This window comes from Sodalis sp. CWE (assembly GCF_019646055.1).
Classification (GTDB): domain Bacteria; phylum Pseudomonadota; class Gammaproteobacteria; order Enterobacterales; family Enterobacteriaceae; genus CWE.
On sequence record NZ_JAESFE010000001.1, the window covers coordinates 57,672 to 115,342 of the forward strand.

Annotated in this window: 62 protein-coding genes (2 of these 62 cut by a window edge); 46 read left to right on the forward strand and 16 right to left on the reverse strand. The window is 32.9% G+C overall.

Going from position 1 to position 57,671, the window contains the following annotated elements; all coding sequences use genetic code 11:
• The 4 genes in view from murE to rsmH are tightly spaced (at most 29 nt apart) and all read right to left on the reverse strand, a layout consistent with a single transcriptional unit that may run on beyond the window.
• Positions 1-180, reverse strand: partial view of a UDP-N-acetylmuramoyl-L-alanyl-D-glutamate--2,6-diaminopimelate ligase gene (murE, locus tag JK145_RS00185; RefSeq protein ID WP_220664880.1) — the start only. The gene continues 1,317 nt to the left of window position 1, outside the view; only the first 180 of its 1,497 coding nucleotides appear in the window; the start codon lies at positions 178-180; the stop codon falls past the left edge of the window.
• Positions 181-197: 17 nt separating this feature from the next.
• The gene (gene ftsI, locus JK145_RS00190) at positions 198-1,925 is read right to left on the reverse strand and encodes a peptidoglycan glycosyltransferase FtsI (protein WP_220664881.1); all 1,728 of its coding nucleotides are present in this window, start codon (positions 1,923-1,925) and stop codon (positions 198-200) included.
• Positions 1,926-1,954: 29 nt separating this feature from the next.
• Positions 1,955-2,281: a cell division protein FtsL gene (ftsL, locus tag JK145_RS00195; RefSeq protein ID WP_220665217.1), complete on the reverse strand. Its 327-nt coding sequence runs from the start codon at positions 2,279-2,281 to the stop codon at positions 1,955-1,957.
• Entirely contained in the window at positions 2,281-3,228 is a 948-nt protein-coding gene (gene rsmH, locus JK145_RS00200) for a 16S rRNA (cytosine(1402)-N(4))-methyltransferase RsmH (protein ID WP_220664882.1), read from the reverse strand. Before rsmH ends, ftsL begins: the two co-directional genes overlap by 1 nt.
• Positions 3,229-4,057: 829 nt before the next feature.
• Between rsmH and dnaK the strand changes: the two genes are divergently transcribed.
• Both dnaK and dnaJ read left to right on the forward strand, forming a co-directional pair.
• Positions 4,058-5,986 (forward strand): molecular chaperone DnaK, encoded by a 1,929-nt coding sequence (gene dnaK / locus JK145_RS00205; protein WP_220664883.1) that lies wholly within the window; start codon positions 4,058-4,060, stop codon positions 5,984-5,986.
• Positions 5,987-6,091: 105 nt separating this feature from the next.
• On the forward strand, positions 6,092-7,234 hold the full coding sequence (gene dnaJ / locus JK145_RS00210) for a molecular chaperone DnaJ (RefSeq protein ID WP_220664884.1): 1,143 nt from the start codon (positions 6,092-6,094) through the stop codon (positions 7,232-7,234).
• A 183-nt stretch (positions 7,235-7,417) separates the two neighbouring features.
• On the opposite strand, the gene rpsT is transcribed toward dnaJ, so the two are convergent.
• Positions 7,418-7,681, reverse strand: coding sequence for a 30S ribosomal protein S20 (rpsT, locus tag JK145_RS00215; RefSeq protein WP_220664885.1), 264 nt, complete (start codon positions 7,679-7,681; stop codon positions 7,418-7,420).
• A gap of 205 nt (positions 7,682-7,886) precedes the next feature.
• Between rpsT and ribF the strand changes: the two genes are divergently transcribed.
• From ribF to folA, 6 genes are all read left to right on the forward strand, one after another.
• Complete coding sequence (gene ribF, locus JK145_RS00220) at positions 7,887-8,831, forward strand: bifunctional riboflavin kinase/FAD synthetase (RefSeq protein ID WP_220664886.1); 945 nt, start codon at positions 7,887-7,889, stop codon at positions 8,829-8,831.
• A 38-nt stretch (positions 8,832-8,869) separates the two neighbouring features.
• Positions 8,870-11,692: an isoleucine--tRNA ligase gene (ileS, locus tag JK145_RS00225; protein ID WP_220664887.1), complete on the forward strand. Its 2,823-nt coding sequence runs from the start codon at positions 8,870-8,872 to the stop codon at positions 11,690-11,692.
• 19 nt (positions 11,693-11,711) lie between these two features.
• Entirely contained in the window at positions 11,712-12,170 is a 459-nt protein-coding gene (gene lspA, locus JK145_RS00230) for a signal peptidase II (RefSeq protein ID WP_220664888.1), read from the forward strand.
• A 191-nt stretch (positions 12,171-12,361) separates the two neighbouring features.
• On the forward strand, positions 12,362-13,324 hold the full coding sequence (gene ispH / locus JK145_RS00235; protein WP_220664889.1) for a 4-hydroxy-3-methylbut-2-enyl diphosphate reductase: 963 nt from the start codon (positions 12,362-12,364) through the stop codon (positions 13,322-13,324).
• 148 nt (positions 13,325-13,472) lie between these two features.
• Complete coding sequence (gene dapB / locus JK145_RS00240; protein WP_220664890.1) at positions 13,473-14,297, forward strand: 4-hydroxy-tetrahydrodipicolinate reductase; 825 nt, start codon at positions 13,473-13,475, stop codon at positions 14,295-14,297.
• Positions 14,298-15,125: 828 nt separating this feature from the next.
• Complete coding sequence (gene folA / locus JK145_RS00245) at positions 15,126-15,641, forward strand: type 3 dihydrofolate reductase (protein WP_220664891.1); 516 nt, start codon at positions 15,126-15,128, stop codon at positions 15,639-15,641.
• A gap of 144 nt (positions 15,642-15,785) precedes the next feature.
• Here the strand turns inward: folA and apaH are convergent, their stop codons facing one another.
• From apaH to lptD, 5 genes are all read right to left on the reverse strand, one after another.
• A complete protein-coding gene (gene apaH, locus JK145_RS00250) occupies positions 15,786-16,625 on the reverse strand; it encodes a bis(5'-nucleosyl)-tetraphosphatase (symmetrical) ApaH (RefSeq protein WP_220664892.1) in 840 nt (279 codons plus the stop codon).
• A gap of 252 nt (positions 16,626-16,877) precedes the next feature.
• Positions 16,878-17,711, reverse strand: coding sequence for a 16S rRNA (adenine(1518)-N(6)/adenine(1519)-N(6))-dimethyltransferase RsmA (rsmA, locus tag JK145_RS00255; protein ID WP_220664893.1), 834 nt, complete (start codon positions 17,709-17,711; stop codon positions 16,878-16,880).
• Positions 17,704-18,693 carry a 4-hydroxythreonine-4-phosphate dehydrogenase PdxA gene (gene pdxA / locus JK145_RS00260; RefSeq protein ID WP_220664894.1) on the reverse strand — a complete coding sequence of 330 codons (990 nt, stop codon included), beginning with the start codon at positions 18,691-18,693 and terminating at the stop codon, positions 17,704-17,706. Before pdxA ends, rsmA begins: the two co-directional genes overlap by 8 nt.
• Positions 18,683-19,999, reverse strand: coding sequence for a peptidylprolyl isomerase SurA (gene surA, locus JK145_RS00265; RefSeq protein WP_220664895.1), 1,317 nt, complete (start codon positions 19,997-19,999; stop codon positions 18,683-18,685). Before surA ends, pdxA begins: the two co-directional genes overlap by 11 nt.
• 114 nt (positions 20,000-20,113) lie before the next feature.
• Positions 20,114-22,435: an LPS assembly protein LptD gene (lptD, locus tag JK145_RS00270; RefSeq protein ID WP_220664896.1), complete on the reverse strand. Its 2,322-nt coding sequence runs from the start codon at positions 22,433-22,435 to the stop codon at positions 20,114-20,116.
• Between the two features lie 1,452 nt (positions 22,436-23,887).
• Between lptD and JK145_RS00275 the strand changes: the two genes are divergently transcribed.
• From JK145_RS00275 to rplQ, 35 genes are all read left to right on the forward strand, one after another.
• Positions 23,888-24,469: an aminodeoxychorismate/anthranilate synthase component II gene (locus tag JK145_RS00275; protein ID WP_220664897.1), complete on the forward strand. Its 582-nt coding sequence runs from the start codon at positions 23,888-23,890 to the stop codon at positions 24,467-24,469.
• A gap of 1,998 nt (positions 24,470-26,467) precedes the next feature.
• Positions 26,468-26,857: a sulfurtransferase complex subunit TusD gene (gene tusD / locus JK145_RS00280; RefSeq protein WP_220665218.1), complete on the forward strand. Its 390-nt coding sequence runs from the start codon at positions 26,468-26,470 to the stop codon at positions 26,855-26,857.
• 16 nt (positions 26,858-26,873) lie between these two features.
• Entirely contained in the window at positions 26,874-27,233 is a 360-nt protein-coding gene (gene tusC / locus JK145_RS00285; RefSeq protein ID WP_220664898.1) for a sulfurtransferase complex subunit TusC, read from the forward strand.
• Positions 27,234-27,248: 15 nt separating this feature from the next.
• Positions 27,249-27,536 carry a sulfurtransferase complex subunit TusB gene (tusB, locus tag JK145_RS00290; RefSeq protein WP_220664899.1) on the forward strand — a complete coding sequence of 96 codons (288 nt, stop codon included), beginning with the start codon at positions 27,249-27,251 and terminating at the stop codon, positions 27,534-27,536.
• Between the two features lie 143 nt (positions 27,537-27,679).
• The gene (gene rpsL / locus JK145_RS00295; RefSeq protein WP_220664900.1) at positions 27,680-28,054 is read left to right on the forward strand and encodes a 30S ribosomal protein S12; all 375 of its coding nucleotides are present in this window, start codon (positions 27,680-27,682) and stop codon (positions 28,052-28,054) included.
• A gap of 87 nt (positions 28,055-28,141) precedes the next feature.
• A complete protein-coding gene (rpsG, locus tag JK145_RS00300) occupies positions 28,142-28,612 on the forward strand; it encodes a 30S ribosomal protein S7 (protein WP_220664901.1) in 471 nt (156 codons plus the stop codon).
• 84 nt (positions 28,613-28,696) lie between these two features.
• Complete coding sequence (fusA, locus tag JK145_RS00305; RefSeq protein ID WP_220664902.1) at positions 28,697-30,805, forward strand: elongation factor G; 2,109 nt, start codon at positions 28,697-28,699, stop codon at positions 30,803-30,805.
• 956 nt (positions 30,806-31,761) lie between these two features.
• Positions 31,762-32,073: a 30S ribosomal protein S10 gene (gene rpsJ / locus JK145_RS00310; protein ID WP_220664903.1), complete on the forward strand. Its 312-nt coding sequence runs from the start codon at positions 31,762-31,764 to the stop codon at positions 32,071-32,073.
• A gap of 116 nt (positions 32,074-32,189) precedes the next feature.
• Positions 32,190-32,840, forward strand: a complete 651-nt coding sequence (rplC, locus tag JK145_RS00315) for a 50S ribosomal protein L3 (protein WP_220664904.1) — start codon at positions 32,190-32,192, stop codon at positions 32,838-32,840.
• Positions 32,841-32,853: 13 nt separating this feature from the next.
• On the forward strand, positions 32,854-33,459 hold the full coding sequence (rplD, locus tag JK145_RS00320) for a 50S ribosomal protein L4 (protein WP_220664905.1): 606 nt from the start codon (positions 32,854-32,856) through the stop codon (positions 33,457-33,459).
• Entirely contained in the window at positions 33,456-33,767 is a 312-nt protein-coding gene (rplW, locus tag JK145_RS00325) for a 50S ribosomal protein L23 (RefSeq protein WP_220664906.1), read from the forward strand. Before rplD ends, rplW begins: the two co-directional genes overlap by 4 nt.
• Positions 33,768-33,776: 9 nt before the next feature.
• A complete protein-coding gene (rplB, locus tag JK145_RS00330) occupies positions 33,777-34,598 on the forward strand; it encodes a 50S ribosomal protein L2 (protein WP_220664907.1) in 822 nt (273 codons plus the stop codon).
• 20 nt (positions 34,599-34,618) lie between these two features.
• Positions 34,619-34,897: a 30S ribosomal protein S19 gene (rpsS, locus tag JK145_RS00335; protein WP_220664908.1), complete on the forward strand. Its 279-nt coding sequence runs from the start codon at positions 34,619-34,621 to the stop codon at positions 34,895-34,897.
• A gap of 5 nt (positions 34,898-34,902) precedes the next feature.
• Positions 34,903-35,235 (forward strand): 50S ribosomal protein L22, encoded by a 333-nt coding sequence (gene rplV, locus JK145_RS00340; protein ID WP_220664909.1) that lies wholly within the window; start codon positions 34,903-34,905, stop codon positions 35,233-35,235.
• Between the two features lie 25 nt (positions 35,236-35,260).
• A complete protein-coding gene (rpsC, locus tag JK145_RS00345; RefSeq protein WP_220664910.1) occupies positions 35,261-35,974 on the forward strand; it encodes a 30S ribosomal protein S3 in 714 nt (237 codons plus the stop codon).
• Positions 35,974-36,387, forward strand: coding sequence for a 50S ribosomal protein L16 (rplP, locus tag JK145_RS00350; RefSeq protein WP_220664911.1), 414 nt, complete (start codon positions 35,974-35,976; stop codon positions 36,385-36,387). The genes rpsC and rplP overlap by 1 nt, the downstream gene beginning before the upstream one ends.
• Before the next feature lies 1 nt (position 36,388).
• A complete protein-coding gene (gene rpmC, locus JK145_RS00355; protein ID WP_220664912.1) occupies positions 36,389-36,583 on the forward strand; it encodes a 50S ribosomal protein L29 in 195 nt (64 codons plus the stop codon).
• Between the two features lies 1 nt (position 36,584).
• Positions 36,585-36,836, forward strand: coding sequence for a 30S ribosomal protein S17 (gene rpsQ, locus JK145_RS00360; protein ID WP_220664913.1), 252 nt, complete (start codon positions 36,585-36,587; stop codon positions 36,834-36,836).
• A 134-nt stretch (positions 36,837-36,970) separates the two neighbouring features.
• Positions 36,971-37,342, forward strand: a complete 372-nt coding sequence (gene rplN, locus JK145_RS00365; RefSeq protein ID WP_220664914.1) for a 50S ribosomal protein L14 — start codon at positions 36,971-36,973, stop codon at positions 37,340-37,342.
• 10 nt (positions 37,343-37,352) lie between these two features.
• The gene (rplX, locus tag JK145_RS00370) at positions 37,353-37,667 is read left to right on the forward strand and encodes a 50S ribosomal protein L24 (RefSeq protein WP_220664915.1); all 315 of its coding nucleotides are present in this window, start codon (positions 37,353-37,355) and stop codon (positions 37,665-37,667) included.
• Between the two features lie 14 nt (positions 37,668-37,681).
• Entirely contained in the window at positions 37,682-38,221 is a 540-nt protein-coding gene (rplE, locus tag JK145_RS00375; protein ID WP_220665219.1) for a 50S ribosomal protein L5, read from the forward strand.
• Positions 38,222-38,236: 15 nt separating this feature from the next.
• Entirely contained in the window at positions 38,237-38,542 is a 306-nt protein-coding gene (rpsN, locus tag JK145_RS00380; RefSeq protein ID WP_220664916.1) for a 30S ribosomal protein S14, read from the forward strand.
• 1 nt (position 38,543) lies between these two features.
• Entirely contained in the window at positions 38,544-38,936 is a 393-nt protein-coding gene (gene rpsH / locus JK145_RS00385; RefSeq protein WP_220664917.1) for a 30S ribosomal protein S8, read from the forward strand.
• A 15-nt stretch (positions 38,937-38,951) separates the two neighbouring features.
• Positions 38,952-39,485 carry a 50S ribosomal protein L6 gene (gene rplF, locus JK145_RS00390; RefSeq protein WP_220664918.1) on the forward strand — a complete coding sequence of 178 codons (534 nt, stop codon included), beginning with the start codon at positions 38,952-38,954 and terminating at the stop codon, positions 39,483-39,485.
• 2 nt (positions 39,486-39,487) lie between these two features.
• Complete coding sequence (gene rplR / locus JK145_RS00395) at positions 39,488-39,847, forward strand: 50S ribosomal protein L18 (protein WP_220664919.1); 360 nt, start codon at positions 39,488-39,490, stop codon at positions 39,845-39,847.
• A 37-nt stretch (positions 39,848-39,884) separates the two neighbouring features.
• Entirely contained in the window at positions 39,885-40,388 is a 504-nt protein-coding gene (gene rpsE, locus JK145_RS00400; protein WP_370627577.1) for a 30S ribosomal protein S5, read from the forward strand.
• Positions 40,372-40,581, forward strand: a complete 210-nt coding sequence (gene rpmD / locus JK145_RS00405) for a 50S ribosomal protein L30 (RefSeq protein ID WP_220664921.1) — start codon at positions 40,372-40,374, stop codon at positions 40,579-40,581. The genes rpsE and rpmD overlap by 17 nt, the downstream gene beginning before the upstream one ends.
• Complete coding sequence (gene rplO, locus JK145_RS00410) at positions 40,553-40,987, forward strand: 50S ribosomal protein L15 (protein ID WP_220665220.1); 435 nt, start codon at positions 40,553-40,555, stop codon at positions 40,985-40,987. The genes rpmD and rplO overlap by 29 nt, the downstream gene beginning before the upstream one ends.
• Positions 40,988-40,994: 7 nt before the next feature.
• Positions 40,995-42,326: a preprotein translocase subunit SecY gene (gene secY, locus JK145_RS00415; protein WP_220664922.1), complete on the forward strand. Its 1,332-nt coding sequence runs from the start codon at positions 40,995-40,997 to the stop codon at positions 42,324-42,326.
• 36 nt (positions 42,327-42,362) lie between these two features.
• The gene (gene rpmJ / locus JK145_RS00420; RefSeq protein ID WP_220664923.1) at positions 42,363-42,479 is read left to right on the forward strand and encodes a 50S ribosomal protein L36; all 117 of its coding nucleotides are present in this window, start codon (positions 42,363-42,365) and stop codon (positions 42,477-42,479) included.
• A gap of 132 nt (positions 42,480-42,611) precedes the next feature.
• Positions 42,612-42,968 carry a 30S ribosomal protein S13 gene (rpsM, locus tag JK145_RS00425; protein ID WP_220664924.1) on the forward strand — a complete coding sequence of 119 codons (357 nt, stop codon included), beginning with the start codon at positions 42,612-42,614 and terminating at the stop codon, positions 42,966-42,968.
• Positions 42,969-42,982: 14 nt separating this feature from the next.
• Entirely contained in the window at positions 42,983-43,378 is a 396-nt protein-coding gene (rpsK, locus tag JK145_RS00430) for a 30S ribosomal protein S11 (RefSeq protein WP_220664925.1), read from the forward strand.
• Positions 43,379-43,408: 30 nt separating this feature from the next.
• Positions 43,409-44,029, forward strand: a complete 621-nt coding sequence (rpsD, locus tag JK145_RS00435) for a 30S ribosomal protein S4 (protein WP_220664926.1) — start codon at positions 43,409-43,411, stop codon at positions 44,027-44,029.
• A 22-nt stretch (positions 44,030-44,051) separates the two neighbouring features.
• A complete protein-coding gene (rpoA, locus tag JK145_RS00440; RefSeq protein ID WP_220665221.1) occupies positions 44,052-45,041 on the forward strand; it encodes a DNA-directed RNA polymerase subunit alpha in 990 nt (329 codons plus the stop codon).
• A gap of 26 nt (positions 45,042-45,067) precedes the next feature.
• On the forward strand, positions 45,068-45,454 hold the full coding sequence (gene rplQ, locus JK145_RS00445) for a 50S ribosomal protein L17 (RefSeq protein ID WP_220664927.1): 387 nt from the start codon (positions 45,068-45,070) through the stop codon (positions 45,452-45,454).
• A 52-nt stretch (positions 45,455-45,506) separates the two neighbouring features.
• Here the strand turns inward: rplQ and gltP are convergent, their stop codons facing one another.
• On the reverse strand, positions 45,507-46,820 hold the full coding sequence (gltP, locus tag JK145_RS00450; RefSeq protein WP_220664928.1) for a glutamate/aspartate:proton symporter GltP: 1,314 nt from the start codon (positions 46,818-46,820) through the stop codon (positions 45,507-45,509).
• A 700-nt stretch (positions 46,821-47,520) separates the two neighbouring features.
• Positions 47,521-48,120, reverse strand: coding sequence for a single-stranded DNA-binding protein (locus JK145_RS00455; RefSeq protein ID WP_370627579.1), 600 nt, complete (start codon positions 48,118-48,120; stop codon positions 47,521-47,523).
• Between the two features lie 173 nt (positions 48,121-48,293).
• Between JK145_RS00455 and uvrA the strand changes: the two genes are divergently transcribed.
• Positions 48,294-51,128 (forward strand): excinuclease ABC subunit UvrA, encoded by a 2,835-nt coding sequence (uvrA, locus tag JK145_RS00460; protein WP_220664930.1) that lies wholly within the window; start codon positions 48,294-48,296, stop codon positions 51,126-51,128.
• Positions 51,129-51,278: 150 nt separating this feature from the next.
• Here the strand turns inward: uvrA and dnaB are convergent, their stop codons facing one another.
• Complete coding sequence (dnaB, locus tag JK145_RS00465) at positions 51,279-52,676, reverse strand: replicative DNA helicase (RefSeq protein WP_220664931.1); 1,398 nt, start codon at positions 52,674-52,676, stop codon at positions 51,279-51,281.
• A 658-nt stretch (positions 52,677-53,334) separates the two neighbouring features.
• On the opposite strand from dnaB, the gene tusA reads away from it, so the two are divergent.
• The gene (tusA, locus tag JK145_RS00470; RefSeq protein WP_370627580.1) at positions 53,335-53,610 is read left to right on the forward strand and encodes a sulfurtransferase TusA; all 276 of its coding nucleotides are present in this window, start codon (positions 53,335-53,337) and stop codon (positions 53,608-53,610) included.
• A gap of 357 nt (positions 53,611-53,967) precedes the next feature.
• On the opposite strand, the gene rsmD is transcribed toward tusA, so the two are convergent.
• On the reverse strand, positions 53,968-54,534 hold the full coding sequence (gene rsmD, locus JK145_RS00475) for a 16S rRNA (guanine(966)-N(2))-methyltransferase RsmD (protein ID WP_220664932.1): 567 nt from the start codon (positions 54,532-54,534) through the stop codon (positions 53,968-53,970).
• A gap of 750 nt (positions 54,535-55,284) precedes the next feature.
• On the opposite strand from rsmD, the gene rpoH reads away from it, so the two are divergent.
• Positions 55,285-56,142: an RNA polymerase sigma factor RpoH gene (gene rpoH, locus JK145_RS00480; RefSeq protein ID WP_220664933.1), complete on the forward strand. Its 858-nt coding sequence runs from the start codon at positions 55,285-55,287 to the stop codon at positions 56,140-56,142.
• Between the two features lie 343 nt (positions 56,143-56,485).
• Here rpoH and lptG read toward each other — a convergent pair whose 3' ends face one another.
• Positions 56,486-57,556, reverse strand: coding sequence for an LPS export ABC transporter permease LptG (gene lptG / locus JK145_RS00485; RefSeq protein ID WP_220664934.1), 1,071 nt, complete (start codon positions 57,554-57,556; stop codon positions 56,486-56,488).
• Between the two features lie 4 nt (positions 57,557-57,560).
• On the reverse strand, positions 57,561-57,671 hold the final stretch of the coding sequence (gene lptF, locus JK145_RS00490) for an LPS export ABC transporter permease LptF (RefSeq protein WP_220664935.1). It continues 990 nt past the right edge of the window; the window shows 111 of its 1,101 coding nt (coding positions 991-1,101); the start codon falls outside the window, past its right edge — the gene reads right to left on this strand; the stop codon is at positions 57,561-57,563.

Sequence of the window (57,671 nt, forward strand, 5' to 3'; positions counted from 1 at the left end):
TCCTTTTGCGATAGCTTGCTTAATATAAAGACGTCCATCTGTTTGATGACCCGAAATTGCTACAAATAAATCGTTTTTTGATGCAACCCGGCTATCTAGAATTATTTCATTAAGTAAACATTCTGGAACATCAGAAGTCCAAGGAGCTAATAAGTAGCGCAAATTACAACGTTTAGTCACTAAACATATTCCCTTAATCAGCGATGTACAATTTCTTGATGAGTTTGCAGTGCGTCTGGTTGTATATTCATAGTACGTAATACCCTTCCCATAATAGATCCAAATATAGGCGCAGTCACTACTCCTCCATAATATTTTCCACCTTGCGGATCATTTATTAATACAACTAATGCAAATCTTGGATTGCTAGCAGGAGCAACTCCAGCTGTATAAGAAATATACTTGTTAATATAATTTCCGTCTGATCCAACTTTTTTGGCAGTACCAGTTTTAATAGCAACACGATAGCCTTTAATCGCAGCTCTAGTGCCAACTCCTCCTGGAAGTGCTACACTTTCCATCATATGTACTACAGATCGTACTAGCGATTCTGGAAATATTCTTTCTCCAGTTACAGGAATATTCACTCGTGTAATAGACAGAGGGCGCAAAATACCCATTCCACCAATTGTTGCATAGACTCTGGCTAACTGTAATGGAGTGACCATTAATCCGTAACCATAAGAAAAAGTAACTCTTTCTACATCAGTCCACTTTTTTTTGCGGGGAAAAAAACCACTACTCTCTCCAACTAAACCTAGATTAGTTGCTTTACCTAGTCCAAATTTCAAGTATGTTTCGACTAATACTGATGGAGGCATTGCTAACGCCAACTTGGAAACTCCAACATTACTCGATTTCTGTAAAATTTCAGTTAAAGTTAGTTCTGGATAACAAGTCACATCCTTAATTTGATGTTTGTTGATCATATAAGGGAGCGTATTAAGTACGCTATTACTTTGTACTATACCGTTTTCTAATGCTGCCATTACTACCATTGGTTTAACTGTTGAGCCAGGCTCAAAAATATCGGTAATGGCACGATTACGCATTACATTTACAGTCGTTCTAGTTAAGTTATTAGGGTTATAAGAAGGACTATTTGCCATTGCTAGTATTTCTCCAGTGTTAATATCTACTAGAATTGCAATACCAGATTCAGCCTTATGGAAAATTACAGCATTATTTAATTCGCGATAGACCAATGTTTGCAAACGTTCATCAATGCTCAGTATTAGATTATTTGATGTTTGGCTTTTAACTAAAGAAACATCTTCGATAATGCGTCCAAATCGATCTTTCCGAACTGATCGAAAACCAGCTTGTCCAGCTAGGAGTCGATCGAAGCTTTTTTCAATGCCTTCAATACCTTCACTATCAATGTTAGTTATACCTACAAGGTGTGCTGTTACTTGACCAGCTGGATAATAACGTTTTGACTCTTGTAGCAAGTAAATGCCAGGAAGTCTAAGTTCATGAATATAATCGCCAATTGTCGGATTAACTTGACGTGCCAAATAAATAAAACGACTATTAGGATTAGTATTAATTCGCGTGGCAAGTTGATTAAGTGGAATAGAAAGCGCATCGGACAATGCTTTCCATCGAAAGTCAACACCAATACCTCCATGATCATTAAGTTCTTTTGGATCGGCACATACAGCTTTAACCGGTACACTTACCGCTAATGGACGTCCAACGCGGTCACTTATTATGCCACGTACTACGTGGACTCGCTGCATTCGCAGTGATCGCATATCTCCTTCACGTATTAGTTTGTCAGAATTAATTATTTGTAAATAAGTTATTCGTAGCGTTAAACCTAATAATGCTAGAAAAAAACAATTACAAAGTAAAACGAAACGCCATCTAATAAAACTATTAGCTTTATTCTTCCATTTTATTGGATAAACTTTATCTTTCATATTTAAAGATGATGTAATACGAACTATGATTAATTAATCGATTGAGCGATAATATTTTCTTGCGATGGATCAATATGTTGCATTTTTAACTGCTCAATAGCGATGCATTCTATTCGATTATGATTCTCTAATGTTTTTTCTTCTAGAATTAGATTTCGCCACTCTATTTCTAACTCATCTTTTTCTAGAACCACCTTTTCATGCTCCGTTGTTAAATACCTTATTTGATAGGTGGTACTAATTATCATGAGAGCTGAAGATATGGACGCAACTAACAGTAATAAAGAAAGTTTGCTATGGCATAACAAATCATTTCCAATGATTCTCATCAGACAAAATCGTTTGTTATCAGTCATCATATAAGTTTTTCGGCAAAACGTAAAATTGAACTACGTGCACAAGGATTGTTTTTAATTTCTTGTTCTGAAGGACGTATTTTCCCTAAAGCTTTAAATTTTCGAAAATTTTTGTATCGTTGAATTACTTGTTTTTCCGTAAGAGGAAAACTTATCGGAATTTGTGGCCAATTACTAAATTGATTAATAAATTGTTTAACCTTACGGTCTTCTATTGAATGAAAACTAATAACTGATAATCTTCCTCCAGGAGCCAATATTGTTAAAGTTCCTTTTAGTGCTTCTTCGATTTCTCTTAATTCATTGTTAATAAACATACGAATTGCTTGGAAACTGCGTGTAGCTGGATGTTTTTTCCAGCTAGAAAAAGGATTAGCTCTAATAATTAGAGTAGCCAATTCGTGTGTACCAACTATAGGTTTTTGACGATTGCGAGAAACAATGAATTCAGAAATCCTTTTGGCATAGCGTTCTTCGCCTAACGTTTTTAAAACCAAAGCAATTTCTTTCACTTTAGCTTGTAATAACCATTGTGCAGCAGTTTGTCCACACGACGTATCCATACGCATATCTAAAGGACCATCGCGCATAAATGAAAAACCTCGTTTGGGATCAGCCAGTTGCGGCGACGATAATCCAAGATCAAGCAATATTCCATCAACCTTTCCTAATAATTTCCACTGTTCCATATAGTTCTTCATAGCAGAAAATCGTCCATGAATAATAGTAAAGCGAGGATCTTTTATAGAAGAAGCTGATTTAATAGCTTCCAAATCTCTGTCAATAGCAAATAGTCGTCCACGTGCACCAAGTTTGGATAAAATTAGATGAGAATGACCACCTCTTCCAAAAGTTCCATCTATATAAATTCCATCTGATCGGAGATTTAAACTTTGTATGGCTTCATGTAATAAAACGGTAGTATGTTGTGAGTAGTTGTTTGACATAGCTGCTAAAGGTGCATCATTTTAATAAAAGTCATTAAAGCGCGTCGATTAATAGCAATTAATATGGGAAAACATTGTTTTTAGTGAATTTCTATATTAGTTATTTAATAGCTCATAAGAAATTGATACTTTTTTAGGTACAAACCTCATTTTTAGAAAAAACTTAGATCTGATGTAACAATTCCAAAATTTTATTCACATAAAATAAAATTTTAAACTGTAAAAAAACTAAGAAAAGTAAATTAACTTTAATTTTTTATTTCGTCTGAAATAGGTCTAGCAAAAATTTATGAGATTTATAAAAAATTTGATAATTTCTATACGGCTTAACAATTGGAGGTAATGAACACACAGGATTTAGAGTAAAAACCAACGTGCTCACTAAGAAAGTTATATCTTCATGCAATTTGCGTTATGCTAATGCTAACTACTTAATTTAATATTTTTTTTCTAAAAACTGCGCAGATAACAATTTTCCTTTTAGGAGGGATATTATTTTCTGATTTAAATCTTTTTAGTAAAAGAAAAGTAGCCATTGTTTCGATTAAAAATATTATGATAGTAAAAGCTCCTTGAACTCTTAAATCGTTTTAAGGTTTATTAAACTAATAATTATGTTTCTAGATCTCTATTACAGATTAATCTTTTTTAGTGAGAATTAGAGATGTTAACACCTCTTAACTAGAGAAGGAGAAGACTCTAATAGAAGATCATTATCGTCTTAGAATTTTAAGGAAGAAAAAGGAAATTAATAGAAAAACTTGAAAAGTTTAATTTCGTTCGCATATCAGAATTAACGATCGTTTACAGAATTTAGTGAGGTATTTTGATGGGAAAAATCATCGGTATTGACTTGGGCACGACTAATTCTTGCATCGCAATCACCGAAAGCAGTCAACCTCGCGTGCTCGAAAACAGCGAAGGAGACCGTACAACTCCTTCTGTTATCGCTTATACTCAGGATGGTGAGATTTTGGTTGGCCAGCCGGCTAAGCGCCAATCTGTTACTAATCCACAAAACACTTTGTTTGCCATCAAACGTCTAATTGGTCGTCGTTATCAAGATAAAGAAGTTCAGCGAGATGTTAGCATTATGCCATATAAAATTATTGCGGCTAATAACGGCGATGCTTGGTTAGAAGTAAAAGGTCAGAAAATGGCACCGCCTCAGATTTCCGCTGAAGTTTTAAAAAAAATGAAAAAAACCGCAGAAGATTATTTAGGAGAATCAGTTACTGAAGCGGTAATTACTGTACCAGCCTATTTTAATGATGCACAGCGTCAAGCAACAAAAGATGCAGGACGAATCGCTGGACTAGATGTTAAGCGAATTATTAATGAACCGACCGCAGCCGCACTTGCGTATGGTTTAGATAAAGAGACAGGCAATCGAATTATCGCGGTTTATGATCTAGGTGGTGGGACTTTTGATATTTCTATTATCGAAATTGATGATGTTGATGGTGAAAAAACATTTGAAGTATTGGCAACTAACGGAGATACCCATTTAGGTGGCGAGGACTTTGACAGTCGTCTTATTAAACACTTAGTCGATGCATTTAAAAAGGATCAGGGAATCGATCTGCGCAATGATCCGTTAGCAATGCAGCGTTTAAAGGAAGCTGCTGAGAAAGCCAAAATAGAGTTGTCATCTGTTCAACAAACTGACGTTAATTTACCTTATATTACAGCCGATAGCTCTGGTCCAAAGCACATGAACTTAAAAGTAACTCGTGCTAAATTAGAGTCATTAGTAGAAGAATTAGTAAATCGTACTTTAGAACCTTTAAAAATGGCGTTGAAAGATGCAAATCTATCTGTTTCTGATATCAGAGATGTTATCCTAGTAGGCGGACAGACTCGTATGCCTTTAGTTCAGAAAAAAGTCACTGATTTTTTTGGAAAAGAGCCGCGTAAAGATGTAAATCCGGATGAGGCTGTAGCTATTGGTGCTGCAGTTCAAGGTGGTGTGCTAGCCGGTGATGTGAAGGATGTATTGCTTTTGGATGTTACTCCTTTATCATTGGGTATCGAAACGATGGGCGGAATAATGACTCCACTGATTGCTAAAAATACTACTATTCCAACTAAGCATAGCCAGATATTTTCTACTGCAGAGGATAACCAATCTGCTGTCACTATTCATGTTTTGCAAGGCGAACGCAAACGATCCAGCGATAACAAATCTTTAGGTCAGTTTAATCTTGATGGTATTGAACCGGCTATGCGTGGTACACCACAAATTGAAGTAACTTTTGATATTGATGCTGATGGGATTTTGCACGTTTCTGCTAAGGATAAAAACAGTGGAAGAGAGCAAAAAATTACCATAAAAGCTTCTTCTGGGCTAAGCGAAGAAGAAATTAAAAAAATGATACGAGAGGCAGAAACAAATGCAGAGTCTGACCGCAAGTTTGAAGAATTAATACAGACTCGAAATCAAGCTGATCATTTACTGCACAGTACTCGAAAGCAACTAGCGAACGTAGCTGATCAGTTACCTGCTGATGACAAAATATCTATTGAGAATGCTTTAAAGAATTTAGATGATTCCATGAAAAATGAAGATAAAGCTGATATTGAAACGAAAATTCAAGCACTTATTCAGGTATCTAGCAAATTACTCTCAATAACCAAGAACCGTACTAAAACAACTGGAGAAAGCAAAACAAGTAGCGACGACAACAACAATAAAAAAGCAAAAGCAGAGGATGACGTTGTTGACGCTGAATTTGAAGAAGTTAAGGATAAAAAGTAATCTTCACGAATGAGTAAAGGTTGTTGTCTGCCGATTCTGTTCGGACGCTGCGATGAAAAGTGCGGATAGTGTGTTTGCCCTTACAAATTTGTTGAAGGAAAAGGAATGGCAAAGTCAGATTATTATAGGATTTTAGGTGTTTCTCGAGATGCAGAAGAACGTGATATTAAAAAGGCATACAAACGTCTAGCAGTAAAATTCCACCCAGATCGTAATCCAGGAAACTCCGAAGCTGAAGCCAAATTTAAAGAGATTAAAGAAGCTTACGAAGTACTAACTGACACTCGAAGACGTGCTGCTTATGATCAATACGGTCATGCGGCTTTTGAGCAAGGAAATGTAGGAGGTTCTGGATCGTCTTTTTCTAGCGGAGCTGGCGGGGCAGATTTTAGTGATATCTTTGGGGACGTTTTTGGCGATATTTTCGGAGGAGGTCGACGTCAGCGAGCTAGTCGAGGAGCAGATTTGAGTTATGACATGGAGCTTTCTCTCGAGGAGGCGGTGCGAGGCGTAACCCGAGAAATTCGAGTCCCTTCGTTGGAAAAGTGTAGTCTTTGCTATGGTAGTGGAATAAAATCAGGAACTAAAGCTATCACATGTCTTACTTGTCATGGACAAGGACAAGTCCAGATCCGACAAGGATTTTTTACAGTCCAACAAACTTGTCCTACTTGTCAAGGACAAGGTAGGATTGTTAAGGATCCTTGTGTTATGTGTCACGGACAAGGAAGAGTAGAAAAATCTAAGACGTTATCTGTAAAAATTCCGGCAGGAGTAGATACAGGAGATCGAGTTCGTTTATCTGGTGAGGGGGGAATAGGGGTACGTGGTGCAGGTGCAGGTGATCTATATGTGCAAATTAAAGTACGAACACACCCTATTTTTGAACGAGAGGAAAACAATCTATATTGTGAAGTTCCGATTAATTTTGCCATGGCAGCACTTGGCGGTGAAATTGAAGTTCCAACACTGAATAGTCGCGTGAAACTTAGAATTCCAGCAGAAACTCAAACTGGTAAAATGTTTAGAATGAGAGGTAAAGGGGTAAAATCTGTACGTGGTGGATCTCAGGGTGACTTGTTTTGTCGAGTTGTAGTTGAAACACCTGTGAAACTTAACGAACGTCAAAAACGACTGCTTCAAGAATTAGAAGAAAGTTTTGGCGGGTTAAACGGGCAACAAAATAGTCCACGTTCGAAGAGTTTCTTAGAAGGTGTAAAAAAGTTTTTTGATGATCTAACCCGTTAAATTCCTAATTTTGCTTTTTAAAAGTAGACAGCGTTGTTTTAAGAAAAATTAAGATCTAACAAAAAGCTTATTTTCCATTCATCTCTTCTCTTATAAGAAGATTATTATTGACCTACATCCCCGCTTTATCTTTTTGATCATGATTCATTTTGCTGAATGGATTTTTAATAACAATACATGTAATCAGTTCATTGAATTTATTCTTATAAGAAGTTTTGATTTATAACGTGCTGCTTTATTTTTATGAATTAACCCCCTTTTTGCTTGACGATCAACAACTGGTTGCATGATAGAAAACGCGTGCTGTGCAGCACTTTTATTTCCCTCTGCGATAGCAGTATAAACTTTTTTTACAAAAGTTCTTATCATAGAACGTCGACTTGCATTATGTCGACGACGCTTTTCAGATTGAGCAATTCGCTTTCTAGCGGATTTATTGTTAGCCAAAATAATCTCCTAAATAATGTAGGATTTTTACAAAAAAATTTCATAAAATATTTAAAGTGTTAAACCCTACATAATATTTTGAAAAAAACAATTCTCCCTTCTATAAGGTAACTGGAATTGTTAAGAATATATCATTATCACTGAATATTGGTATAAGGCTAGTATTCTATTTCTCTTATTTGTTTAAACGACATTTAAACTAATTATGAAACTTATTCGAAATGTACATAATTTACAAAAATACCCCTACGAATGTGTTTTAACTATTGGCAATTTTGATGGATTTCATCGCGGGCATCAACTAATTATTTCAAATTTGAAACATGAAGGACGCCGTCTTGGTTTACCGGTAACCGTAATGCTATTTGAACCTCAACCGCAAGAATATTTTTCTGGTAAGGAAAACGCACCAGTCAGACTATCTTGCTTTCGTGAAAAAGTAAAGTACTTAACTGCTTCTGGAGTAGATTCAATTATATGTATTAATTTTAATGAACAGTTTGCAATGTTAGATGCTCAAAAGTTTATAACTGATTTACTAATAAAGAAATTAGGAGTACGATTCATTAGTATTGGTGATGACTTTCGGTTCGGGGCTAAACGACAAGGAGATTATATTTTACTAAAAGCAATGGGAAAACGTGCTGGATTTAGAGTCACAAATGTGGCGACATGCACTACTAAGAATGGGGAAAGAATCAGCAGTACCGCCATTCGCAAAGCGCTAGTAAAAGACCAATTAGAAAAAGCAGAGAATTTATTAGGACATCCATACCGTCTCTCTGGTCGAGTAATATATGGCGATATGATAGGAAAGAACATCGGTTTTCCAACTGCAAATATATCTCTTAAAGGAAGACGTATGCCAATTCATGGTGTATATGCTGTAAAGGTTCACACTTTCACTAGTGCACCTTTGCTAGGTGTGGCAAATATAGGTGTTAGACCCACGGTGTCTAGTAATAAAAACCAAAAATTAGAAGTGCATTTATTAGATATAGATAAAAATCTGTATGGTCAATATCTTGAAGTATTAATACATGCAAAATTACGTAACGAAAAAAAATTTTCTTCACTCGAGGATCTTAAAAATCAAATTGTGCTTGATATAAGAAATACACGTAACTTCTTTAAATTAAACCATTTTTAATGATGCGCATATAGAATTGCGTGATTAATTGGAATTAAATGACTAATTACAAAAGTACTTTAAACTTGCCTAATACAAAGTTTTCCATGCGTGGAAATTTAACTGAAAAAGAGCCGCAAATATTAAAACGTTGGCATGAACAGAACTTATATGACATAATTCGTCAAGTCAAAAAAGGAAAAAAAATCTTCATATTGCACGACGGACCGCCATATGCAAATGGCGGCATTCATATTGGTCATGCGGTTAATAAAATTCTTAAAGACATTATAATTAAGTCTAAGCTGTTAACAGGATATGACTCTCCATACATAGCAGGTTGGGACTGTCATGGATTACCAATTGAATTAAAAGTAGAACAACTTATTGGTAAAGCTGGCCAAAAAGTTAGCGCTGCGAAATTTCGCGAAGTTTGTCGCACGTATGTTACTAAACAAGTTGAGAAACAAAAAAAAGATTTCATCCGTTTAGGTGTTTTAAGCGATTGGCAACATCCATATTTAACGATGGATTTTTCAACTGAAGCAAATATTATTCGAACATTTGGTAAAATAGCAACCAGTGGTTATCTATATAAAGGAAAAAAACCAACACACTGGTGTACCGAGTGCCGCTCTGCGTTAGCAGAAGCAGAAATAGAGTATCACAACCGTTCTGCTCTATCTATTGATGTTGCTTTCAAAGCTAAAGATACCAATTCGGTTTCTATTAAATTTGGCATAACCAATTATATTGAACAGATTTATTTGCTTGTTTGGACTACGACACCATGGACTCTACCTGCTAATCGAGCTATTGCTATTCATCCTGAATTCAATTACCAACTTATTGAAATAAAAGGAAAAGGTTATATTTTAAGCGAAACTTTATTAAATACAGTAATGAAACGGTTTTGTGTTAAATCTTGGAAAACATTAGGAGTCACTAAAGGTAACCAGTTAGAATCACTATGGTTTTGTCATCCATTTATGAATTTTAATATACCGACTATTTTCAGTCAGAATGTAACATCATCTATGGGAACTGGAGCAGTGCATATAGCTCCAGGACACGGTCTTGATGATTACATCGTTGGTAAAAAATACAATTTAGAAATTTTTAACTCAGTCGGATCTGACGGCTGTTATTTACCAAACACGCATCCATCGTTAGATGGATTATCAGTCCTGAAATCTACTGTTGATAAAGTGATTATTAATCTACTTTATAGTAACGATGCTTTAATGCATGCAGAAAATTTAATACATAGTTATCCGCATTGTTGGAGACATAAAACTCCAGTTATCTTTCGTACAACGCCACAATGGTTTATCAGTATGGAGCAAAATGGTTTACGTAGAAAATTGTTAAAAGAAGCTAAAAAAGTAAAATGGGCTCCTCAATGGAGTCAAACTTGTATTGAAGCGATGATTACAAATCGTCCTGATTGGTGTATTTCTCGACAACGTGTTTGGGCAATACCATTGGCACTATTTGTGCATAAAGACAAAGGCACATTACATCCTCGAACAACTGAATTAATAGAGGATATTGCAAAACGAGTTGAAAAAATCGGTGTGCAAGCCTGGTGGGATTTAAATTTAGCTGAAATTTTGGGCGATGATGCTGATCTTTATTATAAAGTACCAGACACTCTTGATGTTTGGTTTGATTCTGGATCTACTTATTCTTCAGTTTTAGAAGCGAGGCCAGAATTTAAAAATCATTTACCAGATATGTGCTTAGAAGGGTCAGATCAGCACCGTGGTTGGTTTATGTCGTCACTGATAATTTCTACCTCTATACATGGTAAGGCGCCATATCGCCATGTACTAACTCACGGTTTTATTGTTGATGGAAAAGGTCGAAAGATGTCAAAATCAACAAATAACGTAATTAGTCCGCAAGTAATAGTAAATAAGTTGGGAGCAGATATTTTACGTCTCTGGGTTGCTTCTACCGATTATACACGTGAAATGTCAGTTTCGAATGAAATCTTAACATGTTCAGTTAACTCTTATAGAAAAATACGCAATACAGCACGTTTCCTTCTGTCTAACTTAAATGATTTTATCCCAACATTACATAGTATTAGTCCAGAAGCAATGATCGCAGTAGATCGATGGGCGGTTAGTCGTACACAAGCAGCGCAGGAGGAAATTATTTCTTCTTATGAAGAATATAATTTTCATAATGTTATAAAGCGTTTGATACAATTTTGTTCTGTTGAAATGAGTTCTTTTTACCTAGATATTATTAAAGATCGTCAATATACATCTAAAAAGAACAGTATTGCTCGTCGTAGTTGCCAGACGGCAATGTATCATATTATCGAAGCTCTTGTTCGTTGGATAGCTCCAATTATTCCATTTACAGCTGATGAAATTTGGAGTTTTATTCCAGAAAGACAATCCAAATATGTCTTTACTGAAGAATGGTATAATGGTTTATCCAAATTGGATGCTACTCAATTATTGAACGATGCGTATTGGGAAACTTTACTAAAAGTACGAAATGCAATTAATAAGGTTATTGAGCAAGCGCGAGTTGCTAAGTTTATTAATAGCTCATTAGAAGCTTGTATTACATTATACGCTGAACCTATTATTAAAGATGTATTAAGCAAATTGGATAAGGAGCTTCACTTTGCACTACTTACGTCAGATGCAATTATTGCAGATTATAATGATGCCACGATTGATGCAATACAATGTGAAAAATTTCATGGATTAAAAATAGCTTTGAAAAAAGCAAATGGAGAAAAGTGTCCACGTTGTTGGCATTACACGACCAATGTTAACCAATATATTCATGATCTAAAAATGTGCAATCGCTGTGTTATGAACGTATCTGGTCTAGGTGAAATTCGTAAGTTTGTTTAACAAAAAAGCTGCAGATTCAATGTATTATATAAATTTTCTTGTGATGGTAATGCTAGATTTAATCAGTAAGAAATGGATTATGACTCATTTATGGATTGGTGAATCAATATCGGTATTTCCATTTATTAGCTTTACTTATGTTCTCAACTCTGGAATAATCTTTGGCTTTTTAGCCGGAAAAGGAGAGACCCAACGTTGGATATTGTCAATAATATCAATAATGGTTTTATTGATACTATTTATCATAGTCCAATCTAATAAATCAAAAAGATTATCTAGCATTGCCTATACGATGATTGCTAGCGGCGCATTTGGTAACCTATTTGACCGAGTTATGTACGGTTTCGTGATTGATTTTATTGATTTTCATATTGATGATTGGCATTGGCCAACGTTTAATTTAGCAGATACGGAAATTTGTATCGGTATAATATTGATTACATTAGAAAATATTATTGTTCGCTACAACAATCGTTAATTAGATAATTTATCCAATAGGCATCCTGAAAAATTGTAATATTATATTATTTGGCTTTAATCTAAATCTTTAAAAGATTAACTAAATTTCTTTAGAAACTAAGTGGTGTTTAAAAAAACAATCAATTTGACTAAAAATTTTAAAGTGATAGCTCTCCTTTTAAAGAGGAATTGAAAAATAATAGGAAAAAAATGAAAGTGTTATTAGCTAATCCTCGTGGTTTTTGCGCAGGCGTAGATCGGGCAATCAACATTGTTGAGCGAACGTTAGAAATTTTTGGTCCTCCAATTTATGTGCGTCATGAAATAGTACATAATCGTTATGTTGTAGATTCTTTTCGAGCACGAGGTGTAATTTTTGTTGAGAAAATCATTGAAGTACCTGATAAGGCTATTTTAATTTTTTCTGCTCATGGTGTATCACAAAAAATCAAAGAAGAAGCTCGCTGTCGCGACTTACTTATATTTGATGCGACTTGTCCTTTGGTCACTAAAGTACATAAGAAAATTATTCGTGCTAGTCAAAAAGGCATGGAAACTATTCTCATTGGACATTCAGGTCATCCTGAAGTTGAAGGGACTATGGGACAGTATAATAATTTATTTGGTGGTATTTATTTAGTAGAGTCAGTTGACGATATTCAAAAACTTCAAATTAAAAATGAAAATAATCTGTGTTTTATGACTCAAACAACGCTTTCAGTTAATGCGGCTAGAAATATTATTGATGCGTTACGTACACGATTTCCCGCTATTGTTAATTCTCATAAAAATGATATTTGCTATGCAACAATTAACCGTCAAAAAGCTGTACGTGATCTTTCTGCTAAAGTTGATATAATGCTTGTTATTGGCTCAAAAAATTCATCCAACTCTAATCGACTAGCAGAGTTAGTCCAACAAATTGGTAAGCCATCTCATTTAATTGAGAACGCTACTGATATCCAAGAAAGCTGGTTTCGAAAAACGAAAAATGTTGGTATAACTGCGGGTGCATCCGCACCGGAAATATTGGTAAATCAGGTTGTTAGACATTTATGTCTGTTAGGCGCTGAAAGCGTTAGAGAATTTGTTGGAAAAAAAGAAAAAATCGTTTTTAAACTTTTAAAAAAAGCTGAATATAAAAAAAAATTTAAAGCGCAATCTCAATTATAAATTTTTATTTCTTACGCGCCTTAATATTAGTAAAATTTATTAATTTCTATCTTTTTCAGATTCTGAAAGTATCTTCTAAGTTCCCCTTCATCAGGGGTTTCAAGCAATTAATGTGAACAGACACTTATCCGTAAGGATCAAGAATAGAATGTGTAAGGAAAATCCAGTTTTAATTGCAATTGCTGGCGCAACGGGTCGGATGGGAAGAGAACTTATTCAAGCAGTAGCGCAATCAAAGCGAGTTATTTTAGGAGCCGCGATAACTCATGATAGGTCAACATTGTGCGGTATAGATGCCGGCGAATTAGTAGGAATTAACCGCCTAGGTGTATTAATTAGCAGTGAATTAGAAGCAGTAAAAAATAACTTTGATATCCTAATTGATTTTACTTGCCCTAATGCTAGTATGAAATATTTGGCATTTTGTCATCAAAATAATAAAAGTATTGTCATAGGCACTACAGGTTTTAATCAATTTCAGAAAAATATCATCAAAGCCTGTTCTAAAAGCATAGGAATTGTTTTCTCTGCCAATTTTAGTATTGGAGCTAGCCTAATGCTTGAACTACTCAAAAAAGCAGCTAAAATAGTTGGAGAAAGCTGTGACATTGAGATTATTGAAATGCATCATCGTGATAAAAAAGACGCGCCTTCAGCTACCGCAATTGCTATGGGTAAAAACATCGCTTGCGCGATTGGAGAAAAAGAATCAAATAATTATACTTTATACGATCATAAAAAATATAAAAATAGATATAAAATGAAAAAAATTGGGTTCTCAATCATCAGGGCGGGGGATATTATTGGTGAGCACACCGCGATTTTTGCTGGAATTGGAGAACGTTTAGAAATCACTCACAAAGCTTTAAATAGAGCAACATTTACTAAGGGGGTAATTCGCGCTGTCACATGGCTCGCTGATAGTAAAAAAAAAGGTTTCTTTAATATGCAAGATTTACTTAATCAAAAATAAAGTATCTTATTTTTTATTAGTCATTAATTTCTAATTAAACTTTTCTTTCAGATTTTATTACATCCGTGTTAACCTATTTAAATGTAAACATACATACTTAATCAAAATTAAAGCAAGAAATAATCTGGTTGATTATTTTTATCCTTTTTATTCTAATTTCTTTTTTGAAAAGTTCAGTTTTTATATTATCTACTACATGTCTCTTTTTCATAGCAGAATATACATAGGCAAAATCAATAATACATCTCATTAGATATAGTCTAAAAGAAAAGAAAATTAATAGAATGACTGTTTATTAAAAATGGTCAGATTTTTTTCGATACTTTCTTTTAAAGAACCGACACCTTATCGAGATGCTTATCTAAACTTAAAATGATCGGAAATAAGCTTATATTTATTTATTCTTGTTGCATTTTTTAATTTTAAATTAACTCATTTAGAAAATACGAAAATCAATTTATACCTTTTATTTAATTATGAGTAAAAATTTAGTTAGAAATTTATCTTTCCTCAAGCATTCAAATGCAATGTTATGTGATAAAATTTCCAAAAGTATTACTAATTAAATTAATTATGCTTAACAAAAAAACAAATATGTAGTTTTCATCGGCTTAAGTAAATAAAAAGATGTCTATTTGTATTTGTAGTTCATTATTATCTTTTTCAAAATAAAAGAGCCCTCTAATGTACGTAATAAACATTTTAATTTAATTAGATTAAATAATCTTTTGATCGTTTGACTTTTGATCGAAATCAAGTTATTTTGGCTCTTTGTTTTCTATTCTTCCTTATAAATTTAGAATTTTATTTTTTTAGATAAAAAGTTATATGATTGTTAGCTTGATTGTTGCTATGACAACAAATCGAATAATTGGCATAAAAAATTCCTTGCCATGGAATATCCCTATGGATATGATCTGGTTTAAAAAACATACAATTAATAAACCAATCATTGTTGGACGCAAAACATTTGAATCTATTGGGAACCCGCTACCAAAAAGACATAACATTGTATTAAGTACTCTTCGCCATCCAAAGAAGAGAAAAAGTGATACCGCCGTCGTATCATGGGTAATGACACCGTCAGAGGCGCTATCAGTAACAAACAATGCACCAGAAGTGATGGTAATAGGTGGCGCTAAAATTTACGAAATTTTCCTTCCTAAAGCTAATAAGCTTTATTTAACCCATGTGGAAACTAATATAAACGGAGATACACGATTCCCAGATTATAAATACGATGAATGGAGGTCTGTTTTTTATAAGTTGTGCAAAAATGCAATAAAGAATAAAAACAATAATACTTACAATTGTTGTTTTGAGATCCTGGAACGCCGTAATTAATATCACAAAAAACAAATATAAAAACTTTAATAAATATCCAAAAAAACTTTATCTTCCTCATTTTTAAAAGTAATAGTATAAATGAAAACATTCTTCAAAAAAGAAAAAACAATTTCAGCTGTTTAGCGATAGACGTTCTTTCATTTACAGAGACTGTCTTAGGGAGGATGGGACATGAACGAGCGCTTTTTTCTCCCAATGTAACAGTGTTAATTTATTTCCCCAACAACAACCAGTGTCAAGTCCATAAATTCTTTTTGGCGTTTTAAATCCTGACAAGGAAGACCAATGACCAAAAACAACACTGTAATGTTCGTAGAATTCTGATTTTAGTAACATGAACCAAGGTTGTAAAATCCTAGAAATATTTTTTGGCGAATCTTTACAAGACATATCTATTGTCCCATCTGGAAAACAATATCGAATTCGAGTAAAAGCATTAATACTAAACTGTAAACGAGCTAAATTATTTAAATCTTGACTCCAATGAAATCTATTATTATCACTATACATAGCAGCTAGGAACAATGCATAATCATCTCCTCTTAATGCTGATTCGATTTCCTTAGCGCATTGTTTAACAGTATCAAAATTCCATTGTGGAGCAATACCAGCGTGTACCATGAACAATCTTTTTTCTTCATCTATTTGCAATATAGGTTGATGACGGAGCCAATTAATCAACTCATCAGCATCTTTTTCTTTTTTTATCGATAGCAAAGTTTCTGTATTATCTTCTTGAAAATCTTTAATTCCGACATATGATGCCAAAAGATGAAGATCATGATTTCCTAATACTATGCGTATTCTATTACTTTTAAAATCATGTATAAAGCGCAATACTTCTAATGAGTTTGGACCACGAGCAACTAAATCCCCGGTCAACCAAAGAGTATCCTCTGTTGGGTTAAATTGAACTTTTTCAAGTAAAATTTTTAATTCTTTAAAGCAACCGTGAACATCACCAATTAAATATGTTGACATTAGTAATTCTACGTAAGAAGGTTTTTTAGATAACGAAAAAATAAATCAAATTTATTGAATGAGCGCTAAAAACAATTTAATTATTGATACAATGCTTACATTTTATAACATTTACAAAGTGATGTGAGAAAAACATAACAAAAGTTCTATTCTTAGTTCTTTTTTAAATTGACCTTGCCAAATGAACATCACATTATTTATTTCTAAATTAATTTTAGAGAATATATTGAAACGATGTAAACGCATTCCTTCCTATTTTTCATCTCTTTTAAAGAAAAGATTAAAACGATTTTCTAAAAAATTAGCCAAACGACAATAATGTTCAATGCTTATATTTTCCGCACGTGCTCCTGCATCAATTCCACATTCTTTTAATTGCTGAGCATTACAAAAACCGCTAAGACTATTCCTCAATGTCTTTCGTCGTTGACTAAAAGCTAAATTAGTTAGAATGGCTAATATTCTTGTTTTCTTTGTTGAAGAAGACTCTATAATATAAGGAAGAAATCGAACTACTGTAGAATTTACTTTTGGAATGGGACGAAACGAGGCAGATGAAATTTCTAATATTGGAGTAATTTTAAAATGATACTGGGAAATTATGCTTAGTCGTCCATAATCTTTACTTCCAGGAGAAGCCACCAATCGATTTGCAACTTCCTTTTGCAAAATAAAATACATATCTTTGATACTTTGAATATGTTTAAACATATGAAATATAATAGGAGTAGATATATTATATGGTAAGCTTCCAAAGATACGCAATAAGCCTCCAAGATTGGTCGATAATTTGGTAAAATCTACTGTCATAACATCTTGACATATAGTCTTCAATTTAGTTCGTAAAAAAGAGTTTTTAGCTAAACGTTTAGCTAAGTCTCGGTCAATTTCGATTGCAGTAATGTTTTTAACACGCTTCGCAATTGGCTTTGTTAACGCACCAAGTCCAGGTCCAATCTCAACAATTATCTGTCCTAATTGAGGTTTGATAACGTCAACGATAGCATCAATAACTAAACGATCATGCAAAAAACATTGGCTAAAACGCTTACGAACCGAATGCATTTGATAAATATAGTTACTCATTAATATTTTTTATTATATCTATGGCAAGATTAAGCGCTGTTTGAATACTCCCAATATTTGCTTGTCCCGATCCAGCTAAATCCAAAGCAGTGCCATGGTCAACAGATACACGAATAAAAGGAAGCCCAAACGTAATATTAACTATTTGACCAAATCCTTGATATTTCAAAACAGGAAGGCCTTGATCATGATACATTGCTAATACTGCATCTGCTTGTTTTAGATATTTTAATTGAAATAAAGTATCGGCTGGAAGAGGTCCGATAAGGTTGTAGCCTTTATCACGTAACATATCCAAGGTTGGAATAATTGTTTCAATTTCTTCTCGCCCTATATAACCTCCTTCACCAGCATGCGGATTTAAGCCGCATACATAAATACATGGTTTTCGAATTTTGAACTGTTGCTGTAATCCACGTGTTAGAATTATCAATGTTTCGCTAAGAGATTGTTTGGTTATAGCTTTTGAAACTTCTAACAATGGTAAATGAGTTGTTGCTAAAGCAATACGCAATGACTCACTAGCTAACATCATCACAACTCTTTCTAATCTACTTCGACTAGCTAAATATTCTGTATGTCCGCTAAACGGTAATCCACTATCATTAATAATGCCTTTATGAACTGGTCCTGTAAGCAATGCTGCAAACTCACCATTAAGGCAACCGTCACAAGCACGATCCAATGTTTTAAGCACATAACTACTATTAGTAACGTTAAGTTTGCCAGCAATAGTTGGAGCTGGCTTCTTAACAGCAAGCACTGTTAACTCATGTTTCGATCTTGTTTTAACTGGTTTTTCAGGTTGGTAAGTTTGTAAAAATAAAGGTAGATTGAGCTGTTTTGCTCGTTCTATCAGTAAATCAGGATCTGCACAAACCACTAATTCTAAGGACCAAACCTGCTGAGCTAATTTAATAACAAGATCTGGACCAACTCCAGCAGGTTCGCCTGGAGTAATAATAATTCGTTTACCATTCATTGCTATGAAAAATCTTAATATAATTAATTGCACGTTGCTCTTGCAGCCAAGCTTTCTCCTCTTCTGCGAATTTTTGACTAAATAATAATTCAAAAGCATAGTGTTTTTTTTGAAAATCATTGAAAATATTTATTTGTCTTTTTTCAACTAGTTCAACTAAGTGCCATCCAACTGAAGAACGAATCGGTGTACTAATTTCTCCTTTTTTTAAATGTGTTAGCGCAACACGGAAAACAGGATCGAGCATGTCAATTAAATTCCAACCTAAGTCGCCGCCTCGATTTACTGAGTCAATATCTTCGGAGAATTTCCTAGCAGCACTGGAAAAATTAGTACTACCATTTTTTATTTGTGATGCAATATTCTCAAGTTTAGTTTGAATTTGATAATCTGATAGAAACGTTGAGGTATGCATCAAAATATGACGAATATGCACTTCTTCAGTAATTATTGAACTCTTCTTACCACCATTTCCATAACGTACATCATTAACTTTAAGAATATGGAAACCATTTTTAAAAAACAGTGGTCCAATAATTTTACCTTTTTTAGCATGTAGTAGCTGTTCTACGAACAATAATGGAATGTCTTCTATCTTTTTCCAACCAATCAAATTTCCTTTTATTATTTTGGAGCTAACCAAATAATCAGTTATCAACTTGTTAAAGTTAACATCATCTTTATTCTCTTTAATTAAGGAATAAGCTATTATTTTTGCTTTATTTAATTGATCCTTTGTTGGATTGTTTGATAAAGGAATTAAAATATGGTTAAGATTGTACTCAAAATTAGCTACATCAATCGCTTGATCAGTAATTTTTTGAGCTAACAACTCAACTTCTTTTGGAAGAATCTTGATGCGACGACGCATCTCGTTATCATATACTTTGGCAATTAATATTTCTTTGTAAATTCTTGCCCGATAAACATCATCGCTTATGTTACTACAAGCCAATTGACTACGTAACTGATTAATCGTCATATAATTCTTAACAGCAATATTATTTATAGCTTGATCCACTTCTTCATTACTAATGACAATGTTTTCTTGTTGAGCTAGCTGCAATAGAATCCGATCAATAATTAATTGATCCAAAATCTGATAGCGAAGTATATCTCTATTGAACAATCTTTGGTTAACTTTTTTGTTTCCATATAACATGACCAATGCATTTTCTACATCGCTTTTCAGAATAACTTCCTTGTTTACTACAGCAACAGTTTGATCAAGAATGTGCAGTGATGCAATTGGACTTTCAGTAAAAAGTAAGAAAAAGAAGAGGGTAGTTGTTCTCGACTTTTTCATAGATCATATCAATTTGAATAATGCCATTTTAATGATTACCTTGAGTATTTGTATATTAATTTTTCTCTTCAAAAAAGAGAAAAACGTCCAAAATCAAGTTTGTTCTATTCATTATTATGATGTTTTTAATCCTCGTAGTTCAATATTAAATGAAACCTTGTTTTCAAGCTGATTAGCGTGACTTATTTTGTTCCACCCAATAATTTTACGTTCATAGTCTAGATTCATAGCTAAACAACACGTATTGTACTGTAGTCCAATTAGTCGATTTGTTACTTGGTTAGTTTTTCCATTAAAATAATATTCTCCAACTAGCGACAAAGAATCAATTAGTGGCCAATTTCCTGTTATTCCTATCTGAGAAATGCTTTTTTGATGACCTGACTTGTTAGTGTCAGACAGCAGTTGTTCAATATATTGAGAATTAGCATAACGATAATTTAACTGAAGAGCATGATTTTTGTCGCGCTGGTATTCTAACATTGCATTGCCTAATATAATATTGTTGAAATGAGAATCATATTGTAAACTGCCGCGAACTCCCCATTCATTATCACTGATGCGCCAGTAACTATCGCCTACCCATAACATATTACTTCTTCCGCTTATACTATGACTGTTCCTAATATCGACATTACTTTCAATATGTGATTTTGAAAAGTTGTAAATCTGACCTATGGAAGCACTGAATTGTTCTATATTTTGATCATTATAAATTCGTGTCGAAACACCAGCTGCCAGGCGATTAGTCGATAAAATTCGATTAAAATAGTTATAAGATGGATCACGAAAAAGTCCATAATAATCAATAATTCGCAAAATGTTAGAATCGTAAATACTAATATTATTTTGGTTACCATAAGGAATGTATAAGTACTGTAAACGTGGTTCTATGGTATGGATGTAGTGTGTTTTGCGATCCGTATTTCGTTCAATTATTATTCTTCCATCTGTTTTAAATTTTGGTATTACACAACTGGCTGATTTTTTTAAAAACTGATTAATATTGATACGCTTATTATATTCAACGGTATTATCTTGTTGATAATACAAGGTTACTAATTTAGCTTCAGCATTTAGATTTCCCCAATAATTAATTAACGGAAGGCCAATTGTTGGTTCAACGTATAGTCGAACTGTTTTAGGATGATTATTATTGACATGCGTAAACTGCGCTAACTGACCAAATAATTTAAAACTGAACGGACCAAGTTCATCTTTATGGTAGATTAAATCAAATTGAGGAGCAGAACGATACCTATCACTGGTAGGTGCATTAAAAGTTTGAAATTTCACATACGAAAGAACAGAATTCCAATTTTGATCAGAAAAACCAAAACAGATTTTCTGTGCAGTTTTAGTATCTATCATTCTTCCATTTTTATAGTACTTCGAACTAAAATCATTAATATAATCAGTATCGCTAACTCTGTAGCAATCAGCATTAAAACGCCAAACTCGATTCATAATTCCATCGTGTTGCCAATACAATATCCATCTGTTTTTGTTATTGTTGTCGATTTTGTGTATGTTTTTATATATACGGTCGCCTGACAAATAATCAAACTTTGTTAAACCTTTTCCAAAATCACTTAAGTAACGGAATTCAGTTTGAATTTGAGTTCCGCGTTTAGCCATATAATTTGGTGTAAAAGTAACATCATAATTTGGAGCCAGATTTAAGTAATAAGGAAACTTAAACTCTATACCGTTCTTACTACTGTATGCAATACTAGGTATTAACAATCCAGAATGACGTTTATTTCCTATCGGAATTTGAAAATAAGGACTATAAAATATTGGAATTTTTCCAAATTTTAAATATGCATTGCGAATTTTAGCAATTTGCTCTCGATAATCATAAATTACTTCTGATCCTACGAAAGTCCAAATTTCATTTTCAGGAGCGCAAGAAGTAAAACTACCATTTTTTAGAACTGTATAATGATTGTTTTTGCAGTGTTTAATAAAGTAAGCTGCTCCATGTCCTGGTCGATCTAAGAAACAATAATTACCATAGTAAATATTAATGTCTTTACTATCGAGATCAACCAATGCTTTAGGTCCCTGTAGTTTGATTTTTCCATCACAGTAACTAATATTCCCTGTAGCAGAAATAACACAGGGAGTATTTTCTTTTTTCTCTTGACTTTGTTGGATAAGTTCAATTTTTTTTGCAGAAATTATACTATCTCCTTGCTTAATTTTTACGTTACCACTAAAAGTTGCATGCCCTGAATGGTTTACTTTGACTTCATCAGCTTGGACACATATTGGTAGTGAATCATTATCATTTTTTCTAACTATTGATCGAATATAATTCGCCCCTATTGGTTGACTTTGATCCGGGATATTTGCCAATACTGTCTGATTGTATAACATTGGTCCGACCAAACTTATTAGGATGGTAATAGATAAACGTTTTTCATGGAACATTTAGGCTTTGCATTGACATTCAATAAATAATGATACTAAAAATTTTTTAGTTAATGAAAAAGCGTTAGATAGTAATTACAGCATCAAAAATAATCGTTCAGTTTCGTTCTTATCTTCTTTTTAAGAGATTTCATTAAGATCGAGGTTTTTTTATTCAAAAAGTTAATAATATCGCTTCCATAATACATATACGATTTTAACAAATTTTATTTAAAAGAACTTAGTCTACTACTTTATATAGTTTTAAAAAAAATCTGAAGTATTCTGTTAATCTTTTTATAGTTGTTATTTTTACTATCTTTTATTATTGATAATAAATTGACATTCTACATTAGTTCTAGAATTCCTGATCTGTAAAGAAAAAAGAAAGCTTCATATTTTTAGAAGACAAAAAAGATGTGCTAATTTTTGTTAAGATAGGTATTAGTCTATTGATAGATCAGATCTGTAAACTTTTTAAGTTAACTTAAAACAGTTAGTTTACTAATTAAATTATAATTCTAATTTCAGTTAGAAATGATTTCATCTTTGTTTGGATTAAGACACCATATTTTAGTTGCTAATTATTAAATAATAATTTTGGTATTAGCAGCAACTTTGTCTATGATCTATTTTTAGAAGATCTATAAAATCTAACACATTTGTTCAATGTTATAACTCAAAAAAATAACTGTTTTAATTTAAATGTTAGAAAATTTTTTTATCTATAAAATCCAGTTATTCTTTCTTTTGTAAAGAAGTGCTTTGATAGATTTAAGCTCCTTCTCGGAAAATTTTTTGATAAAAACGACTTAAAGCTTTTAATTAGAGTTTTTAGATAATCTTGTAAACAGCAAAATGTTATGCTAAAATTACCTTATTTATGTGAGAACGCAAATAAATTTGTCAGAAAAGATTTCTATATACTGAGATAATTGTTTATAAAAAAACCTCTCTGTAACTTTCCTTAAAAACTCATAAAGGTGCTTCTCTTCTTAAGAAGAGCTAATGATAATTTTTATTTTTCACTGTTGTTGACGAATTGCAACATGCGATATTATCGTTGTATTTTTCCGTTTAAAAACTAAAAAAAACCATTATTTTCATTTATCAGAAAATTCATATATTAGAGAATAACTAAGCTAATTATTATTAGCGATAATTTAGTTAAATTATGCTACACTTATCTAGTAAAAATGACGAGTTTATATCTTAGGCGTATAATTACGCGCTGTTTTTGTTACTAGATAAGTTGTATAGCTAATAATTGTTACTGATCAATTATTTTTCTGCTTATCAGTAAAATTTAGCAAAAATTTCCGTAAGAAGATTCGATTTAGTAAATGACAGATAATCAATTATACCATAATTTAACAATGCATATTTATCCAAATGTTTTCTTTGTTATATTATTGATGATAGTAAAAATCATTTTTTTAGACTGTTATAGCTAAGGAAAATATTGAGTTCATTATGGCTAGATTATTGATAATTGATAACTATGATTCATTTACCTGGAACCTTTATCAGTACTTCTGCGAGTTGGGAACAGAGGTAGTTGTACATCGTAATGACAGTCTGAATATTAAGGATATTGAAAATTTAGCGTTATCGCATATAGTAATTTCCCCAGGACCAGGTAACCCAGACAAAGCAGGAATTTCTCTTGCTGTTATTCATTACTTTACTGGCAAATTACCAATTCTAGGAGTTTGCTTAGGGCACCAAGCTATTGGTCAGACTTTTGGTGCAAAAATTATTCAATCTCGTCAAGTGATGCATGGGAAAACTTCCACTATTTTTCATGACAATTTAGGAGTATTTCTCAAACTAAAAAATCCCTTAGTAGTGACTCGATATAATTCACTTGTGATTGACCCCACTAGTATTCCATCTTGTTTAAAGGTAACTGCTTGGAGTCAAAAAAAAGGAAAACAAGATGAAATAATGGCTATCCGTCATTGTTCTTTTCCAATTGAAGGCGTTCAATTTCATCCTGAAAGTATTTTAAGTCAGCAAGGTCACTCTCTGCTTGCTAATTTTCTTAAGATTTAAGAGTAACTTAAATTGTTCTTAAAAAATCAATCAACTTGATTTTATCATTTTGTACAAACATCAATGTTATTTTATTTTTCCAAAGCAGTACTTACCAAATTAAATATTAAATCTTTAATTTGAAACAAATTACATCTAACTATGTGATAATTCACCAAATTAAAGATTTTTTTAAAGTATGACTTTTATTTAACTATTCAGGCCAAATGAATAAAAAATTCAAATTCTTATTAAATTATAATTATCTAGCTGCAAAAATTTAACATCCTAAAATGAATATTAAATCAATTGAAATTCATAATTTCAAATCAAAACTTGCTTTAAGAAAATTCATTTAAATAACTTTTGCAAACTTGTTCTTTAAATAGACTAAATTTCTTCTTTACGGAAGTTTTTAGATAAAAATATTAATTTAAATTTAATTTATTGCACAGTGTGCGTCATTGACAAGTATAAGATTTTTTATTTTTTTTAAAAAAAAAGGTGCCAAAAATTTCTGTAATAATGTAAATCAAAAATTAAAGAAATTTGTACGCCTTACATATAAAAATTTACATCAACTTATAAGCCCCATATAAATTTAAAACATAAAAATCTAAACAAAAGCTTTTTAGAAAATGTTAGAAAAATTAAATTTTGCTTTAGCATCTACCTAATTTTTATTCTCCTCTTATTAAGACGATATAATAAAAAACCATAAATGCTAGTTATTTTACAATACAGAGATAGCAATTCATTATTATAATAAAATAAAATTAGTAATAAGTTACTTCATTATAGACCTCTTTTTTTGTACTTAACTCAAGTTTAGTGAATTAATCCAATAAGACCACCCCAGTAAAATTTACTGAGTTTATTGCAGGCAATTTTGGCAAATTTTTTTGAAAAAATTCAAGTTTTTAAATAAAAAATTTGAAAAAAAATAAAATAGTTTTTACTTAACGAGAACCTTAGTAGAATAAGGAATTCTCATTTACTAAATTAGTAAGCCAATTGTGTTGTCAAATTTCTATACACAGATCTATCTAGTATTTTTATGTAACACTTTTTTATTTTGTTCAAAACAAATATTCATCAATAAAAAAATAACTTTTTAAAATTAAACAAAAAAATAACACTTATAAAAACTGATTGGTTATTATGCTTCTTTCTTCTTAAGAAAGAATTTTTATTGTGAAAATCTTGCATTCCTTATGCTCAAGCATAATTCTCTATTTGAATTGTTATTATATCCAATTCAATATCACTATAAAAAATATAAATAGTGTATTATTAATGATTTCCATATTCTTTTTTCAAAAAGAAGAATGGAGAAATTTATTAATTATTTGGTAAATAACCTATCTATCTAAAAGATTTATTTATAATGAATCTTAATCTATAAATTAGGAGCCTAAAAATTTAATTTTCTAAAGATGAACAGGCATCAATAAAAATAGCGAGTCAGGACGACTGTTGTCTTAGATAGTAATAGATTATGATTAGCACATTTTAATTTATTTTAAATCACTTTATGTATCTAGTTAGGTAGCAATTAAGTAAACTTTATTTATAGTTTATTGAACATGAACATCTTCTATTATTTTGAATTTCTTTTCATAAAAAGTTTATAAGATGATATTCATAGCTATTATCACGCTTTAATTGTTAGTACTGATTTTCATTTTGAAAAAATTTAAAAGATAAATCATAACAAAAAAAAGGATTATCAAGCTAAAAATATTTGTGTGTGAAGCTTTAATTAAAGCTAATGCTTTTTCTACTTAAAAGGAATCTTGTTCATACGTTCTGCGTATTGTAACAGCGTAATCTAAAAAAAATTACTAAAGATCACGATATTTTTGATATTACGAAATGATTAGTATAATTTCTCGAATCTATTGCTCTGTACAAAGAATTTTTATGCTTTATACAATTAGCTTAAAAATTTTAATTATGCTACAGCATTTTTTTTACAAAAAAGCTTGAAAAAACAGTCATTTCATGACAGGAGTAATGATGTTAAACTATTGCTTAATGGTTACAGGTCCAGCTTATGGAAATCAACGCTCTAGAAGCGCACTGCAATTTTCTCAAACACTTTTAAAGTGCAATCATCGTTTGAGCATGATATTTTTTTATCAGGATGGGGTACTCAATGCTAATAGTTTTAGCACGCTAGCTAGCGACGAAGTAAACCTTGTGCATGCATGGCAACACTTAGCAAAGCAAAATCAAATAACATTGTATGTTTGTACTACTGCTGCACTCCGTCGTGGAATAATTGATTCCACTCATGCATCATTGCTTAAAAAAACTGGAGAAAATCTCCAACCTGGGTTTGAACTAAGTGGGCTAGTTAATTTGGTCCAAATGATTTTAACATGTGATAGATTCGTTCAATTTTAGTGAATAAACTTTTTTTATGAATCGCATCGCATTTATTTTTACGCATGGTCCGTATAGAGATGAATCTGGAAGGGAAGGATTAGATTTACTGCTAACAACCGTATCATTATCTGAAGAAGTTGGAATTTTTTTTATTGCTGATGGAGTATTTTTATTGTTACCTCACCAGCAACCCTCGCAAATTCTAACGCGAAATTTTATTGTTACCTTCAATATACTTTCTTTTTATGATATAAACGGAATTTATCTTTGTTCTAAATCAGCAGAAGAACGGGGATTACATAATCATACTAAATGGATTTTGAATGTTAAACGATTATCACCAAAAAGATGGTATCAAAAATTGACTTTTTATAATACTATATTAACGTTTTAATATCAGGAAACGCATGTGCTATATACTCTTACGTCTTCATCTTATTATTGTCATTTAAAAGCTTTGATACGTATTGCATATTTTGGTGATGCTTTATTATTATTATCCGATGGTGTTACTGTTGGCATTATTGGTTCGTCGACCGTACGTATAATTTGTTCTTCTCCACTGGAGCTATATGCATTAGAAAATGACGTTGTAGCTAGAGGCCTTTCAACTTATATTTCACCTAATATTAAAATAATTGACTATGTTGGTTTTGTTAGATTGACTGAAAAACATATACGGCAAATAAGATGGTAAAAAGTTTTCTTGTGACTTGCTTGACATTTTTTTAAAGTTATTCGTACCATTTTACTGTTACAAATTCTTTTTATGATGCTCCGTTTCAAAAACAATACTATGAATAAACTTTCACATGAAATTGATGATCAGGAGTTTTAATTTTGACAACAATTAACCAGCTTGTACGTAAACCGCGTGTCTTAAAAGTAACGAAAAGTAAAGTCCCAGCACTAGGTTCTTGTCCACAGAAGCGTGGTGTATGCACTCGTGTATATACTACTACCCCAAAAAAGCCAAACTCTTCTTTACGTAAAGTATGCCGTGTTCGCTTAACAAACGGATTTGAGGTTACTTCTTATATAGGCGGGGAGGGCCATAACCTACAAGAACATTCTGTAATCCTTATTCGAGGAGGCCGTGTAAAAGACCTTCCTGGCGTACGTTATCATACTGTTCGAGGTGCACTTGACTGCTCTGGAGTTAAAGATCGCAAACAAGGAAGATCCAAATACGGCATGAAAAAACCAAAGATCTAGTTATTTTTAGAGCAATTTAATAAGTAAAATAAAACTAGTTATTTGCTTTTTAAGAAAAATTCATTTAATCCTTGATCGGAATAAGTTATGTCACGTCGAAAAATAATTAATCAACGTAAAATTCTTCCTGATCCAAAATTTGGATCAAATGTTTTAGCTAAATTTATTAACATTTTAATGATGAACGGTAAAAAATCTGTTGCCGAAACAATTGTGTATGCAGCATTGGAAATTCTAACTCATAGATCTGGAAAACAACATCTGGAGGCTTTTGAAACAGCTTTGGATAATGTGCGTCCGACTGTTGAAGTTAAATCACGCCGAGTCGGCGGAGCGACGTATCAAATACCAGTAGAAGTTCGTTCAATACGTCGAAATACTCTTGCAATGCGTTGGATTATTATTGCTGCGCGTAAGCGCAATGATAAATCTATGGTTATTCGTTTGGCAAACGAACTCTCTGACGCAGCAGAAAATAAAGGTGGCGCTGTAAAAAAACGTGAAGAAATTCATCGAATGGCAGATGCCAATAAAGTTTTTGTTCATTATCGTTGGTAATTGAAAAACAGACGCCTTTTCTAAAAGAAGAAAATTAATACTTATGTTATAAAATAATTGGTTTTTAACAATTAAAGGACTTAAATGGCTCGTATAACACCTATTACACACTATCGAAATATTGGAATCAGTGCGCATGTTGATGCAGGAAAAACCACTACAACGGAACGCATTTTGTTTTACACAGGCGTAAACCATAGAATTGGTGAAGTTCATAATGGTTCTGCTACTATGGATTGGATGGCACAGGAACAAGAACGTGGAATAACCATTACATCTGCAGCAACCACTTGTTTTTGGGCTGGCATGGCCAAACAATTTGATTCGCATCGCATTAACATCATTGACACTCCTGGACATGTTGATTTCACTGTCGAAGTGGAACGATCTATGCGTGTGCTCGATGGAGTCGTAATGATTTATTGTGCTGTTGGTGGTGTTCAACCTCAATCTGAGACTGTTTGGCGTCAAGCAAATAAATATAAAATACCGCGAATTGCGTTCGTAAACAAAATGGATCGTATTGGAGCAAACTATCTGCGTGTTGTTGAACAATTAAAGACTCGTCTGGCTGCTAACCCAGTTCCAATTCATCTCGCTATTGGTGCAGAAGAAAAATTTACTGGAATCATAGATTTAATAAAAATGAAAGCAATTAGTTGGTCTGAAATAGACCAGGGTGTAACTTTTACTTATCAGGAAATTCCTATTGATTTGATTGAATTAGCTAAAAAATGGCATCTGCATTTAGTAGAATCAGCAGCAGAATCGTCTGAGGAACTAATGGATAAGTATCTAGAAGGAAAAGAACTTACTCAAGACGAAATTAAACGTGGTTTACGTCAACGTGTTCTAAAAAATGAAATAGTTCTTGTAACTTGTGGATCTGCCTTTAAAAACAAAGGAGTACAATCAATGCTGGATGCGATTATTGAATATCTACCAGCGCCGACTGATGTTGCTGCCATCAAAGGAGTTCTCAGTGATGGAGCTACTAGCATTAAACGTCGATCTAGCGACGAAGAACCTTTTTCAGCATTAGCTTTTAAGATTGCCAATGATCCATTTGTCGGTAATTTAACTTTTTTTCGTGTTTACTCAGGAGTAATTAACTCTGGTGATGCTGTCATGAACTCTGTAAAGGATAAACGAGAAAGATTTGGACGAATCGTACAAATGCACGCCAATAAACGTGAAGAGATAAAAGAAGTTTATGCAGGAGATATTGCTGCAGTGATAGGTTTGAAAGACATAACTACTGGAGATACTCTATGTGATCCATTAGCACCTATTATTCTCGAACGCATGGAATTTCCAGAACCAGTTATTTCGGTTGCCGTAGAAGCAAAAACAAAAGCTGATCAAGAAAAAATGGGCTCAGCACTTAGTCGTCTAATGCAGGAAGATCCATCTTTTCGAGTATGGACCGATAAGGAATCAGGGCAAACAATAATTGCCGGTATGGGGGAATTGCATCTTGAAATTATTATTGATCGTATGAATCGTGAATTTGGTGTAGAAGCTAATATCGGAAAACCACAAGTAGCTTATCGTGAAACTATTCGTGCTACCGTTGAGCATGAAGGAAAATTTATTCGACAATCTGGCGGCCGTGGACAATTTGGTCGTGTTTGGTTGCGCATTGAACCAATGGAAGCAAACGGAAAGAGCTATGAATTTTTGAACGAGATAGTTGGTGGTGTCATTCCAAAAGAATATGTACCGGCAGTGGATAAAGGAGTTCAGGAACAAATGAAAAGCGGTGTATTAGCCGGCTATCCAATTGTAAACGTAAGGGTTTCTGCTTTTGATGGTTCCTATCATGAGGTTGATTCTTCAGAGATTGCATTTAAAATCGCTGGTTCTATAGCCTTTAGAGAAGGATTTATGAAGGCAAAACCAGTTCTATTGGAACCTATTATGAAAGTTGAAATTGAAACACCAGAACAATACATGGGTGATGTAATTGGTGATCTTAATCGTCGTCGCGGTGTAATCGATGGAATAGAAGAAAATATTTCTAGCAAAAAAATTCGTGCGCAGGTCCCTTTGTCGGAAATGTTTGGATATGCTACCGATTTACGTTTACAAACTCAAGGTCGCGCCTCCTATTCTATGGAATTTTTGAAATACAGTGAAACGCCAAAACATATTGCACAAGCCATTATTGAAGCCCGCAGAGCAAATAAATAAAATTCAAAATCTTATTTTAATTTAAATTAAATTATTAAGAATATTGATATTGTTCGATATACTTTTGATCAAATTGCCTTAACTGCTTTTCTATCTACTATCGGTTATCCCTTGCTTTGAAAATAGCCTATATGTTCGCGAAAATTAATATTACATCGAAAGAGTCCGTAAAAAAAACTATCTTCCATGACTAGTCAGCCTATTGAATTAAATATAATTCTTTAGTTGATTAATCTAAAACATAAACTGTTCAGAAAATATTTCTTTGGAAAGAAGATGCAACAATTTTAAATCATGTTCTAATGTAGAAAACTTTCTAATTATTGAATTTTCTTTAATTGTTTTTTCATTCTTAATTTATCAAAAATAATTTGATATAAATAATATTGAATTTAGAGTACTATCGCGTATGACAGAGTTTATTAAATGGTTATTTATTATTATAAGTGTTTGATGTCTAGCCGTTTTTAATAATAGTTTTATCATGAATATAGTTTGCTATCTTGAATAACAGCGATGACGATTACTTTCATTTCTGACAATTTAATTTTAATGATAACCAAGAGAAGTTTTCTGTTTCATTTATATTCGGAACACACATAAAAGCACGTAAAGTAATTATTCAACTTTAATTTAACCAAGTAGTTGTTTTTATTTTGTGATAAGATGCTAACCAAAGAGGAAAGTATCACCTTTGTTATCTAATAACTATATTTTAAATATTAATTTAAATTATTAATTAATAATATCTCCTTGCTTATGTTTTTTATTTTCTATTGAATTTTTGTATAAATTGTATATGATTTGTAAGGGGGTTCCTAGAAAATTAACTTTCCTACTTATCTCCTAAAAGATCCTTTAAAGACAAAAATACTATCAAGCGTTTTTCTTAAGTAAGAACAACATTGCAGCGTTTCTTAATATTCTATGTTAATTTAGATTGAGGCTCTGATTTAATGCAAAACCAAAGAATTCGTATCCATTTAAAAGCTTTTGATCATCGTCTTATTGACCAATCCACAGCAGAAATTGTCGAAACTGCCAAACGAACTGGTGCTCAGGTTCGTGGGCCAATACCTTTACCAACCCGTAAAGAACGTTTCACTATCTTGAATTCTCCACATGTCAATAAAGATGCTCGTGATCAATACGAAATCTGTACTCATAAACGTTTAGTTGATATTGTTAAACCAACAGAAAAAACTGTTGATGCGCTGATGCGCTTAGATTTAGCATCTGGAGTAGACGTACAAATTAGCTTAGGCTAGTTAACAATGCGGATACTATCTCATTTGTTAGTTTTTAAATTGAAGAATAACCAAATAATGCAATTTAAAAGCACTAACCTTATTGAGGTTCTATAGAAAATTAGAAGGATTTAAAGATGATAGGTTGTATTGGACGTAAAATAGGAATGACTAGTATTCTTACTAAAGAAGGCGTCTTTATTCCTGTCACTATTATTAAAATTGAAAAAAACTACATTACTCAAATTAAAAGTATAGAACAAGACGGATACGATGCTATTCAAATTACTTTTGGTAATAAAAAAGCAAATCGGTTAACTAAGCCAGAATCCGGACATTTTAAGAAAGCTGGTGTAAACACTGGTTACGGTTTATGGGAGTTTCGCATAAAAGAAAATAAAGAAAAAAATAAATTTTTTATTGGTCAAAGCATTACTACAGAATTTTTTACTAATATAAAAAAAGTTGATGTTACTGGCTTATCTAAGGGTAAGGGATTTGCTGGTACTGTAAAACGTTGGAATTTTCAAACTCAGAGTAGTAGTCATGGTAATTCTTTATCCCATCGAGCACCAGGATCCATCGGACAAAATCAAACTCCAGGTAAAGTGTTTAAAGGAAAAAAAATGGCAGGTCAGTTGGGTAACGATCAAATAACTATTCAAAACTTGGAAGTAATACGTATAGATATAAAAAGAAATCTTTTAATAGTTAAAGGCTCTATTCCAGGAGCAAATAAAGGTAATTTGATTATTAAATCAGCTATTAAAACTAACGCCTCTAGCTAAAAAGGAGATAAGATTGGAGTTGGTGTTAAGAGATGTAAAAAAAACATTAGAGGTTCCCGAAGCTATTTTTGGATGTAATTTTAATGAAGCACTAGTTCATCAAATAGTTGTTGCTTATAGAGCGAATGCTCGTCAAGGAACTCATAATCAAAAAACTCGAGCTGAAGTATCAGGTTCTGGAAGGAAACCGTGGCGTCAAAAGGGAACTGGTCGTGCGCGTGCTGGTAGCTCTAGAAGTCCAATCTGGCGTTCTGGTGGCGTTGCTTTTGCTTCCAAGACCAGCAACTATAGCCAAAAAGTAAATAAGAAGATGTATCGCGGTGCTATGAGGAGTATTTTTTCTGAACTTATACGTCAGAATCGATTATTTGTTTTTCAACAATTTTCTATTGAACAACCACATACCAGACTTCTAATAAAAAAATTAAAAAATATGGCATTAGAAAATGTGCTTATTATTATTGACAAGCTAGATAAAAATCTTTTTCTTGCAGCAAGAAATCTCTACAAAGTAAACGTACAAAAAACCTATAATCTTAATCCGATTAGTTTAATTACCTCAGAAAAAGTTATTATAACGGTTGATGCTGTTAATAAAGTTGAAAGGATGTTAGTATGACTAACGTGGAGCGTTTGTTTAAATTATTACTTGCCATATATGTTTCTGAAAAAACCTCTAATTTAATGGAAAGACGCAACACTGTTACAATTAAGGTCTCTAGAGATGCAAAAAAAGCAGAAATTAAAGTTATTGTGCAAACACTTTTTAATGTCAAAGTTGATAATGTTCGTACCTTAATTGTAAAGGGAAAAACTAAACGTCGTGGACAGCACATTGGTCATCGAAACAACTGGAAAAAGGCTTATGTCACCTTAAAAAGGGGTGAAGATATGAACTTAGTTAATGCAATCAATGAAAGCAAATAAGGGGAAAAAGTGACGGTAATTAAGTATAAACCAACATCCCCTGGACGGCGCCATGTCATTAAAGTGGTAAATTTTGACCTTTATAAAGGAAAACCGTATATACCCCTAGTGAAAGCTCTCCATAGATCTGGAGGTCGAAACAATATTGGTCATATTACTACGCGACATATTGGTGGGGGTCATAAGAAACGTTATCGTTTGATTGATTTTAAACGAGATAAGGATTATATACCAGCGTTGGTAGAGCGTTTAGAATATGACCCTAATCGTTCTGCTAACATCGCATTAGTATTATACAAAGATGGTGAACGCCGTTACATTTTGGCAACAAAGGATATGAAAATTGGTGAAGAGATTCAATCTGGCATTAAAGTGAAAATTAAAACAGGAAATTCTTTACCGATACGTAATATTCCAGTTGGTTCTTTTATTCATAATATCGAAATGAAACCTGGTAAAGGTGGTCAGTTAGCTCGCTCTGCAGGAGCTTATGCCCAAATTGTAGCTCGTGATGGAAATTACGTTACAGTTCGTCTTCGTTCTGGAGAGATACGAAAAATTCAATCTGCATGTCGTGCGACTTTAGGTGAAGTAGGTAACGCCGAACACATGGCGCGTGCTTTAGGTAAGGCTGGGGCGAACCGTTGGTATGGAGTTCGTCCTAACGTTCGCGGTACGGCTATGAATCCAGTTGATCATCCACATGGTGGCGGTGAAGGACGTAATTTTGGCAAACATCCAGTAACACCTTGGGGTGTTCAGACTAAAGGAAAAAAAACTCGTAACAACATTCGTACTGATAAACTTATTGTTCATCGTCGCAATAAATAGCTTTTCACTAAGGAAACTATATGCCGCGCTCTCTTAAAAAAGGCCCATTTATTGATTTACATTTGTTAAAAAAAGTAGAGAAGGCGTTAAAAAACAATGATAAAAAACCAATTAAAACTTGGTCTCGTCGTTCTACAATTTTTCCTAAAATGGTGGGTTTAACTATTGCCGTTCATAATGGTCGTCAGCATATTCCTATTTTTATAGGCGATGAAATGGTTGGTCATAAATTAGGTGAATTTGCTCCAACTCGGATTTATCGTGGTCATACGGCTGATAAAAAGGTTAAGAAGAGATAAGATTCATGGAAACTATTGCTCGTTATCGTTATGCTCGTTCTTCTGCTCAAAAGGTTCGTTTAGTAGCTAATTTAATTCGAGGCAAACAGGTTGCAAAAGCTTTAGAAATTCTTACTTATACCAATAAGAAGGCTGCTTCTTTAGTAAGAAAAGTATTGGAGTCTGCAATCGCCAATGCTGAACATAATGATGGTTCAGACGTTGATAATCTTAAAGTTATGAAAATTTTTATTGATGTTGGACCTAGTATGAAGCGAATTATGCCTCGCGCTAAAGGTCGTTCGGATAGAATGTTAAAACGCACTAGTCATATCACCGTAGTTGTTTCTGATCATTAACATTCTTTTTAGAGGAAACTTAAAGATGGGTCAAAAAGTACATCCAAACGGAATTCGACTCGGTATTGTAAAATCTTGGAGTTCTACTTGGTATGCAAGCAAAAAAGAATTTGCTGACAACCTTAATAGTGATTTCAAAGTTCGGCAATTCTTAAGTAAAGAACTGATAAAGGCTTCAGTTTCTCGTGTGGTGATTGAACGTCCAGCTAAAAGCATTCGAGTGACTATTTATAGTGCTCGTCCAGGTATTGTAATTGGTAAAAAAGGAGAAGATGTTGAGAAGCTTCGTAAAGCCGTAGCAAATATTGCTGGTGTGCCAGCTCAGATTAATATCAGTGAAATTAGGAAGCCAGAACTAGACGCTAAACTTGTTGCTGATAGTATTTCTTCTCAACTAGAACGCCGTGTCATGTTTCGGCGAGCTATGAAACGTGCTGTACAAAATGCAATGCGTCTTGGCGCAAAAGGAATTAAAGTTGAAGTTAGTGGTCGTTTAGGAGGAGCTGAAATAGCGCGAACTGAATGGTATCGTGAGGGTCGTGTTCCGCTTCATACTTTACGTGCAAATATCGACTATAGTAACTCTGAGGCATATACCACTTACGGAATCATTGGCACAAAAGTATGGATCTTTAAAGGCGAAGTTTTTGATAAAACAACTGCAACTAAGCAAGGAAATTCAACCTCTTCACCAAGAAAACAGCAGCGTAAAAAAGTACAAGCAAAAGAGAATCAATAATGTTACAACCAAAACGTACAAAATTTCGTAAAATGCATAAAGGACGTAATCGCGGGCTGGCAATAGATTCCCAAATAAACTTTGGTGTTTTTGGTCTAAAAGCTACCAATCGCGGTCGCTTGAGTTCTAGACAAATCGAAGCAGCGCGACGTGCTATGACAAGAGCGATTAAAAGACAAGGAAAGATTTGGATCAGAATTTTTCCAGACAAGCCTGTTACTGAAAAACCTCTAGAAGTTCGCATGGGAAAAGGTAAGGGCAATGTAGAATATTGGGTGGCCTTAGTCCAACCAGGCAGAATTCTATACGAAATGGATGGAGTTTCAGAAGATCTTGCGCGTAAAGCTTTTAAATTAGCTTCGGCAAAATTACCAATTAAGACTATTTTTATGACTAAAGTGACACCAAATTAAAATGAGTAAAACCGAGCTTCGTAAAAAAAAATATCAAGAACTTAGCATGGAGTTATTTGGTCTGTTGAAAAAACAACTTAATCTTCGTATAAGGGTATCTAGCAATCAATTACAACAAACACACTTGTTAAAACAAACACGTCGTGAAATTGCTCGTATAAAAACGATATTGACTGAAAAGATCTTATATAAATAACATGAAAAAAATTCGCATCTTAAGGGGTCGCGTGGTTAGTGATAAAATGGAAAAATCAATTGTCGTATCTGTTGAACGTCTTGTGAAACATCCGATTTACGGTAAAGTAATTCGGCGTAGAACCAGACTTCATGCACATGATGAAAATAAAAGCAGTACTATCGGCGACATTGTTGAAATAAGCCAATGCAATCCTATTTCTAAAACCAAATCTTGGAAACTAGTTCGTATCATAAAAAATAAAGTCGTATGAATTACATTTCGATATAATAAGCTAGTTCTCTGCAAGAAAAGATTAATAAAAATTATTGTAGAATCTTAATATATGCTAATATATCCTTTCGTAGTCATTGAAGGAGTATTTTGCAATGTAAACGGAGTATTTAAATGATACAAGAACGAACTGTATTGACAGTAGCAGATAATTCTGGTGCACGTCATGTAATGTGCATTAAGGTTTTAGGTGGTTCGCGCCGCAGATATGCAAAAGTTGGTGATATCATCAAAGTTACCATCAAAGAAGCGATTCCTCGAAGTAAAGTAAAGAAAGGTGAAGTTTTAAAGGCGGTTGTAGTAAGAACAAAGAAAAGTATTCGTCGCAATGACGGTTCAGCTCTTCGATTTGACAGTAATGCATGTGTATTACTTAGTAATAGCAATGAGCAACCAATAGGAACTCGTGTTTTTGGACCTATAACCCGTGAACTTCGGAATGAAAAATTTATGAAGATTATTTCTCTAGCCCCTGAAGTTTTGTAAGGAAGTAATAATGGCATCAAAAATTCGTCTTAATGATGAAATCATTGTGTTAACTGGTAAAGATAAAGGTAAACGCGGAAAAATAAAAAACATCTTACCAAACGGTAAAGCCATCGTTAATGGGATTAATTTAATTAAAAAACATCAAAAACCACTTCCAGCTGCAAATAAATTAGGTGGCATCTTTGAAAAAGAAATGGCAATCGAACTTTCTAACGTTGGAATTTTTGATATTTCCACTAACAAAGCTGGAAGAGTGGGCTTTAAAATTGAAAATGGTAAGAAGTTCCGTATTTTTAAATCTAGTGGAAAAATTATTAAATAACAGAGCATCATATGATAGCAAAATTACATGAATATTATAAAAACAAAGTAATATCTACATTAATGAGAGAATTTAGGTATCGCTCTGTTATGCAGGTTCCTCGTATCGAAAAAATTTCACTGAACATGGGAGTGGGTGAAGTAACTTCCGACAAAAAGATCTTGGATAATGCTGCAACCGATTTAGCTGCAATCTCTGGACAAAAAGCACTTATTACCAAAGCACGCAAATCAGTTGCTAGTTTTAAAATTCGTCAAGGGCATCCTATTGGATGCAAGGTAACCCTTCGAAGCAAACGAATGTGGGAGTTTTTTGATCGGTTAATTTTTATTGCTGTACCGCGTATTCGCGATTTTCGAGGATTATCTAAAAAATCATTTGATGGACACGGTAATTATAGCATGGGAGTGCGTGAACAAATTATTTTTCCTGAAGTCGATTATGATAAAATCGACCGTATTCTTGGTATGAATATTACTATTGTAACTACTGCAAAATCTGATCATGAGGGTTATGCATTACTTAACGCGCTTAATTTTCCATTCAGAAAATAAAACTTAAGGTTTCTAATGTCTAAAGAATCTATAAAAGCTCGTGAAATGAAACGAGCAAAACTAATTAAGAAGTTTTTTACTAAGCGAATTCAACTAAAATCTGTCATTTCTGATTTAAACGCTCCTAATGAAGAGCGTTGGAACGCAATATTAAAACTTCAAACTTTCCCTCGTGATTCTAGCCCTTCCAGAAAAAGAAATCGTTGTCGACAAACTGGTCGACCTCATGCCTTTTTAAGAAAATTTGGGTTAAGTCGTGCCAAGCTTCGCGAGGCAGCAATGCGTGGAGAGATTCCTGGTTTAAGGAAGGCTAGCTGGTAAAATGAGCATGCAAGATCCGATCGCTGATATGTTAACTCGTATTCGTAATGGTCAGTTAGCAAATAAAAAAATTGTGCTTGTCCCGTCATCTAAAATGAAAGAAGCAATTGCAAGTTTGCTAAAAGTCGAGGGTTTTATTGAAGATTTTAGAATTGCAAAAAGTAATAAACCTATATTAGAATTGAAATTGAAATATTATCAAGATAAACCTGTAATAGAAGTTATAAGACGTATAAGCAGACCTGGATTACGAATTTATAAAAAGAAAAATGTCTTACCAAGGGTTAGAGCAGGAATGGGAATTGCAATAATTTCCACTTCAAGAGGGATAGTTACCGATCGAGTCGCCCGTCTATCTGGTCTTGGCGGTGAAGTTATTTGTTATATAGCTTGATTAAAGAGGAGAAAGATGTCTCGTTTTGCTAAGACCCCTATAATTATTCCTATTGGTGTACATGTGAGGCTTGATAAGCAAGTAATACTAATTGATGGAAAAAATGGAAAATTAACTCGTACCATTCATAAGTCTATTATGGTTCAGTATTCTGGCAGAAAAATATTTTTTACTCCAAGAATTGATTGTGCAAAAAATTGGGCACTTGCTGGTACGGAACGTGCACTAATTCATAGCATGTTAATTGGTGTAACAGAAGGATTTACTAAAAAACTACAGTTAGTTGGTATAGGTTATCGTGTCTCTGTAAAAGACGACATAGTTACTTTAACATTAGGTTTTTTTCATTCTATCAACTATCGATTACCTGATGGTATTATTATAGAATGTCCAAGTCAAACCGAAATTATATTAAAAAGTGCTGATAAGCAGATTGTTAGTCAGGTCGCAGCAAATTTGCGTTCATTTCGTTGCCCTGAGCCTTACAAAGGGAAAGGAATTCGTTATTCAGATGAAATTGTACGTATTAAGGAATCGAAGAAGAAATAAAAATGATAACAATAAGAAAAGCAGCTCGCCTTCGTCGAGCTATTCATACAAGATATAGGCTTCAAAAGTTGCATGCTATCCGTTTAGTGGTGCATCGCACTAATTGCCACACTTATGCTCAAATTATTGCATCAGACAATGCTGATGTTTTAGTATCCGCTTCTACAGTTGAAAAAATTATAAGGAAAAAATTAAACAGCACTAGCAATAAAGAAGCTGCTGCTACAATAGGTAAAATCGTTGCAGAACGGGCACTAAAAAAAGGAATTAAGAAAGTGTCCTTTGATCGTTCTGGTTTCCAATATCATGGAAGAATAAGAATGTTAGCAGATGCTGCACGAAAGGCCGGTCTTCAGTTTTAAAGTAGAGATTTAAAAAATGTTTCAAACTGAAAAACATATGAGTGATTTACAAGAAAAACTAATCGCAGTAAACCGTGTGTCTAAAACTGTAAAGGGAGGACGAGTTTTTAGCTTTACTGCCCTTACAGTAGTCGGCAATGGATTTGGTCGTGTTGGTTTTGGCTATGGAAAAGCAAGGGAGGTTCCAGCAGCAATCCAAAAAGCAATGGAAAAAGCTCGAAGAAATTTGATTAATATTGCACTAAATAATGGTACCCTACAGCATTCAATCAATGGTATACATACTAGGTCTCTTGTATTTATGAAGCCAGCTTCTGAAGGGACGGGTATTATTGCAGGCGGTGCTATGAGAGCGGTGTTAGAAGTTGCAGGAATTTATAATGTGCTTGCAAAAACTTATGGTTCTACCAATCCAATTAACGTAGTTCGTGCAACTATCAATGCTCTTAAAAATATGAAATCTCCTGAAATGGTTGCTGCTAAGCGTGGAAAGTCTGTTGAAGAAATATTAGGAAGTGCTCTTCATGGCAAAAATACTTAAAATTACTCAAATTCGAAGTTCCATTGGTCGTCGACCAAAACATAAAGCAACTTTAATTGGACTAGGTTTGCGACGAATTGGTCATGTTGTGGAGCTTCAAGATACACCAGCTATACGAGGAATGGCTCGTTTAATTTCTTATATGGTTAAGCTTGAGGAATATGATACGTCTAAACGCTTTGTGTCCTACTAAAGGTTCTAAAAAACTTCCTAAGCGAGTCGGTCGTGGAATAGGTTCTGGTTTAGGGAAGAGTAGCGGTCGTGGCCATAAAGGTCAAAAATCTCGTTCTGGAGGAGGTATACGTCCAGGATTCGAAGGCGGGCAAACTCCTTTATATCGTCGACTCCCAAAATTTGGCTTTATATCACGTAAGTCTATGATTACAGAGAAAATACGTCTATCTGATTTAGCTTCTTTAAAAAGCAGTATCATAGATTTGAAAACGTTAAAAGCTGCAAAAATTATTAATGTTCGTACTAAGTTTGTAAAAATTTTCCTTTCAGGAAAAATTAAACAAGCGATTGTTATTCGCGGATTGCGTGTTAGTAAAGGAGCTCATTCTGCAATTAAAGCAGTTGGTGGGAAAATTGAGGAATAAGCGAAAAGTGGCTAAACGATCAAAATTTAATTTTCAAAGTGCACAAAGTGGCTTTAGCGAGCTAAAACGTAGGTTGTTATTTGTTATCGGAGCTCTTATTATCTTTCGAATCGGTTCTTTTATTCCTATTCCTGGAATTGACGCAGCCGTTCTTACGAAGCTACTTGAACAAAGATGGGGAACTATTATTGAAATGTTCAATATGTTTTCTGGCGGAGCCCTGAATCGTGCCTCCATCTTTGCACTAGGAGTGATGCCATATATTTCGGCATCAATTATTATTCAATTATTGACTGTAGTTCATCCTACTTTGGCAGAAATAAAAAAAGAGGGCGAATCTGGAAGAAAAAAAATTAACCAATATACTCGCTACGGAACATTGATGTTGGCAATATTACAAGCTATTGGTATTGCAACTAGTCTTCCAAATATGTTGGGAGTAAGAAGCCTGGTTAGTAATCCCGGTTTTGTTTTTTATTGTATCGCAGTTATAAGCCTCGTCTGCGGAACCATTTTTTTAATGTGGTTAGGAGAACAAATCACTGAACGAGGTATTGGTAATGGCGTTTCTATTATTATTTTTTCTGGAATTGTCGCAGGCTTACCACCTGCTGTTGGTTCCACTATTGAACAGGCCCGACAAGGAAATATAAATTTTTTTGAATTGCTTTTAATAGGAATATTTATATTTTTAGTAACATTTTTTGTAGTATTCATTGAACGTGGACATAGACGTATTCTAGTCAACCATGCTAGACGACAGCAAGGGCGTTACATTTATGCAACTCAAAGCACACACTTGCCATTAAAAGTTAATATGGCAGGTGTGATCCCAGCAATATTTGGTTCTAGTATTATTTTATTTCCTGCTACAGTTCTATCTTGGTTTGGAAATAGTACAAGTTGGAGCTTCTTAACTAGAGCTGCATTTTATTTACAACCAGGTCAATTGCTTTATGTATTATTGTATGCATGTGCAATTATTTTTTTCTGTTTTTTTTATACAGCGTTGGTTTTTAACCCTAGAGAAACGGCAGATAATTTAAAAAAATCTGGCGCATTTATCCCAGGCATTCGCCCTGGCGAGCAGACGGCAAAGTTTATTAATAAAATCATGACCCGCCTTACACTGGTCGGTGCTATATATATAACTTTTATCTGTTTAATTCCAGAATTCATGCAAGGCATTATGAAAGTTCCCTTCTATTTTGGCGGAACATCTCTATTAATTGTCGTTGTAGTTATTATGGATTTTATGGCTCAAATTCAGACCTTTATGATGTCGAATCAGTATGAATCTGTTTTAAAAAAAGCAAATTTGAAAATTTATAATCGTTAATTTAATTGAGTAATAAATCTTGGAGGCTAAAATTAAATGAAAGTCCGTACTTCCGTTAAGAAGTTATGTCGTAATTGTAAAATTGTCAAACGAAATCGAATTATTCGAGTAATCTGTACCGCAGAATTAAAACATAAACAACGCCAAGGCTGATTCTTGCTTTTAATAAAGAAACTAATTAACAAAAAATTTTAGCTGTTTTTTTAGTGCATCCTCTTAAAATCTTTTGATTCTTTTTCGTTTTTTCCGTCGGCATTCATTTAGAATATAGAGTAGAGGTATACAATGGCTCGTATTGCTGGTATTAACGTTCCGGATAATAAACATGTTTTGATTGCTTTAACATCAATTTACGGAATTGGAAAAGCTCGTTCGAAATACATTTGTACAACTTCAGATATTAACGAACATATTAAGATCAGTAAACTGTCCGAAGAACAGATTGATACTATACGTGCAGCAGTTTCCAAATTTGTTGTAGAAGGTGATCTTCGTCGTGAGGTAACTTTAAATATTAAACGTTTAATTGATCTTGGAACCTATCGTGGTTTGCGTCATCGCCGTAATCTTCCAGTTCGTGGTCAACGTACTAAGACTAATGCTCGTACACGTAAAGGTCCTCGAAAATTAATCAAAAAATAAATTTAGGATAAAAAATGGTTAAATTTACCACCACACTTCGAACAAGAAAACGAATTAAAAAGTCTATTCCAGATGGTGTAGCTCATATCCATGCATCCTTTAATAATACAATTGTTACGATCGCTGATCGTCAGGGTAACGTATTAGGATGGGCGACTTCTGGAGGTTCTGGTTTTCGCGGATCACGCAAATCTACACCTTTTGCTGCACAAGTTGCAGCAGAACATTGTGTTAAAGTTGCAAAAGAATATGGAATTAAAAATTTAGAAGTAATAATTAAAGGACCCGGACCTGGTCGCGAATCTACTATTCGTGCTTTAAATACAGCTGGTTTCCGTATCACAAATATTACTGATGTTACTCCTATTCCTCATAATGGATGTCGACCTCCTAAAAAAAGACGAGTATAGTATCAATTTTAAAAATTGAATGGAGAAAAAATGGCAAAATACTTAGGACCTAAACTAAAATTGAGTCGACGAGAAGGAACAGATCTTTTTCTAAAATCTGGTATTCGAACGATTGATTCTAAATGTAAAATAGAAAAACTTCCAGGTCAACATAATTCTAGAAAATCGCGTCTTTCTGATTACGGTATTCAATTACGTGAAAAACAAAAAGTTCGACGTATTTATGGCATTTTTGAACGTCAATTTACTAACTACTACAAAAAAGCAGCACGTTTAAAAGGAAACACAGGAGAAAATTTATTGCAATTATTAGAACGTCGCTTAGATAATGTTGTTTACCGAATGGGATTTGGAGCCACGCGTACTGAATCACGTCAATTGGTTAGTCATAAAGCAATCATGGTAAATAGCAAAATTATTAATGTTGCATCTTATCAAGTTAATTCAAATGATATTATTAGCGTTTGCGAAAAAGCTAAACGTCAACACCGTATTCATGCTTCATTAGAATTGGCTGAACAACGTAGCAAACAAATTTGGATTGAAGTCAATATTTCTAAAATGGAAGGAGTATTTAAACATATTCCAGAACGAACTGCCATTTCTGCAGATATTGACGAACATTTAATTGTCGAACTTTATTCCAAATAGGAATTTAATGGAAAAAGATAATATGCAAGATTCTGCCATAGAATTTTTAAAACCGCGCTTGGTGGATATTGAACAAATAAGCCTAACACATGCCAAAGTTACCCTCGAGCCGCTAGAACGCGGATTTGGTCATACTTTAGGTAATGCCTTGCGCCGTATCTTACTTTCATCAATTTCAGGTTGCGCTGTAACAGAAGTTGAGATTGATGGTGTATTACATGAATATAGTAGTAAAAAAGGTGTACAAGAAGATATTTTGGAAATCTTACTCAACTTAAAAGAACTGGCGGTAAAAATTCAAGGTAAAGACGATGCCATTTTGGTTTTGAACAAGTCTGGAATTGGTCCTGTAACTGCATCTGATATAACCCATGATGGAAATGTTGAAATTATAAAATCAGATCACATATTATGCCACCTAACTGACGAAAGTGCATCTATTTCGATGCGTATTAAGGTACAAAGAGGTCGCGGTTATGTTCCAGCTTCAGCCAGAATTTATGCAGGAGATAATGAACGCCCAATAGGACGTTTACTAGTTGATGCATGTTATAGTCCGGTAGAACGAATTGTTTATAATGTGGTGGCAGCACGTGTCGAACAAAGAACAGATTTAGACAAACTGATTATCGAAATAGAAACTAACGGAACAATTGATCCAGAAGAGGCGATTCGCCGTGCTGCTACGATTTTGGTGGAACAGTTAGAAGCTTTTGTTGACTTGCGGGATGTAAGTCAACCAGAAATAAAAGAAAACAAACCAGAATTCAATCCAATTCTATTACGTCCTGTCGATGATTTAGAATTGACTGTACGTTCTGCTAACTGTCTTAAGACAGAATCTATTCATTATATAGGTGACTTAGTTCAACGTACTGAAGTTGAATTACTAAAAACTCCTAATCTCGGCAAAAAATCTCTTACAGAAATTAAGGATGTATTAGCTTCTCGTGGACTATTTTTAGGGATGCATCTGGAAAATTGGCCACCTTCTATTACTACTGATGAATAATTTAGCTTATAAATTATGGAGTTTGCATGCGTCACCAAAAGAGCAGTCGTCAATTAAGTCGAAACAGTAGTCACCGTCGCGCCATGTTTCGTAACATGACAAATTCTTTGATTCAATACGAATTTATTAAAACAACTTTATCAAAAGCAAAAGAACTACGTCGTTTTGTTGAACCATTGATTACTCTTTCCAAAGAAAATAGTATTGCGAATCGTCGTTTAGTTTTTTCCAAAACTCGTCATAATGAAGTTACAAAAAAACTATTTAACGAATTAGCTTCACGTTTTTCAACGCGTTCTGGTGGGTACACTCGAATTTTAAAATGTGGTTTTCGTAAGGGAGACGGTGCACCAATGGCGTATATCAAATTTATCGATCATAAAACGATATCAAAAAGTTCAACCGACGCGTAAACTTAATTCTCTAACAATTAGAGAATAACGTAGAATAATTATCTAAATTTTATCATCCCGAATTTCTAGGAGATTCCAGATTCTTTTTTTCGTATTTCAATGCTTGCGAATTATCATACAAATTTTCCCATTTAGAAATTACTAATACTGCTAATGCGTTACCAATTACATTTAGTGCAGTTCTTGCCATGTCTAAAAAACGATCAATGCCAGCAATAAAAGCTAATCCTTCTATAGGGATATTTATACTTCCTAATGTTGCTAGTAATACTATAAAAGAAACCCCTTGTGCGCCAGCAATTCCCTTAGAGGTAATCATTAATGTCAATACTAGCATTATCTCCTGATATAGAGATAATTCAATTCCGTATAATTGAGCAACAAAAATAGCAACAATGCTTTGATATAACGTTGAGCCATCTAAATTAAATGAGTATCCGGTGGAAATAACAAAGCTAGTAATTGATGCCGGTGCACCATAGAGTTCCATTTTTTTAATAATATGTGGCAATACACTTTCTGAACTAGCAGTAGAAAAAGCCAAAATTAATTCTTTTTTTAAAAAACAAATTAGTTTCCAAATTCGCAATTGAAAAAGTCTGGCTACAGTTCCTAATATTACTAAAGCAAAAAAGACAATAGCGCCATATACTAATAATACTAACTTAGCTAATGGAAAAATTGAAGAAAAACCAAAAGTTGCTATAGTAACAGAAATTAATGCAAATACTCCTACTGGAGCACAACGCATTACTATTTGTGTTACTTTAAACATTGTTTCTCCTGTTGCATTAAATATATTAATTAATGGCGCACGAATCCTTTCTGGTAATGAAGATAAACCAAAGCCAAACATTACAGTGAAAAAAACGATAGACATTATTTCTCCATTTGCCATTGAGGCAAAAATATTTATCGGAATAATTGATAAAATTATCTTCAGTACGTCTTGCCCATCTAGTCGTATCGATTCGAAAGTAATTTGCTTATGTTTTGAAGCATCACCCAATGATGACAAAACTGACATATCAATTCCTTTTCCTGGATGAAAAGTATTAGCAAAAATTATTCCAAGAATAATTGCTATGGTTGTAATTATTTCAAAATATAGAATAGTTTTAAATCCAATACTACCGAGCTTATCGGTATCTCCAATTTTGGCGATGCCGACAACTAGTGTTGTTATTACAATAGGAACTACAACCATTTTAATCATGCGAATAAAGATATCTCCGGCCGGAGAAAGCACACTTGCTAGTATCCAATCACGTAGCTCTCCCTGATTATGTAACGATAATCCGAAAAGAATTCCGAGAATTAAGGCAATAAAAATTTGCCAGACAAGTGTTATTTTTAACTTTTTCATAAGGAATAATTATTTTCTATAGTTATTTTTGTCTGAAAGAACGTTTTTCTTTTCTATTATTAATAGACTTTACGTGTATAAAATTTCTGTTATTTTTTCTAGCTTGTAGTCGTAAATCAAAAAGTTTAGGAAAAATAAAAAATTATGCAAATGAGAAATCAAAGCAAAAGCTTTAGCATAATACTTTATTTTAAATGATGATTGATTCAAGGAAGATTTTTCAACAATCTTCTAATGCTTAACGAGTATAGACAAATAAATATCCATTTTAAAAAAATCCAATTTCGGAGACAGTAAAAACTAGAATATATAATTAAAATATAAGAGAAAAGAATTGTTATATTATTTTATTAGTCAAATTTCGGGCGAAGAACAGGATCCAAAAAAGATCGTTCAAAGAATTTAAAATTATATAAATGAAAGCTATGTAGATATTTCTTTGTTCTATTCTTTTTTCAGAGTGGTTTAACGTTTTTGGTGTATATCTTTATTCATGAAATGAACAAGTAGTTCATATTTCTTATTGCTTAGCTCTTATATTTAGGGCATATGCTTCTAAAAAGAAATTATAACAAAGCAACTTCAACGAAATATTCAGAATTTAATAAATGTTAATTGTTTTAAACAAATAAATAAATTAAAAAATAGAAAGTTTGTTTTTTTTCTTTGAAACTCTAAAAAATTCTTTATAAGAATCCATTTAAAATGGAATATCGTCATCAAAATCTATTGGAGACTCATCGCCAATCATTGAAGTGTTTTTCTTGATACCATCACGCATCACTATGCTATCATTATTAGAAATTTTAAATCTTGATTGATCATTTTCCTTAGACGACTGAGCAGCTTTTTGAATCCACTCTTTTTGTTTTCCGAGTTCACTTGCTAAATTGTTTTGACGATTACCAAGCATTTGCATAGTTCCGCCCGTATTGACTATTACTTCAGTAATGTAGCGCTCTAATCCGTTTTGATCCTTCCATTTACGAGTTTGTAATGATCCTTCGATATATATTTGAGATCCTTTATGAAGATATTCTTTCGCTACTTCAGCTAATTTACCAAAAATTACTACACGATGCCATTCTGTTTTTTCCTTAGTTTCACCAGTTTGCTTATCTCGCCAACTTTCTGAGGTAGCAACGCTAATGTTGGCTACTGCATTACCGTTGGGTATATGACGAACTTCTGGGTCTCGACCTAAATTCCCAACTAAAATTACCTTATTAATACCTCTACTGGTCATGAAGAATCTCCTGTAAAAAGGTTTAACTTTTATTTCTTTCCCTAAGAATATCATTAACGATACATAAATAATATAGCAATCATGTTTCTTAATTTCTAAAATTGTAGGCTTAAAAAAAGAAGAGTTAAGTTTCTATACCTTGTCTAAAAGCACACTGAATATTTACTCAGATCTTTTTGTGATATTATACAACGATTTTAGTTACTTTAAAGACGCGATAAAGTTAGATGTATGAAATTAAAATTCATGGTGCCAATGCCCATAATCTTAAAAACATTAGTTTGACATTACCTCATAACAAATTAATAGTAATAACTGGATTATCTGGTTCTGGAAAATCATCACTAGCGTTCGACATAATTTATGCTGAAGGTCAGTATCGCTATACTAAAGTACTTCCTATTTATATTAGACGATTTCTACCATCAATAAAAAAACCAAACGTAGATCGTATTGAAGGGTTATCACCTACAATTACAGTTGCAAGAAAGAGTATGTTTTCCAACTCTCGTTCAACGGTAGGAACTGTAACTGAAATTTACGATTACCTTCGGCTTCTTTTCGCTCGTATTGGTGAGCCTTATTGTCCTAATCACAATATACCATTAGCAGTATTGTCTATTAGACAAATGGTAGATAATGTTTTGTTAAAACAAGAAGGTAAAAGGCTTATGTTGTTGGCTCCAATCCTTATAAATGGACAACAAGAAGAATACAAAAAAAAATTAAAAGACCTAATAAAAGAAGGATATATTCGAATACGCATCAATGGAAAAATTTTTAATTTATTAAAATTATCTACACTTGATACAACACAAGAGAAACTTAAAATTGAAGTAGTGATAGATCGTTTTAAAGTATGCAAAAATCTTTCACAACGCTTAATAGAGTCCTTTGAGACAGCTCTCATTCTTTCAAAAGGCAAAGTAATATTAGTAGATATGGAAGATCAAGAAAAAGAAACATTGTTTTCTAATAATTTTTCTTGTTCTATTTGCGGATATAGCGCTAATAAATTAGTTCCTCGCTTTTTTTCTTTCAATAATCCATATGGCGCCTGTCCAGATTGTAAAGGAACTGGTTTTCTGAATTATTTAGATCCAGAAAAAATTTTTCGGAATAAAAATATCTCTCTTGCTAAAGGCGCTATTCATGGATGGAATCAGAACAACTCTGATCATTTTCAAATATTATGTTCGTTAGCTGAACATTATAAATTTGACATTGAAGAACCATTTTGTAAACTTGATTACAAAATACAACAAAAAATTTTATTTGGATCGAAAGAAAATATTAAGATTAAATATATTAACAATGGTACGGTCTCAGAACAATATCTTCCATTTGAGGGAATTGTATCAAACATAGAACGACGTTATAACAACGCTGAGCCTGCTATTCGTAAACGTTTTGCCAAGTATATTAACAGTCGTTTTTGTATCAATTGTGGCGGAACTCGCCTTCGTCAAGAAGCTAGAAAGGTTTTTCTAGAACATATTTCTCTGCCAGAGATTTCTGAAATGCAAGTCAGTTACGCGCTTTCTTTTTTCGAAAATATAAAAATAAGTAAGCAACGCGCAAAGATTGCGGGAGAAGTTTTAAATGAAATTTGCAAACGACTTAAGTTTCTTGTTGATATTGGATTAGATTATCTTTCTTTATCTTGCCCAGTGGGAACCTTATCGACAGGTGAAGTCCAACGAATACATTTAGTGAACCAAATGAATACTGAATTAATTGGAGTAGTTTTTGTATTTGATGAACCAACTATTGGCTTGCATCAACGCGATAATATCCAATTATTACAAATGTTAATGAATCTGCGAAATGCAGGCAATACAGTTATCGTAATAGAAAATGACAAGAGCATAATACAAATTGCTGATCATATTGTTGATATGGGCCCTGGCGCTGGTTGTAATGGCGGAAGAATAGTAGCTAAAGGCACAATAGAAGAAATTATGGCAAATCCTACATCAATTACAGGACAGTTTCTTAGCAAGAAAGAAGATATAGTCATCCCAAAAAAGCGTGTTGTAGCAGATACTTCCCGTATGTTAAAACTAATCGGTGCACATGGAAATAATCTAAAAAACGTAACATTATCTTTACCAGTCGGACTAATTACTTGCATTACTGGCGTTTCTGGATCAGGTAAATCTACACTAATTAGTAATACTTTATATCCAGCTGTTCAAAGTCAATTTAATAAAAATATCACCTTTAGCAAAGCAAAACCATATCACCATATTCAGGGTCTAGAATATTTTGATAAAATTATAAAGGTTGATCAAAATCCAATTGATCGCATATCATGCTCCTCTAATACCGCAACATTTACTGGTATTTTTACACTAATACGTACATTGTTTGCTTCCGTTCCAGAATCTCGAGCTAGAGGGTATACAACTAGTCGATTTAGCTTTAATACACAAGGCGGACGTTGCGAAACATGTCAAGGACATGGAATTATCAAGACTGAAATGTACTTTTTATCGGATACTTATGTCCGGTGTGATCAATGTAATGGCCAACGTTATAATCGTGAAACTTTAGAAATTAAATATAAAAAGAAAAGTATTTATCAGATATTAGAAATGAGTCTTGAAGAAGCATACGAGTTTTTCAGCGCTATTCCAATTTTGGCAAATAAAATTCGAATGTTAATAGACATAGGTTTATCATATATCTGCTTAGGTAATCCGATTACAATATTATCAAAAGGCGAAGCACAACGAATTAAACTAGCACAAGAACTATCTAAAAACAGAATAGGAAGAACACTATACATACTCGATGAACCAACAATAGGTTTACACTGTTTTGATATCCGTAAATTATTAACTATACTTTATAAATTACGAAATCAAGGTAATACAATTGTTATTATTGAACATAACTTAGATATCATTAAAACTGCAGACTGGATTGTCGATCTTGGTCCAGAAGGGGGAATCAGTGGAGGTCAGATTATAGTTTCCGGGACGCCAGAAGTAGTAGCGGATTGCAAAATTTCTTATACCGGACAACTTTTGAAGCCAATCCTAAAATGTAAAACCTAAAAAACATTCGGATTTTAAAATTAAAAAGGTATTTTTATTTTTTTGATTGCTTTATTTAGAGTGGATTTAACGTCAGAATTAATTTTAATACAGTTTTTTTAATTTTTAATAATGTTAAATAGAACATCTATCTTCTAGGATAGAGTCACATTAAAAATAACATGGATCAGCATAATTTTCAAATCGAGACCATTTTCCATTGAAAGTTAATCGTACAGTCCCAATTGGTCCATTACGTTGTTTGCCAAGAATAATTTCAGCAATACCCTTCATCTCACTATTTTCATTATAAACCTCATCACGATAAATAAACATAATTAGATCAGCATCCTGTTCAATGGATCCAGATTCACGCAAGTCAGAATTGACAGGACGCTTGTCAGCACGTTGCTCTAAACCACGATTAAGTTGTGAGAGAGCTATAATTGGAACTTGCAGCTCTTTTGCTAATGCTTTCAAAGATCGAGAAATTTCGCCAATTTCTAGTGTTCGATTGTTAGATAAAGATGGGACTCGCATTAATTGTAAATAGTCGATCATAATAAGGCTTAAGCCGTTATGTTCTCGAAATATTCTACGTGCACGCGAACGTACTTCTGTCGGAGTTAAACCAGACGAATCATCAATGTATATATTACGTTTCTTTAAAAGAATTCCCATAGCACTAGATATTTTTCCCCAATCTTCATCGTTTAGTTGTCCAGTGCGGATCTTAATTTGATCAACACGCGATATTGATGAAAGTATACGAATTATGATTTGTTCACTTGGCATTTCTAAACTAAAAATTAGCACTGGATTATTTTCTGTCATAGAAACATTTTCGCACAAGTTCATAGCAAAAGTAGTTTTTCCCATGGATGGACGAGCAGCTATAACAATTAAGTCTGATCTTTGTAAACCGGAAGTTTTTTTATCTAAATCTAAATAGCCGCTAGAGATACCAATTATTCCACTGTGTGGTTTCTGATATAATTTTTCAATACGAAAAATTGCATCTTCAAGAATTAAATCAATGCTTTTTGGACCTTCGTTTTTATTAATCCTATCCTCTGCTATCTGAAATACTTTTGATTCTGCTAAATCTAATAACTCTTCACTGCTGCGTCCTTGAGGGTAATATCCAGCATCTGCTATTTCATGAGCAGCTTTTATCATTTCTCTTAAAATAGCTCGTTCACGTACAATATCGGCATAAGCAGAAATGTTAGCAGCGCTTGGAGTGTTTTTTGATAATTCTGCTAAATAGGCAAAACCACCAACCGTATCTAATTCTCCTTTTTGATCCAATGATTCTGAAAGAGTAATTAAGTCAATTGGTTTATTTAATTCTAATAAAAGTCGCATTTCGTCAAAGATGAGTCGATGAGGGCGGCTAAAAAAATCATTGCTCGTGACTTGCCCAATAACGGTATCCCATCTTTCGTTATCTAACATGAGACCACCCAAAAGGGACTGTTCTGCTTCCAGAGAGTAGGGTGGAGTTTTTATATCTTCAATTCTATGCTCTTGAATAAAACTGGATCTACTAAATCTTTTTTCTGACATAAATACTCTTCTCACTGTAACAGTGTTTAAATATTGAATTGCTTCTTCTATATAAGAATTGTTTAAATTTACTTTTTAAATTTAAATGATTCTCCAACTTTTTTAAAATTATTAAATATTATTTTTAATTCTATACATCAATAGTTAGATATCGCAATCGGTATTATTTAATAATAAATCCATATTTTTATCTAAAAAATTAATAGTACTGAAATGTTTTTTTAGATTATGAAGTAATTTAATAAAATAACGATAACTTCAAATTAAAAACATTAATTACATCAGTCATATTATACTTTTAAAAAATTGAGAAATAAAATTTTCATTAAAAATTGATTATAATTTAGGATAGAAATGATTTCCATTAAGATAGATTCTTTATAAAAGAGAACTTTCATAAGAAAAAGAAATAATTTCAATACTAGTAAAATAAAAAAATGCAGTAGTTTTTCTCTCAAAAAAGAGATTTTTTCTATAATTCATTAATTAATTTGATTGCTTTTTTTGAAGTAAAAGATTTTAACATGCCATCATATTTGATAATCATTTATATTTTCTGCATATTCAAGAGAGGTAATAACTTAAAACCAAGCCTTTTGCATAAAAGTTGCATAACTCATGACAAATATTTATCATAATTAAATTAATTAAATTGTTAATGAAAAAACTTATTTGTATGTCAGAAAATTTTTTCCTCGATTCAGATCAAAGTCTAGATGTACGTGGTTTGCGTTGTCCTGAACCGATTATGTTAATACGTAAAACTACACGCAATATGTTCCAAGGTGGAACATTATTGATTATTTCTGACGATCCGGCTACTGTTCGAGATATTCCACTTTTTTGTCGATTTATGGAGCATACTTTATTAGCAAAAATAACAAATAAATTGCCATATCAATATTTCCTTCGTGTACAAGGAAGAATGAAATAGCCATGAATAATGAAACAGAAAAGTTTATTTCAAAAATAATGATTTTAAACGAAAATATTATTTCGTTCAGAAAACCCCTCGAACAAAATCCGATTTAATTATTTGAAATTGAATTGTATTAATTTTAAAAATTAACTAAGTGATCTTATTTCCGCTAGCGGTAAGTACACATTATACTATCATAGTCATTAATAATAGTTGATAATGGAAAGATACAGCGGAGTTCAATGATGAATCGTTTTAGTAATTCACTTAGTTTAATTTATTTCTATTTATAGAATAAAGAATTTTAATAAACCTATTAGTAATTTTAATTACGTTTATAGATCTTTGTTAAAGTTCGATCCAAAGAACACTTTATGGAGAAAAGTAAAGTCGATAAGAAACCTGAGAAGTGTTCTTCTCCCGATGCTTTTTCCAGTGAGAAGGAACTATTTTATTGGCTTCTTGGTTCGTCGCTTCGGTTTCAATATAAATCCATGCGTTCCGCTTTAGTCGCTGATATTGATTTAGAGCATTTATTGTAACAGTTATTAATTCATTATGATAAAATGGAGGATCAATAAAAACAATATTAAAAGAACTTCCATTCCTCGCAAGCCAATGCAAGCTATTAGTAGTGATGATTTTTGCTTTTTTTGTTTGCAATTTTGATGCGCTTTGAATCAATTGCTTACTGGCTAGACGGTTTATTTCTAATAGGGTAACGTTACTAACACCACGAGATAGTGCTTCAAAACCTAACGCACCAGTCCCAGCGAAACAATCTAAACATTGAGCTTCTTTAATAACTGGTTGTAACCAATTAAATAATGTTTCTCGCATGCGACTAGAAGTCGGACGCAAACCAGGATTCTTTAATACAACAAGTTTACGGCCTCTCCATTTTCCACCAATAATGCGAATGTAATTAGGATAATTCATTTCTTATTATGCTATAAGCATATAAAAAGTATCATCAGATAAATAAATTAAAATAAATAACTAATTGTATCATTGAGTAATATATAGTGAATTCTTTATCAAAAAAAAAGATCCTATTAAAGATAGGCGAATATTTATACGTTTATAAAAACTACACCTATAATTATCAAGCAATTAATGGATTTAAATTTCTATTAAGAGAATTTTTCATTGGAATAGACAAAAAGCCAAAAAGCAATAGTTATTAAGCTGTAAAATTCTTATGGTATAAGAAAATTATTTAAAACAATATAATTTTCTTATAAAAGACATGAAATATGAAAACAAATAAGCGCTCCTTTCTAATTAAGATTTTAAATAGATTAATGCAATCTCTAATATTCATTTTCAATTGGAATAAACCTGATAATAGATTTTAGGTTCGTATTTTTTGATCTAAGGAAGGTAGAAATAAAAAATTATTTTTTTGTTAAAAATATCTCTTAGTATATTACTTTTAATTCTAAAAAATAGAACAACCATATTTATTCATCCTTTTAATAAACAAAAAGACTATTTAGAAAATAAAGTCAATATATTTATCTTTCTAATTGAAAAACATGAACTACATTTTTATTAAAATGGTACAGAAAACAACAGCAGATCTTTTTATAGATCTGAAAAACTTTATTTTAGTTAATTTTTGCTTTCTGCTTGATAAGACATTACCCATAATTTTTATAAAAATTCTCATCTTAAAAAGAGGCTATAATGATCGAAGAAATACAAGGATTGGCTTATTCTCCACAGGGGAGTTTAAAGGCTTATGTTAGATCTGCTCATGCTTATCCAATGCTTACTGCAGAAGAAGAGCGTAACCTGACTGAACAGTTATACTATCACGGGGATTTAGAGGCAGCTAAAAGATTGATTTTATCTCATCTTCGTTTTGTTATACATATTGCTCGTAACTATTCCGGCTACGGATTATCACAGGCTGACTTAATTCAAGAGGGTAGTATTGGATTAATGAAAGCTGTTCGGCGTTTTAATCCAAAGGTAGGTGTAAGGCTAGTATCATTTGCAGTGCATTGGATAAAAGCGGAAATACATGAATACGTATTGCGTAACTGGCGCATCGTAAAAGTGGCTACTACTAAAGCACAGCGTAAGCTCTTCTTTAATCTAAGAAAAACTAAGCAACGTCTTGGATGGTTTGATCAGAATGAAGTAGAAATAGTAGCTAAGGAACTCGGGGTAACAAGTAAAGATGTTCGTGAAATGGAGTTTCGTATGGCTGCACAAGATATGACGTTTGATCCAATACCAGAAGATAGCTCTCGCGATGGATATTCAATTTTACCGACAATTTATTTACAAGATAAGTCATCTGATTTTGCTGATAATTTTGAAGAAGATAATTGGGATAACCATGCTACTGAAAAATTGAGCAAAGCGCTTCGAAATCTCGATGAGCGTAGTCGAAACATTATTTGCGCGCGCTGGTTGGATGTTGAGAATAAAAGCACTCTCCAAGAGTTAGCTAATAGATATGGGGTTTCTGCAGAGCGCGTGAGACAGTTAGAAAAGAACGCTATGAAGAAAATGCGCCTAGCGATCGAGACCTAATTAATTTTTTATGACTGAAAACGTATCTAGATTCTGTACAATGAAACGTTTTATATGGGCACTTTTTAATCAAGATATATAAGTTTTTAGTTTCAAACTCTTTTTATAAAAAAATCTCTTCAAACTGCTGCCATATCATCTTTCAATAAGAAATTTTCTTTGTAATGGAAAAAACAATCCGTATCAATTTAAATTAAACGATTACTACTTTTTTAATGTCATTATACATAAAAAAGCGTATTTATAATTTCTTATTTAAAACTAGAATAAATATCGATGTTTAATACCAAAAATCATATGAAAAACAGATAAATTTCAGTAAAACAAAAACTATAAATATTCTTTAATGTCGTAGCAACAGTACACCAATACTAATTGTAATAAATATTGCACTAGGAAACAAAACCCCTAGTATGGGAGGGATGTTATATATCAGACTGAGCGTTCTAAGTATTTGTTCCGTTATAAAAAATAAAAATCCAAGACTTATTCCTGTAATAATACGTGTTCCCATAGAAACATTATGTAGTGGACCCAAAATAAACGATATTGCTACAAAAATCATTACAGCTACCGAGAGCGGAGAAAAAATTTTAGCCCAGACATAAATTAGATATCGATTAGATTTCTGCTTGTTTTGATCAAGATAATTAACATAGTTGTACAGTTCGGAAACGGACATTGATTCCGGTTTTGTTAGAATAATTTCTAATTTTTCTGGTGTAATATCAGTCTTCCACTCATCATTTTCAGTGTTTTGACTAGAAATTTTTTTATCGTCAATTAATGTTGATTTACTTACTTGTGATAATCTCCAAATATTATTGCTAAATGTAGCTGTTTCTGCATAAAGAAACGATTTTAATCTTTTTTTCATTAAATGATAAATATTGATACCAACTAACTTATTACTACCTATAATGCTTTTAATAAAAATAAAATCATCACCATCTTTAATCCAAAGATCATTATAGGCGGAAAGAGTAGAGTCATTATAAATCATATTTGTACGATAATTATGAGCCATTTTTTCACTAACCGGAGAAATCCACTCGCTGATAATTACCGTTAAAAGAATTAGCGGAAAAGTAGTCTTCATTACTGAACCAGTAATTCGAATGAGACTAATTCCAGCTGCTTGTATTACCACCAATTCATTGTTTGTTATTAACGATCCTAATCCTAATAAGGTTCCAAGCAGGATAGATTCAGGCAAGAACACTTCAATATCTTTTGGAACACTAAATAATGTAAATAACCCTGCACAAAAAGTAGAATAATTGCCTTGACCTACTTTTCTTAATTGCTCAACAAATTTAATGATACTAGACAGCGATATAAGAACAAATAGGCTCATTATTACTGTATTTAGTAAAGTTTTACCAATATAGCGATCTAATATGCTAAGAAACATTAAATTATTTCCTTATGCGAAAGTGATTACAAATCCTTTTTACAAAAAACGAATTATCTAGTAAATTCAAAAATAATGCCAAAAACAAATATGCTATATTTGTAATCCACGACCA

Excerpts from the sequence above, each read along its gene's own strand:
- rsmH (WP_220664882.1), bottom strand. The coding sequence starts at position 3,228 with ATGTCAAACAACTACTCACAACATACTACCGTTTTATTACATGAAGCC.
- rpsQ (WP_220664913.1), top strand. The coding sequence starts at position 36,585 with ATGAAAAAAATTCGCATCTTAAGGGGTCGCGTGGTTAGTGATAAAATG.
- tusA (WP_370627580.1), top strand. The coding sequence starts at position 53,335 with ATGAAAAAACTTATTTGTATGTCAGAAAATTTTTTCCTCGATTCAGAT.
- rpsC (WP_220664910.1), top strand. The coding sequence starts at position 35,261 with ATGGGTCAAAAAGTACATCCAAACGGAATTCGACTCGGTATTGTAAAA.
- rplV (WP_220664909.1), top strand. The coding sequence starts at position 34,903 with ATGGAAACTATTGCTCGTTATCGTTATGCTCGTTCTTCTGCTCAAAAG.
- folA (WP_220664891.1), top strand. The coding sequence starts at position 15,126 with ATGATTGTTAGCTTGATTGTTGCTATGACAACAAATCGAATAATTGGC.
- rplQ (WP_220664927.1), top strand. The coding sequence starts at position 45,068 with ATGCGTCACCAAAAGAGCAGTCGTCAATTAAGTCGAAACAGTAGTCAC.
- surA (WP_220664895.1), bottom strand. The coding sequence starts at position 19,999 with ATGAAAAAGTCGAGAACAACTACCCTCTTCTTTTTCTTACTTTTTACT.
- rplC (WP_220664904.1), top strand. The coding sequence starts at position 32,190 with ATGATAGGTTGTATTGGACGTAAAATAGGAATGACTAGTATTCTTACT.
- uvrA (WP_220664930.1), top strand. The coding sequence starts at position 48,294 with ATGTATGAAATTAAAATTCATGGTGCCAATGCCCATAATCTTAAAAAC.
- rpmJ (WP_220664923.1), top strand. The coding sequence starts at position 42,363 with ATGAAAGTCCGTACTTCCGTTAAGAAGTTATGTCGTAATTGTAAAATT.
- ribF (WP_220664886.1), top strand. The coding sequence starts at position 7,887 with ATGAAACTTATTCGAAATGTACATAATTTACAAAAATACCCCTACGAA.
- rpsK (WP_220664925.1), top strand. The coding sequence starts at position 42,983 with ATGGTTAAATTTACCACCACACTTCGAACAAGAAAACGAATTAAAAAG.
- rpsD (WP_220664926.1), top strand. The coding sequence starts at position 43,409 with ATGGCAAAATACTTAGGACCTAAACTAAAATTGAGTCGACGAGAAGGA.
- dapB (WP_220664890.1), top strand. The coding sequence starts at position 13,473 with ATGTGTAAGGAAAATCCAGTTTTAATTGCAATTGCTGGCGCAACGGGT.
- rpsG (WP_220664901.1), top strand. The coding sequence starts at position 28,142 with ATGTCACGTCGAAAAATAATTAATCAACGTAAAATTCTTCCTGATCCA.
- lptD (WP_220664896.1), bottom strand. The coding sequence starts at position 22,435 with ATGTTCCATGAAAAACGTTTATCTATTACCATCCTAATAAGTTTGGTC.
- rpoH (WP_220664933.1), top strand. The coding sequence starts at position 55,285 with ATGATCGAAGAAATACAAGGATTGGCTTATTCTCCACAGGGGAGTTTA.
- lspA (WP_220664888.1), top strand. The coding sequence starts at position 11,712 with ATGTATTATATAAATTTTCTTGTGATGGTAATGCTAGATTTAATCAGT.
- rplF (WP_220664918.1), top strand. The coding sequence starts at position 38,952 with ATGTCTCGTTTTGCTAAGACCCCTATAATTATTCCTATTGGTGTACAT.
- apaH (WP_220664892.1), bottom strand. The coding sequence starts at position 16,625 with ATGTCAACATATTTAATTGGTGATGTTCACGGTTGCTTTAAAGAATTA.
- ispH (WP_220664889.1), top strand. The coding sequence starts at position 12,362 with ATGAAAGTGTTATTAGCTAATCCTCGTGGTTTTTGCGCAGGCGTAGAT.
- rpsE (WP_370627577.1), top strand. The coding sequence starts at position 39,885 with ATGAGTGATTTACAAGAAAAACTAATCGCAGTAAACCGTGTGTCTAAA.
- rplR (WP_220664919.1), top strand. The coding sequence starts at position 39,488 with ATGATAACAATAAGAAAAGCAGCTCGCCTTCGTCGAGCTATTCATACA.
- fusA (WP_220664902.1), top strand. The coding sequence starts at position 28,697 with ATGGCTCGTATAACACCTATTACACACTATCGAAATATTGGAATCAGT.
- rplP (WP_220664911.1), top strand. The coding sequence starts at position 35,974 with ATGTTACAACCAAAACGTACAAAATTTCGTAAAATGCATAAAGGACGT.
- rsmD (WP_220664932.1), bottom strand. The coding sequence starts at position 54,534 with ATGAATTATCCTAATTACATTCGCATTATTGGTGGAAAATGGAGAGGC.
- rpoA (WP_220665221.1), top strand. The coding sequence starts at position 44,052 with ATGCAAGATTCTGCCATAGAATTTTTAAAACCGCGCTTGGTGGATATT.
- rpsJ (WP_220664903.1), top strand. The coding sequence starts at position 31,762 with ATGCAAAACCAAAGAATTCGTATCCATTTAAAAGCTTTTGATCATCGT.
- rplN (WP_220664914.1), top strand. The coding sequence starts at position 36,971 with ATGATACAAGAACGAACTGTATTGACAGTAGCAGATAATTCTGGTGCA.
- JK145_RS00275 (WP_220664897.1), top strand. The coding sequence starts at position 23,888 with ATGGCTAGATTATTGATAATTGATAACTATGATTCATTTACCTGGAAC.
- pdxA (WP_220664894.1), bottom strand. The coding sequence starts at position 18,693 with ATGAATGGTAAACGAATTATTATTACTCCAGGCGAACCTGCTGGAGTT.
- gltP (WP_220664928.1), bottom strand. The coding sequence starts at position 46,820 with ATGAAAAAGTTAAAAATAACACTTGTCTGGCAAATTTTTATTGCCTTA.
- rpsH (WP_220664917.1), top strand. The coding sequence starts at position 38,544 with ATGAGCATGCAAGATCCGATCGCTGATATGTTAACTCGTATTCGTAAT.
- rplX (WP_220664915.1), top strand. The coding sequence starts at position 37,353 with ATGGCATCAAAAATTCGTCTTAATGATGAAATCATTGTGTTAACTGGT.
- rplW (WP_220664906.1), top strand. The coding sequence starts at position 33,456 with ATGACTAACGTGGAGCGTTTGTTTAAATTATTACTTGCCATATATGTT.
- rpsS (WP_220664908.1), top strand. The coding sequence starts at position 34,619 with ATGCCGCGCTCTCTTAAAAAAGGCCCATTTATTGATTTACATTTGTTA.
- ftsI (WP_220664881.1), bottom strand. The coding sequence starts at position 1,925 with ATGAAAGATAAAGTTTATCCAATAAAATGGAAGAATAAAGCTAATAGT.
- rsmA (WP_220664893.1), bottom strand. The coding sequence starts at position 17,711 with ATGAGTAACTATATTTATCAAATGCATTCGGTTCGTAAGCGTTTTAGC.
- ftsL (WP_220665217.1), bottom strand. The coding sequence starts at position 2,281 with ATGACTGATAACAAACGATTTTGTCTGATGAGAATCATTGGAAATGAT.
- rpmD (WP_220664921.1), top strand. The coding sequence starts at position 40,372 with ATGGCAAAAATACTTAAAATTACTCAAATTCGAAGTTCCATTGGTCGT.
- lptG (WP_220664934.1), bottom strand. The coding sequence starts at position 57,556 with ATGTTTCTTAGCATATTAGATCGCTATATTGGTAAAACTTTACTAAAT.
- JK145_RS00455 (WP_370627579.1), bottom strand. The coding sequence starts at position 48,120 with ATGATATTCTTAGGGAAAGAAATAAAAGTTAAACCTTTTTACAGGAGA.
- ileS (WP_220664887.1), top strand. The coding sequence starts at position 8,870 with ATGACTAATTACAAAAGTACTTTAAACTTGCCTAATACAAAGTTTTCC.
- rpsM (WP_220664924.1), top strand. The coding sequence starts at position 42,612 with ATGGCTCGTATTGCTGGTATTAACGTTCCGGATAATAAACATGTTTTG.
- tusD (WP_220665218.1), top strand. The coding sequence starts at position 26,468 with ATGTTAAACTATTGCTTAATGGTTACAGGTCCAGCTTATGGAAATCAA.
- rpmC (WP_220664912.1), top strand. The coding sequence starts at position 36,389 with ATGAGTAAAACCGAGCTTCGTAAAAAAAAATATCAAGAACTTAGCATG.
- tusC (WP_220664898.1), top strand. The coding sequence starts at position 26,874 with ATGAATCGCATCGCATTTATTTTTACGCATGGTCCGTATAGAGATGAA.
- rpsN (WP_220664916.1), top strand. The coding sequence starts at position 38,237 with ATGTCTAAAGAATCTATAAAAGCTCGTGAAATGAAACGAGCAAAACTA.
- dnaJ (WP_220664884.1), top strand. The coding sequence starts at position 6,092 with ATGGCAAAGTCAGATTATTATAGGATTTTAGGTGTTTCTCGAGATGCA.
- dnaK (WP_220664883.1), top strand. The coding sequence starts at position 4,058 with ATGGGAAAAATCATCGGTATTGACTTGGGCACGACTAATTCTTGCATC.
- dnaB (WP_220664931.1), bottom strand. The coding sequence starts at position 52,676 with ATGTCAGAAAAAAGATTTAGTAGATCCAGTTTTATTCAAGAGCATAGA.